The following is a 55762-nucleotide window of genomic DNA, read 5'->3' as shown; positions in this document are numbered from 1 at the left end:
AACCCGTGGTCTTCACGCCCAGCCGCACACCCACCCCCTTGCCCCTCTTGCCGAGGTAGCGGGTGACGTGTCGGGCAGCGGCTTCAGTCAGCGTGACGGCCATGTCAGTGGACAGCTTCGGCAGCGGCACTGGTTTCGGTCTTCGCGCCGTGCTTGGCCTTGTAGTCGTTCACCGCTGCCTTGATGGCGTCTTCGGCCAGGATGGAGCAGTGGATCTTCACCGGCGGCAGTGCCAGTTCTTCGGCGATCTGCGCGTTCTTGAGCGCAGCCGCTTCGTCGAGCGTCTTGCCCTTGACCCATTCGGTCACGAGCGACGACGAGGCGATGGCCGAGCCGCAGCCGTAGGTCTTGAAGCGTGCGTCTTCGATCACGCCGGTTTCGGGGTTGACCTTGATCTGCAGCTTCATCACGTCGCCGCAGGCCGGTGCGCCGACCATGCCGGTGCCGACGGAGTCGTCGCCCTTTTCGAAGGAGCCGACGTTGCGCGGGTTCTCGTAGTGGTCGATGACCTTGGAAGAATATGCCATGGTGTACCTCTCAAACTTTGTTCAATCGTGGTGCCTGGTGCGGGCCTGACCTGTCGTTTCCCGGGTCAGTGGGCCGACCACTGGATCGTGCTGATGTCGACGCCGTCCTGGAACATCTCCCACAGGGGGCTCAGCTCGCGCAGCTTGGCAACGTTGTGCTTGATGGTCGAAATGGCGTAGTCGATTTCTTCTTCGGTCGTGAAGCGGCCGATGGTCATGCGCAGGCTGCTGTGGGCCAGCTCGTCGCTGCGGCCCAGGGCGCGCAGCACGTAGCTGGGCTCGAGGCTGGCCGAGGTGCAGGCCGAACCCGACGACACCGCCAAGCCCTTGATGCCCATGATCAGCGACTCGCCCTCGACGTAGTTGAAGCTCATGTTCAGGTTGTGCGGCACGCGGTGTTCGAGGTCGCCGTTGATGAACACCTGCTCGATGTCCTTCAGGCCGTCGAGCAGGCGCTTCTGCAGGCGGCGCGCGTGTTCGATGTCCTTGTGCATCTCCAGCTTGGCGATGCGGTAGGCCTCGCCCATGCCGACGATCTGGTGCGTGGGCAGCGTGCCCGAGCGCATGCCGCGCTCATGGCCACCACCGTGCATCTGCGCTTCCAGGCGCACGCGCGGCTTGCGTCGCACGAACAGCGCGCCGATGCCCTTGGGGCCATAGGTCTTGTGCGAAGCCAGGCTCATCAGGTCGATGGGCAGCTTCGTGACGTCGATGTCGATCTTGCCGGTGGCCTGGGCAGCGTCGACGTGGAAGACGATGCCCTTCTCGCGGCAGATGTTGCCGATGGAGACCACATCCTGGATCACGCCGATTTCGTTGTTCACGAAGAGCACGCTGACCAAGATGGTGTCGGGACGGATCGCCGCCTTGAACTTCTCCAGGTCGACGAGCCCGTTTTCCTCGACGTCGAGGTAGGTGACCTCGAAGCCCTGGCGCTCCAGTTCGCGCATGGTGTCGAGCACGGCCTTGTGCTCGGTCTTCAGGGTGATGAGGTGCTTGCCCTTGCCCTTGTAGAAATTGGCCGCGCCCTTGAGGGCGAGGTTGATCGACTCCGTGGCGCCCGAGGTCCAGACGATCTCGCGCGGGTCGGCGTTGATCAGCTCCGCCACCTGGCCGCGCGCCTTCTCGACCGCCTCTTCAGCCTCCCAGCCCCATGCGTGGCTGCGCGACGCCGGGTTGCCGAAGTGCTCGCGCAACCAGGGAATCATGGCGTCGACCACACGAGGGTCGACCGGCGTGGTCGCGCCGTAATCGAGATAGATCGGGAAATGAGGAGTTACGTCCATGGCTGGCTCGTGCTGGCGTGGGGGTTGTTCTTTGATCTGGGCTGCTCAGGCTGGCGCCCGAAGGCGCCGCCGGGACTCTGACTCGGCGCTATCAGGACTTGGCGAAAGCGTTCCCGAGCGCGAACACCGAATTCGGCGCGTTCACGCGAATCGGCTTGACCACCGGCTGCGCGGAGATCGCGCGCTTGACGACCGGCTTGTTCTCGATCTGCACGCCCTTGGCGATCTGGTCGTCGACCAGCTTCTGCAGCGTGACGGAGTCGAGGAACTCGACCATGCGCTGGTTCAGCGAGGCCCAGAGCTCGTGGGTCATGCAACGGCCGGCTTCGCCGAGGCAGTTTTCCTTGCCGCCGCACTGGGTGGCGTCGATGGGTTCGTCGACGGAAACGATGATGTCGGCCACGGTGATGTCCGCGGCCTTGCGGCCGAGACTGTAGCCGCCGCCGGGGCCACGGGTCGACTCGACCAGCTCGTGGCGGCGCAGCTTGCCGAACAGCTGTTCGAGGTACGACAGCGAGATCTGCTGCCGCTGGCTGATCGCGGCCAGCGTGACCGGACCGGTGTTCTGACGCAACGCCAGATCGATCATGGCTGTGACCGCAAAACGGCCTTTGGTAGTGAGACGCATCGCAAGCTCCTTCAAGTGCTTACCGTTGAAACGACACCTTGGTCCAGGACCGCGGTGACTTCGTCTCCGCCCTGCCCGACCCTTGACGCTGGTGAACCAGTCGGTAGGAGTCGGTCCTTCATCGCGAAGTTCTTCTGGTTGTTGTTGAGTATTTCGCTCAAGTATAACAGAAGGCCCCGAGGTCTGCTCGGGTAAACCCCAGCGCGGCCCGATCCGGGCTTGAAGACGTTCGCGCTACTTCCCGATGCTGACGATGTTGTCGCCGCCGGAAGCCCCGAAAGCCTGCTCCCGAAGCAGGGCCAGCTGGTCGCGGACGCGGGCCGCCTTCTCGAACTCGAGATTGCGGGCGTGCTCCAGCATCTGCTTTTCGAGCCGCTTGATCTCCCGGGAGATGTCCTTCTCGCTCATGTCCTCGACCTTGGCGCGTTCCAGGTCGAGCTTGGCGGCCTCCTTGCCGCTCTTTTCGCTGTAGACGCCGTCGATCAGGTCGCGCACCTGCTTGACGATGCTGCGCGGCGTGATGCCGTTGGCCTCGTTGTACGCGATCTGGCGGGCGCGGCGGCGTTCGGTTTCGTCGATGGCCTTCTTCATCGAGTCGGTCATCCTGTCGGCGTAGAGGATCGCCTTGCCGTTCAGGTTCCGCGCGGCGCGGCCGATGGTCTGGATCAGCGAGCGCTCCGCGCGCAGGAAGCCTTCCTTGTCGGCATCGAGGATCGCCACCAGCGACACCTCCGGAATGTCCAGCCCCTCGCGCAGCAGGTTGATGCCCACCAGCACGTCGAATGTGCCCAGCCGCAGGTCGCGCAGGATCTCCACCCGCTCCACCGTATCGACGTCGCTGTGCAGGTAGCGCACCTTCACGCCGTTGTCGCCCAGGTAGTCGGTCAACTGCTCGGCCATGCGCTTGGTCAGCGTGGTGATCAGCACCCGCTCGTTCTTCTCGACGCGCGTGCGTATCTCGCCCAGCACGTCGTCGACCTGGTGGGTGGCGGGACGCACCTCGACCTCGGGGTCGATCAGACCGGTAGGCCGCACCAGCTGCTCAACCACGTTGCCGGCATGGTCCTTCTCGTACTGCGCCGGCGTGGCCGACACGAAGATGCACTGCCGCACGCGGGCCTCGAACTCCTCCAGCTTGAGCGGCCGGTTGTCCAGGGCGCTCGGCAGGCGGAAGCCGTACTCGACCAGCGTGAGCTTGCGCGCGCGGTCGCCGTTGTACATGCCGCCGAGCTGGCCGACCATCTGGTGGCTCTCGTCGAGGAACATCAGGGCGTCCTTCGGCAGATAGTCGGTCAGCGTGGGGGGCGGGTCGCCCGGGGCGGCGCCCGAAAGGTGCCGCGTGTAGTTCTCGATGCCCTTGCAGTGACCGATTTCCGACAGCATCTCCAGGTCGAAGCGCGTGCGCTGCTCCAGCCGCTGCGCCTCCACCAGCTTGCCGGCGCCGACCAGTTCCTTGAGCCGCTCGGCCAGTTCGATCTTGATGGTCTCCACCGCCGCCAGCACCTTGTCGCGCGGCGTCACGTAGTGGCTCGACGGGTACACGGTGAAGCGCGGGACCTTCTGCCGGATGCGCCCGGTCAGCGGGTCGAAGAGCTGCAGCGACTCGATCTCGTCGTCGAACAGCTCGAATCGGATCGCCAGCTCGCTGTGCTCGGCCGGAAACACGTCGATGGTGTCTCCGCGCACCCGGAACGTGCCGCGCGCGAAGTCCTGCTCGTTGCGCGTGTACTGCATGCGGATCAGCTGCGAGATGAGGTCGCGCTGGCCGACCTTGTCGCCGACGCGGGCAATCAGCCGCATCTCCATGTAGTCCTCGGGGGTACCGATGCCGTAGATCGCGCTCACCGTGGCCACGATGACCGTGTCGCGCCGCTCCAGCACGCTCTTAGTGGCCGACAGGCGCATCTGCTCGATGTGCTCGTTGATCGACGAGTCCTTCTCGATGAACAGGTCGCGCTGCGGCACGTAGGCCTCGGGCTGGTAGTAGTCGTAGTAGCTGACGAAGTACTCCACGGCGTTCTTGGGGAAGAACTCGCGGAACTCGCTGTACAGCTGCGCCGCCAGTGTCTTGTTGGGCGCGAACACGATGGCGGGACGGCCCATGCGGGCGATCACATTGGCCATGGTGAAGGTCTTGCCCGAGCCGGTCACGCCCAGCAGGGTCTGGAACGACTCGCCGTCCTTCACGCCCTCCACCAGCCCCTCGATGGCCGCGGGCTGGTCGCCGGCAGGCGGATAGGGCTGGTAGAGCTCGAAGGGCGAGCCGGGAAATTTGACGAATTCGCCCTGTTTCGCCGGCCCGATCGGGTCGAGTTTCTTCAGGTCTGCTATGGCTTCGTTGTTCTCTGGCATGGCTGTTCCCGACAGGTGGCGCTCGCGCCGGTAAAATTCAAGGCAACCGGAAAGCATAAAGCCTCATCCGGTTGCAGCGCAGCTTTCATCCCAAAGGACCTTTCCATGTCTATGTTCACCGCGGTCGAAATGGCACCGCGCGACCCGATCCTCGGCCTCAACGAACAATTCGCAGCCGACACCAACCCCAACAAGGTCAATCTCGGCGTCGGCGTCTATTACGACGACAACGGCAAGCTGCCCCTGCTGCAGTGCGTGCAGGCGGCCGAGCAGAACATGATGAAAGCGCCCACCGCGCGCGGCTACCTCCCCATCGACGGCATCGCCGCCTACGACAACGCCGTCAAGGCGCTGGTCTTCGGTGCCGACAGCGAGCCCGTCACCTCCGGCCGCGTCGCCACCATCCAGGCCATCGGCGGCACGGGTGGCCTGAAGGTCGGCGCCGACTTCCTGAAGAAGCTCAACCCCAACGCCAAGGTGCTGATCAGCGACCCGAGCTGGGAAAACCACCGCGCGCTCTTCACCAACGCCGGCTTCGAAGTCGAGAGCTACCCCTACTACGACGCCGCCAAGCGCGGCATCAACTTCGACGGCATGCTGGCCGCGCTCAACGCAGCTCCCGCCGGCACCATCGTCGTGCTGCACGCCTGCTGCCACAACCCGACCGGCTACGACATCACCCCGGCCCAGTGGGACCAGGTGGTCGCCGCCGTCAAGGCCAAGGGCCTGGTGCCCTTCCTCGACATGGCCTACCAGGGCTTCGGCTACGGCCTGAAGGAAGACGGCGCGGCCGTCGCCAAGTTCGTGGCTGCCGGCCTGACCTTCTTCGTCTCGACCTCGTTCTCCAAGAGCTTCAGTCTCTACGGCGAGCGCGTCGGCGCCCTGTCGGTGCTGTGCGAGAACAAGGAAGAAGCCGCCCGCGTGCTGTCGCAGCTCAAGATCGCCATCCGCACCAACTACAGCAACCCGCCCACGCACGGCGGCGCCGTGGTGGCCGCGGTGCTCGGCAATCCCGAGCTGCGCGCCCTCTGGGAGAAGGAACTGGGCGAGATGCGCGTGCGCATCAAGGCCATGCGCCAGGCGCTGGTCGACGGCCTGAAGGCCGCCGGCGTGAAGGAAGACATGAGCTTCATCACCACCCAGATCGGCATGTTCAGCTACTCGGGCCTCACCAAGGACCAGATGGTGCGCCTGCGCAGCGAGTTCGGCGTGTACGGCACCGACACCGGCCGCATGTGCGTGGCCGCGCTCAACAGCAAGAACATCGAGCACGTCTGCGCTTCGATCGCCAAAGTCATCTAGGTGACAGCAATGTGTGAGGGAATCCGCCACGGGCGACGATTCCTTCACACTCTTTCCCGGAAGAGCCCCGGCGGCGAGTGAATGTAGGGGTTAGGCCTCCTGCAACGCAGCGGATGCGCTGATATATTGCGCCGCAACATTCCACTCCAAGACCTCCGATGCTCTATCAACTCTACGAAGCCCAGCGTTCCCTGATGGAGCCGTTTGCGGACTTCGCACAGGCGGCCTCCAAGCTCTACAGCCCTGGTGCCGTGTGGGGCCAGCTTCCGATCTCCCAGCGCATGGCCGCGAGCTACGACCTGCTCTACCGCCTGGGCAAGGACTACGAGAAGCCCGAGTTCAACATCAAGTCGGTCAAGGTCGATGGCGCGGAAGTGGTGATCCAGGAGGTCGTCGAGTTCGACAAACCCTTCTGCGAGCTGCGCCGCTTCAAGCGCTTCACGGACGATCCGCACACCCTCAAGACGCTCAAGAGCCAGCCCGTGGTGCTGATCGTGGCGCCCCTGTCGGGCCACTACGCCACGCTGCTGCGCGACACCGTGCGCACCATGCTGCAGGATCACAAGGTCTACATCACCGACTGGAAGAACGCACGCATGGTGCCGCTCGCCGAAGGCGAGTTCCACCTCGACGACTACGTCAACTACGTGCAGGAATTCATCCGCCGCCTGCAGGCCGAATACGGCAACTGCCACGTGGTGAGCGTGTGCCAGCCGACCGTGCCGGTGCTCGCGGCCGTCTCGCTCATGGCCAGCCGCGGCGAGGCCCTGCCGCTCACCATGACGATGATGGGCGGCCCCATCGACGCTCGAAAGTCGCCCACCGCGGTGAACAACCTCGCGATGAACAAGAGCTTCGAGTGGTTCGAGAACAACGTGATCTATCGCGTGCCGCAAGGCTTCCCTGGCGAGGGCCGCAGGGTGTATCCGGGCTTCCTGCAGCACACCGGCTTCGTGGCGATGAACCCCGACCGCCACGCCAGCAGTCACTACGACTACTTCAAGAACCTGATCAAGGGCGACGACGCCAGCGCCGAGGCCCACCGCAAGTTCTACGACGAGTACAACGCCGTGCTCGACATGGACGCCGATTACTACCTCGAGACCATCCGCACGGTGTTCCAGGAGTTCGACCTGGTCAACGGCACGTGGGATGTGCGCAACCCCAAGGGCCAGCTGGAGCGCGTGCGCCCGCAGGACATCCGCTCGACCGCCCTGCTCACCGTCGAAGGCGAGCTCGACGACATCTCGGGCTCGGGCCAGACCGAGGCCGCGCACAGCCTGTGCACCGGCATCGCGAACGACAAGCGCGAGCACTACGAGGTCAAGGGCGCCGGTCACTACGGCATCTTCAGCGGCCGCCGCTGGCGCGAACTGGTCTACCCCAAGATGCTGAAGTTCATCGCCGCCAATGACCAGCCGCAAAGCCGCGCCAGCAGCCGCGGCGGCCTGGGCGCCGAAGACACCGTCAAGCCCGGGCGCAGGATTCCCGCTTCGGTCGCTGCCAAGAAGGCGCCGGCGAAGAAGACCGCCACCGTGGCAGCGAAGAAGCGCGCCGCCTCCTGAGGCGGCCGCGCATCGACGACAACAGCCAGGTGAACGGGCTCGCCGCACGCATCAACGACGCACTGCCTCAGACGCAGTGCACACGTTGCGGCTACCCGGATTGCGCAGGCTACGCGCAGGCCGTGGCCGACGGCGAGGCCGGCATCAACCAGTGCCCGCCGGGCGGCGCCGAAGGCATAGAGCGGCTCTCCCGCATCACCGGCCGCCCAGCCCTGCCCCTCGATCCCCAGTTCGGCATCGAAGGCCCGCGCGCCATGGCCGTGATCGACGAGGCCTGGTGCATCGGCTGCACGCTGTGCCTCGACGCCTGCCCCACCGACGCCATCGTGGGCATCAACAAGCGCATGCACACGGTGATCGAGGCCCATTGCACGGGCTGCGAGCTGTGCATTCCGGTCTGCCCCGTCGATTGCATCTCGCTCGAGGTCGAAACGCCGGGCCGCAGCGGCTGGCAGGCCTGGTCGGCCGAGCAGGCCGACAGCGCACGCGCCCGCTACGAGGTGCACGGCAGGCACCGCAACACCGACGCCCGCCTTGCCGAAACAGTCCCCGAAGCCGAAGCCCCCCAGGACGCCGACGCCCGCAAGCGCTCCATCGTCGAGGCCGCCCTGGCGCGCGCCCGCGCCGCCTCCCTGCAGCGACGCCCTCCCGCTGGCAAAGCATGACGCTCGACACCCTGCTGATCTACGTCGTCGCCTCGCTGGCGCTGGCCCTGATTCCCGGGCCGACGATGCTGCTGGCGCTGTCCAACGGCATCGAAGGCGGCATGCGCCGCGCGAGCTGGGGCATCGCGGGAGCGTCGCTGGGCAGCAGCACGCTGATCGCGGTCGTGGCGCTCGGGCTGGGGTCGCTGCTGGCGGCCTCCGAATGGCTCTTCAATGCCATCCGCGTGGCCGGCGTGGCCTATCTGGTTTGGCTGGGCATCAAGCTCTGGCGCAGCGAGGCGACCGACCTGCGCACCGCGCTGGCCAGGTCGCCGCTCGAAGCGCGGCCGCACGGGCGCATCGCCCTCCTGCGCAGCCTCGCGGTGGCGCTGTCGAACCCGAAGACGGTGCTGTTCTTCGCGGCCTTCCTGCCGCAGTTCGTCGACATCACGAAGCCGCAGGGCCCGCAGTACCTGCTGCTGGGCGCGGTGTTCGTCGCGCTCGACACCTGCGTGATGCTGGCCTACGCGGGCGCCGGCACGCAGGCCGTGCGGTTCCTCTCGCAGCGCGGCATCCGGCTGATGAACCGCGGCTGCGCGGCCGGCATGTGGCTGCTGGCCGCCACGCTGGCCGTGTGGCGCCGCCCCGGCTCGTAACAAGTTCTCCCCCAGGCTTCGCGCACTTCGTGTCGCTGCGCCACCCCCTTCCGGGGACAACACCTGCGGCCCGGCAAAGCCGGTTCCGCGGTGTTCCTGGCAATCCCGGTTCAACCTCTGCGCTTGAAGAGCATCAGCAGCACGCCGGCCAGCACCACGGCCACGGCGTACCACTCGAAGCGCGTGACGGCCTCGTTGGCGATCCACACGCCCAGCAGCATCGCGATCACCGGGTTGACGAAGGTGTAGCTCGCGGCCAGGGCGGCCGGCGCGCGCGCCAGCAGCACCATGTAGGCATTGAAGGCGATCAGCGAGCCGAACACCACCAGGTAGACCCAGGCGGCAAGCGCCTCGGGCCGAGGCGGCCAGCTCATGGTCTCACCCGAGACGGCCGCCAGCCCCATCAGCACCACGCCACCGCAGAGCATCTCGCTCGCGAAGCCCATCGCGCCGGGCGCGAGCGGCAGGCTGCGCTGGCTCAGCACGCTGCCCAGCGACCAGCAGGCGGTGGCGATGCAGATCGCCACCAGCCCCTCGGGCGACGCGCGGAAACCGCTGCCCTGCGTGAGCATCAGCACGCCGACGAGGCCGAGCGCGATGCCGGCTGCTTCCAGCTTCGACGGCTTCACGCCCCAGATCAGGTTGAGCAGCGCGATCAGCAGCGGAATCACCGCGATGAACGCCACCACCAGCCCCGAGCCGATCGACACCTCGGCGTAGGCCGTTCCGCCCATGCCGCCGCCCAGCATCAGCGCGCCGACGATCAGGGCGTTGCGCCACTGCGCGAGCGACGGCCACGGCGCCCCGCGCCAGCGCATCCAGGCCGCGAGCAGCACGCCCGCGAACAGGAAGCGCGAGCCCATCTGCAGGAAAGGCGGGAAGCTGATCAGCGCGTACTTGATCGCGAGGTACGTGGAGCCCCACACCAGCCACGTGGCGGCGAGGCAGAGCCACAGCAGCGGCGGCAGCCCTGGCCGGGCGGCGCCGGGCGAGGCGTGTGCGGGAGAAGCGAGGGTCGGCATCGAGGTGTCTCTTCTTGTCTTGGGTCTTGGCGCCCGATGTCGGGTTGGTCTCGGGGCGTCGATCATGGTATGAAAGCCGACCCGGCGCAGCCATGCATGTTTCATGGTTCTGCGCTCTTCCCACCGTCGATTTGAAGGAGTTGCATGGACTTCGCCTTGAACCCCGCCCTGGACGCCCACGACACCCGCATCCTGGCCGAACTGCAGGCCGACGCGCGCCTGACCATGGCCGAACTGGGCCGTCGCGTGCACCTGAGCCAGCCGGCCGTGACCGAGCGCGTGAAGAAGCTGGAGGCCGCCGGCGTCATCAGCGGCTACCGCGCCACCGTCAACCTCGGCAAGCTGGGCTACGGCATCCGCGCCATCATCCGCGTCGGCCGTGCCGACTACGACCTGGTCGTGAAGCTCGTGCAGGAGACGCCCGAATGCGTCAATGCCTACAACGTGACCGGCGAGGACAGCTGGATCCTCGAGATCGCGGTGATCGACGTGAGCCACCTCGACGCGGTGGTCACCAAGTTCTGCATACTGACCGAGACAGCGACCTCGATCATCCTGAACCCGGCGCGCGAGCACCAGCCGATGCTGCCGCCGCGCAGTTCGGACGTGAAGCCGCCCATCAGGAAGATCGTCAACGCGTAGCGGCCAGCGCGCCGAAGGCCGCCACCACCTCGGGCGGCGCCTGCACCATCTCGATGAGCACGCCCTCGCCCGCGATCGGGAACTCGTCGTTCGCCTTCGGGTGCAGGAAGCAGATGTCGAAGCCCGCCGCACCTTTCCGGATGCCGCCCGGCGCGAAGCGCACTCCCTGGGCAGTGAGCCATTCGACAGCCCTGGGCAGGTCGTCGATCCACAGGCCGACATGGTTCAGCGGCGTCGTGTGGACGGCGGGTTTCTTCTCGGGGTCCAGCGGCTGCATCAGGTCGACCTCGACCTTGAACGGGCCCGCGCCCATCGCGCAGATGTCCTCGTCGACGTTCTCGCGCTCGCTCTTGAAGGTACCAGTGACCTCGAGCCCCAGCATGTCGACCCACAGCTTCTGCAGCCGCAGCTTGTCGGGCCCGCCAATGGCGATCTGCTGGATGCCCAGCACCTTGAAGGGACGCTCGGTGACGGCGGTCATGCTGCGCACCCTTCCGCCTGCTCCTGCACCTGGCGCGCATTCAGGCCGAGCTTGCGCAGCAGCACCGTGTCGGCCTCGACGTCGGGGTTGCCGGTGACGAGCAGCTTGTCGCCGTAGAAGATCGAATTGGCACCCGCCATGAAGCACAGCGCCTGCACCGCATCGCCCATCTGCTGGCGGCCGGCGGACAGACGCACGCGCGCGGTCGGCATCGTGATGCGCGCGACGGCGATCATGCGCACGAAGTCGAAGGGATCGACCGGCTCCGAGTCGGCCAGCGGCGTGCCGGGCACGCGCACCAGGCTGTTGATGGGGACCGATTCCGGGTACGGATTCAGGTTGGCCAGCTGCGCGATCAGCCCTGCGCGGTGCACCGGCTGCTCGCCCATGCCGACGATGCCGCCGCAGCACACGCTGATGCCGGCGCTGCGCACGTTGGCCAGCGTGTCGAGACGGTCCTGGTAGGTGCGCGTGTCGACCACGTCGGTGTAGTACTCGGGCGCGGTGTCGAGGTTGTGGTTGTAGTAGTCGAGGCCGGCGGCCTTGAGCTGGTGTGCGTGGTGCGGCTCCAGCATGCCCAGCGTGGCGCAGGTCTGCATGCCGAGGCCTTTGACGGCCTCGACGAGCACGGCGACTTTCTCGACGTCGCGGTCCTTCGGTGCGCGCCATGCGGCGCCCATGCAGAAGCGCGTGGCACCGGCGTCCTTGGCCGCCTGCGCGGCGCGGACCACCTCTTCGACCTCCATGAGCTTCTGCGCCTTCACGCCGGTGTCGAACTCGGCCGACTGCGGGCAGTAGCCGCAGTTCTCGGGGCAGCCGCCGGTCTTCACCGACAGCAGCGTGGCCAGCTCGATGTCGCCTTCGGGGAAATGCTGGCGGTGCACGGTCTGGGCCTCGAACAGCAATTCCATCAGCGGCTTGTCGAGCAGCGCCTGGATCGCCTCGACGGACCACGGACCTTGCGGCGTCGCGATCTTCGCGGGCCGGTGGAGCGTGACTGCTTGTTGGAAGTCGTTGGCACCCATCAGTTGAACTCCAGAATGATCTGATCGACGGCGAGCGATTCGCCCTTGTTCGCCGAAATCTTGCCCACCACGCCGTCCTGCGCAGCGAAGAGCACGTTCTCCATCTTCATGGCTTCGATGACGGCCAGCTTCTCGCCGGCGCGCACCTGCTGCCCCGGCTGCACCGACACCTCCACCAGCAGCCCCGGCATCGGCGACATCAGGAACTTGCTGAGGTCCGGCGGCGCCTTGTACGGCATGAGCTCGAGCAGCCGCGCGCCCAGCGGCGACAGCACCATCGCCTCGATCTGCGTGCCGTCGTGCGACACGCGCAGCGCCAGCGGGCTCTTGCCCGCGCCGCGCTCCACCTGCGCCGTGAAGGGCTTGTCGTTGGCGATGCCCTGCACGCGGATCGCACCCAGGGTGGAGTTGCTGTCGATCTTGTAGGTCTTGCCGTCCACGGTCACCGAGCTCGCGCCGGTCTTGCCGTGGAAGTCGGTCACCGAGACCGGGTGATGCACGTGCTTGCCTTCGGGCCCCAGCTCGACCACCACGAACTGCTCGCCCACCTTCACGCCGTGCCCTTCGAGCTGCCCGCTGATGCCCGACGCCCGCGCGCGGTAGCGGCGATGCACGTAGGCCGCCAGCGCGACCAGGAACGAGGGGTCGGCGTGCGGCACGTCCTCGGCGTGGAAGCCCTTGCCGTAGTGCTCGGCGATGAAGCCGGTGTTGAAGTCGCCCGAGACGAACTTCGGATGCGCCAGCAGTGCCGCCTGGAACGGGATGTTGCTGCTGATGCCGCGGATCACGAAGCCGTTGAGCGCCTCGCGCATGCGGGCGATCGCATGCTGGCGGTCCTTTCCGTGCACGATGAGCTTGGCGATCATCGAGTCGTAGTACATCGGAATCTCGCCGCCCTCGTACACGCCGGTGTCCACGCGCACGCCGTTCAGGTGCTGCGTGTCGCTCGCGAACATGGTCTCGCCCGGCGGCTGGAACTTCACCAGCCGGCCGGTGGAAGGCAGGAAATTGCGGAACGGGTCCTCGGCGTTGATGCGGCACTCGATGGCCCAGCCCTCGCGCTTCACCTGCTCCTGCGTCAGCGGCAGCTTCTCGCCGGCGGCCACGCGGATCATCAATTCGACCAGGTCGAGGCCGGTGATGCACTCCGTCACCGGGTGCTCCACCTGCAGGCGGGTGTTCATCTCGAGGAAGTAGAAGCTCTGGTCCTTGCCGACCACGAACTCCACCGTGCCCGCGCTCTGGTACTTCACCGCCTTGGCCAGCGCCACGGCCTGCTCGCCCATCGCCTTGCGCGTGGCGTCGCTGATGAAGGGCGACGGCGCCTCCTCGATCACCTTCTGGTGGCGGCGCTGGATGGAGCACTCGCGCTCGTTCAGGTAGATGACATTGCCATGCGAGTCGCCCAGCACCTGGATCTCGATGTGGCGCGGCTCCTCGACGAACTTCTCGATGAACACGCGGTCGTCGCCGAAGCTGTTGCGCGCCTCGTTGCGGCAGGATGTGAAGCCCTCGAAGGCCTCCTTGTCGTTGAAGGCCACGCGCAGGCCCTTGCCGCCGCCGCCGGCCGAGGCCTTGATCATCACCGGGTAGCCGATGTCCTTGGCGATCTCGACCGCACGCTCCGCCGTCTCGATGGCGTCGTTCCAGCCCGGAATGGTGTTGACCTTGGCCTCGTTCGCGAGCTTCTTGGAGGCGATCTTGTCGCCCATGGCCGCGATCGAGTAGTGCTTGGGCCCGATGAAGGCGATGCCCTCTTCCTCGACCTGCCGCGCGAAGGCTTCGTTCTCCGACAGGAAGCCATAGCCCGGGTGCACGGCCTCGGCGCCGGTCTTCTTGCAGGCCGCGATGATGCGATCGGCCTGCAGGTAGCTCTCGCGGCTGGGCGCGGCGCCGATGTGCACGGCCTCGTCGGCGAGCTCGACGTGGCGGGCCTCCTTGTCGGCGTCGGAATAGACGGCGACTGTGAGGATGCCCATCTTCTTGGCCGTCTGAATCACACGGCAGGCGATCTCACCGCGGTTGGCAATCAGGATTTTCTTGAACATGCTATTTACGTCCAATGTCTTTCAAGGGAACACCGCGGAACCGGCTTTGCCGGGCCGCCGGTGTCGCCCCCGGTAGGGGGTTGGCGAAGCGACACGAAGTGCGCGAAGACTGGGGGCGAGCCATTTAGAGCGGAATGTTCCCGTGCTTGCGCCACGGGTTCTCGAGCTTCTTCTCGCGCAGCATCACCAGCGAGCGGCAGATGCGCTTGCGCGTCTCGTGCGGGAGGATCACGTCGTCGATGTAGCCGCGCGCGCCCGCCACGTAGGGGTTGGCGAAGCGGGCCTTGTACTCGGCCTCGCGGGCGGCGAGCTTCTCGGGGTCGTTCTTGTCCTCGCGGAAGATGATCTCCACCGCGCCCTTGGCGCCCATCACCGCGATCTCGGCGCGCGGCCAGGCCAGGTTGACGTCGCCGCGCAGGTGCTTGGAGGCCATCACGTCATAAGCGCCGCCGTAGGCCTTGCGGGTGATGACGGTGATCTTCGGCACCGTGCATTCCGCGTACGCGTAGAGCAGCTTGGCGCCGTGCTTGATGATGCCGCCGTACTCCTGGCCGGTGCCGGGCATGAAGCCGGGCACGTCGACGAAGGTGACGACCGGGATGTTGAAGGCATCGCAGAAGCGCACGAAGCGCGCGGCCTTGATGCTGCTCTTGATGTCGAGGCAGCCCGCCAGCACCAGCGGCTGGTTGGCGACGATGCCGATGGTCTGGCCTTCCATACGGGCGAAGCCGATCACGATGTTCTTCGCGTAGTCGGGCTGCAGCTCGAAGAAGTCGCCGTCGTCCACCACCTTCAGGATCAGCTCCTTGATGTCGTAGGGCTTGTTCGGGTTGTCGGGTACGAGCGTGTCGAGCGAGTAGTCGAGCCGGTCGGCCGGGTCGCCCAGGCCGTTGTTGCCCAGGCGTACCGGCGGCTTCTCGCGGTTGTTCAAAGGCAGGTAGTTGTAGAGGCGGCGCAGCATCATCAGCGCCTCCACGTCGTTCTCGAAGGCCATGTCGGCCACGCCGCTGCGCGTGGTGTGGGTGATGGCGCCACCGAGCTCCTCGGCGGTCACGCTTTCGTGCGTGACGGTCTTCACCACCTCGGGGCCTGTGACGAACATGTAGCTGGAGTCCTTCACCATGAAGATGAAGTCGGTCATGGCGGGCGAGTACACGGCACCGCCGGCGCAGGGGCCCATGATCATGCTGATCTGCGGCACCACGCCCGAGGCCATCACGTTGCGCTGGAACACGTCGGCATAGCCGCCGAGCGAGGCCACGCCTTCCTGGATGCGCGCGCCGCCCGAGTCGTTCAGGCCGATGACCGGTGCGCCGACCTTCATGGCCTGGTCCATCACCTTGCAGATCTTCTCGGCATGCGCCTCGCTGAGCGCACCGCCGAAGACGGTGAAGTCCTGGCTGAACACGAACACCAGGCGGCCGTTGATCATGCCGTAGCCGGTGACCACGCCGTCGCCAGGCACCTTCTGCTCGGCCATGCCGAAATCGACCGAGCGGTGCTCGACGAACATGTCCCACTCTTCGAAGGTGTTGTCGTCGAGCAGCAGCTCGATGCGCTCGCGCGCCGTGAGCTTGCCCTTGGCGTGCTGCGCGTCGATGCGCTTCTGCCCGCCGCCGAGACGCGCCTGGGCACGGCGCTTTTCGAGTTGTTCGATCAGTTCTTGCATGGTGTGCTTTCGAAGCTGTGGTCCTGGATTGCGTGTCTTTTCTTCATGGTCCGGCCGCGACGGCGGCCGCGGCGAGCAGGTTGCGCGCGGCCGTGGAGGCCGGCAACGTTCCCTGCGCCACCTGCTGCGTGAGTTGCGGCAGCAACTCGCGCACCTGGGGGTGATGCCTGAATGCCTGCTTGAGGCCGGCGTCGATGCGCTCCCACATCCACGCGGTGGCCTGCTTCTCGCGGCGCTTCGCGAGGCGGCCGTTGGCGGTCTGCAGTTGCCTGAACTGCGTGACGGCGTCCCAGAAGGCGTCGACGCCGGTGTTGGCCAGCGTGCTGAGCTGCAGCACCTTGGGCAGCCAGAAGCGCACTTCGACGCCGCTGTGCGCGTCATGCACGGCATGCGCGTGCTCGGGGTTGCCCTGGTGGCCGAAGAGCCGAAGCGCCGAAGTGATCTGCGCCTGCGCGCGGGTGGCGGCGTCCTTGTCGATGTCGGCCTTGTTGATGACGACGAGGTCGGCCAGCTCCATCACGCCCTTCTTGATGGCCTGAAGGTCGTCGCCCGCGTTGGGCAGCTGCATGAGCACGAACATGTCGGTCATGCCGGCCACCGCGGTTTCGCTCTGGCCCACGCCGACGGTCTCGACGATCACGATGTCGTAGCCGGCGGCCTCGCACACCAGCATGGCTTCGCGCGTCTTCTCGGCCACGCCGCCCAGTGTGCCGCTCGACGGGCTGGGCCGGATGTAGGCGCGCTCGTGCACCGACAGGCGTTCCATGCGCGTCTTGTCGCCGAGGATGGAGCCACCCGACACGGTCGACGACGGATCGATGGTGAGCACCGCCACGCGATGCCCCTTGCCGATCAGCAGCAGGCCCAGCGTCTCGATGAAGGTCGACTTGCCGACGCCCGGCACGCCCGAGATGCCGAGGCGGAACGAATTGCCGGTGCGCGGCAGCAGCGCCGTGAGCAGCTCGTCGGCCTGCGCGCGGTGGTCGCCGCGCGTCGATTCGAGCAGCGTGATGGCCTTGGCGATGGCGCGCCGCTGCGGCATGCCTTCGGTGCCGGCGATCGCGTTCTCGAGGGACTTTGCCTTGTCGCTCAGCACGCAGCCTCCGACGCCACGCGCCAGCGGTAATGCAGGTCGACGCCCTCGCCGCCTTCGAGCACGAAGCCGTGGCGCAGGTAGAAGCGGTTGGCGTCGCTCTTGACGAGCGCGGTGAGCTTGATGTCCAGCCGCTGCTCGCGCGCCTGCGACTTGGCCCATTCGAGCACCCATTCGCCGATGCCCAGGCCCTGGAAGCCGGTGCGCAGGTAGAGATGGTCGAGGCGCAGCGCGTCGCTGTCCTCGGGTTTGAGCGTGACGAAGCCGATGCGCTGGTCGCCATCGAGCACGATGTGGTGCATGTACGGAACGACGAAGCCCGCGCTCAGGCGCTCGCGCGAGCGCGCCACGTCGAAGCGGCCGACGCGCTCCAGGCTCGGGCGCATCGCGTCGATGCGCAGGGCCAGCATGGCCTCGAAATCGCTTGAATCCACCGGCTGCAGCGACAGCCGCGACAAGAGATCGCTCACGACGGCGCGCCTCAGGCCGTGACCGCCGCGCGAATCTGCTCCAGCACGTCCTTGGCGCTGGCGGGAATGGGCGTGCCCGGACCGTAGATGCCCTTGACGCCGGCGTCGTAGAGGAACTCGTAGTCCTGCCGCGGAATGACGCCGCCGACGAACACGATGATGTCGTCCGCGCCCTGCTTGCGCAGCTCGTCGATGATGGCGGGCACCAGCGTCTTGTGGCCGGCCGCGAGCGTGCTCACGCCGACGGCGTGCACGTCGTTCTCGATGGCCTGGCGCGCGCATTCTTCCGGCGTCTGGAAGAGCGGGCCCATGTCCACGTCGAAGCCCAGGTCGGCGAAGGCCGTGGCCACCACCTTGGCGCCACGGTCGTGGCCGTCCTGGCCGAGCTTGGAGATCATGACGCGCGGGCGGCGGCCCTGCTCCTCGGCGAAGGCGTTGATCTCTGTCTTGAGCGTTTCCCAGCCCTCGGCGGAGTCGTAGGCGGCGGCATACACGCCGGTGACCTTCTGCGTGTCGGCGCGGTGGCGGCCGAACGATTTTTCGAGCGCATCGGAGATCTCGCCCACCGTGGCGCGCAGGCGCACCGCATCGATGCTCAGCGCCAGCAGGTTGCCGGTATTGTTCTCGGCGGCCTCGGTAAGCGCGTCGAGCGCAGCCTGCACCTTGGCGCCGTCGCGCGAGGCGCGGATCTTCTGCAGGCGCGCGACCTGCTGCTCGCGCACCTTCACGTTGTCGATGGAGAGGATCTCCACCGGGTCTTCATTCTTGAGCTTGTACTTGTTGACGCCGACGATCACGTCCTTGCCCGAGTCGATGCGCGCCTGCTTCTCCGCGGCGGCAGCCTCGATCTTGAGCTTGGCCCAGCCGCTGTCGACCGCCTTGGTCATGCCGCCCATTGCCTCGACTTCCTCGATGATGGCCCAGGCCGCGTCGGCCATGTCCTGCGTGAGCTTCTCCATCATGTAGCTGCCGGCCCAGGGGTCGATCACGTTGGTGATGTGGGTCTCTTCCTGGATGATGAGCTGCGTGTTGCGCGCGATGCGGGCGCTGAACTCGGTGGGCAGCGCGATGGCTTCGTCGAGGGCGTTGGTGTGCAGGCTCTGCGTACCGCCGAACACCGCTGCCATCGCCTCGATGGTGGTGCGCACCACGTTGTTGTACGGGTCCTGCTCGGTGAGGCTCCAGCCCGAGGTCTGGCAGTGGGTGCGCAGCATCAGGCTCTTGGGGTTCTTGGGCTCGAACTCCTTCATGATGCGGCACCACAAGAGGCGCGCCGCGCGCATCTTGGCGACTTCGAGATAGAAGTTCATGCCGATGGCCCAGAAGAAGCTCAGGCGGCCGGCGAAGCCGTCGACGTCGAGGCCCTTGGCCAGCGCGGTCTTCACGTATTCCTTGCCGTCGGCCAGAGTGAAGGCGAGTTCGAGCGCCTGATTGGCGCCGGCTTCCTGCATGTGGTAGCCGCTGATCGAGATCGAGTTGAACTTGGGCATCTTCTGCGCCGTGTACTCGATGATGTCTCCGATGATCCGCATGCTCGGTGCGGGCGGGAAGATGTAGGTGTTGCGGACCATGAACTCCTTGAGGATGTCGTTCTGGATGGTTCCGCTGAGCTGGTCCTGCGCCACGCCCTGCTCCTCCGCCGCGACCACATAGCCCGCGAGCACCGGCAGCACGGCGCCGTTCATCGTCATGGACACGCTCACCTTGTCGAGCGGGATCTGGTCGAACAGGATCTTCATGTCCTCGACCGAGTCGATCGCCACGCCTGCCTTGCCGACGTCGCCGGTCACGCGCGGGTGGTCGCTGTCGTAGCCCCGGTGAGTGGCGAGGTCGAAGGCCACGCTCACGCCCTGCCCGCCTGCGGCCAGCGCCTTGCGGTAGAAGGCGTTCGACTCCTCCGCTGTGGAGAAACCGGCGTACTGGCGGATGGTCCAGGGGCGCACCGAGTACATGGTGGCCTGCGGGCCGCGCAGGTAGGGCTCGAAACCGGGAAGCGTGTCGGTGTACTTGAGGCCCTGCAGGTCGGCGGCGGTGTACAGCGGCTTGACCTTGATGCCGTCTGGCGTGATCCAGTTCAGCGCGCTCAGGTCGCCGCCGGGTGCGGACTTGGCTGCGGCCTTGGCCCAGGCTTCGAGATCGGCTTGCTTGTAGGAGGGTTCGGGTTTGCTGCTCATGAAGGGGCCGTTCGCAGTGTCTTGCAGGGTGTTCGCAAATTCGCCTGCAGGGATCTGCAAGCCGGCCGCGAGTCTAACCGATCCATAATTATTAATTCAAACGCCATTTTTGAAGTACAGTCCGGCCCATGTCCGCCGTCACCCTCACCCCCCGCGCCCTCTACGAAGAGGTCGCTGAACTGCTGCGCCAGCGGATCTTTCGCCGCGAGCTGGAGCCCGGCAGCTGGATCGACGAACTCAAGCTGGCCGAGGAATACGGCATCAGCCGCACCCCGCTGCGCGAGGCGCTGAAGGTGCTGGCCGCCGAAGGCCTGGTGACGATGAAGGTACGCCGCGGCGCCTACGTGACCGAGGTGTCGGAACAGGACCTGGCCGACGTCTACCACCTGCTCTCGCTGCTGGAGAGCGACGCCGCCGGCGTGGTGGCCGAGCGCGCCACCGACGCCCAGCGCGCCGAACTGAAGGCGCTGCACGCCGAGCTGGAGGCCGCGGCCTCGCCCGAGGACAGGGAACATTTCTTCGCCGTGAACGAGCGCTTCCACATGCGCCTGCTGGCCATCGCCAACAACAAGTGGCGCGACCAGATGGTGGCCGACCTGCGCAAGGTGATGAAGCTCAACCGGCACAACTCGCTGCTGAAGGCGGGCCGCATCGGCGAATCGCTGGCCGAGCACCGCTCCGTGATGGCCGCTATCGAGGCGCGCGACGCGCAAGCGGCCATGGCGCGCATGCGCGAACACTTCAAGAACGGGCTGGAAGCGGCGAACTAGGCCCACCCCCAAGGCTTCGCGCACTTCGTGTCGCCAGCCCCCTCACGGGGGCGATACCGGCGGCCCGGCAGAGCCGGTTCCGCGGTATCCCGCGAATTTGGGGGTCGCTTCGCTTCCCCTCTCTTCATGATTCGAAACAAGTCCGCTGGGCTCGCGGATCGGGTCAATCTATGTTGAGCGTGCCGGTTTCGTTGGCCAGGTGCTGGGCGGTTTCGAGCAGGAGCGGGGCGATGCGGGTCACCATGGTGTCCTTGGGCAGCAGGTAGGCGGGGCCGCCGCAGCTGACCGAATAACGTTCGCCGCGCGGGCCTTCCAGTGCGAAGCCGATGGCGTGGATGTGGGGATTCCATTCGCCGAAGGAGCCGCAGTAGCCGAGGCGGGCGTACTCGTCCAGGCCAGCCATCAGGCTCGACTCGATGGCCTCCCAGTTCTCTCCGCTCTCGACGCGGATCTGCGCCAGCAGCTCGGCCTGCTCGGCCGGGGGCAGCGCCGCCAGATAGGCGCGGCCGCCAGCCGAGGTGGCGATAGTCATGCGCGTGCCCACCTCGATGCGGGAGCTGATGACCACGGAGCGCGGCCGCAGCGAATCGATGACGAGCATGTCGAGCTCGTCGCGCACGCCGAGGTGCACGCTCACGCCCGCCGCCTCCGAAAGCGCCGCCAGATGCGGTCGCGCCACGGTACGCAGGTCGAAATGGCGAAGGTAGCGGCTGCTCATGTCGAGCAGCGCAGGACCGAGGCTGAAGCGCTCGCTGTCCTGTGACTGTCGCAAATACCCCGCACTCACCAGGGTTGCGGTGAGTCTCGACACCGTGGCCTTGGGGATGCCCGTGGTGTCTGCCAGTTCGCGATTGCCTATCGGTGCCGAGGCCATGCCGATGACTCTCAGGAGAGCCAGTCCTCTGGCGAGCGCACTTACTTCTTCTTTGCCGCCAATCGCGTCACTCATGTATCCAAACCTTTTTTATGTCCCTGACGTCCTCATTTTTCAGCAAAAAACGGTTGACGCGCTACTTATCGTGAAGTAGCGTTTTTCGGAACATCGTTTCAGGAAAGGCTTGGCGACCGATCGCGGCCCTGGCGCCGGATCGCAAGAGGCGCGCGGCGCGCCCGATTCAGGCTGCGTGCGCGGCGGCAGGCTCGCGCGCGAGCGCCATCACTTCGTGCGCGGGCAGCGTCTTGAGCCGGTGGTCGCTCCAGACCTGCCGCCAGCGGCGTGCGCCCGGCAGGCCGTTGCGCAAACCCAGCATGTGGCGGGCGATCGGCCACCAGTGGGTGCCGTGCTCGGCCGCCTCGCGGGCCATGTAGTCGCACATCTGCGACTCGACCTCTTCGCGCGTCAGCGTCTGCTCGCCGGCGCCGAAGAACTCGGCGTCCCATTCGGCGAGCCACCAGGGGTTGTGGTACGCCTCGCGCCCCACCATCACGCCATCGAGCAGCCGCAGATGCTCATGCACCTGCGCGTTGACCGTGATGCCGCCGTTGATGGCGATGTGCAGGTCCGGAAACTCGTGCTTCAGCCGGTGCACCAGCTCGTAGCGCAGCGGCGGGATCTCGCGGTTCTGCTTCGGGCTCAGCCCCTGCAGCCAGGCGTTGCGCGCATGCACGATGAAAGTGTTGCAGCCGGCTTCGCTGACCTTGCCGACGAAGTCGCGCACGAACTCGTAGCTCTCGATCTTGTCGATGCCGATGCGGTGCTTGACCGTCACCGGGATGCCGACCACGTCGACCATCGCCTTCACGCAATCGGCCACCAGCTGCGGCTCGTTCATCAGACAGGCCCCGAAGGCGCCGCGCTGCACCCGCTCGCTGGGGCAGCCGCAGTTGAGATTGATCTCGTCGTAGCCCCACTCCTCGCCGAGCTTCGCGCAGTGCGCCAGGTCGGCCGGCTCGCTGCCGCCCAACTGCAGTGCAACAGGATGCTCCTCGGTGTTGAAGCGCAGGTGGCGCGGCACGTCGCCGTGCATCAGCGCGCCGGTCGTGACCATCTCGGTGTAGAGCAGCGCGTGGCGTGACAGCAGGCGATGGAGGTAGCGACAGTGCCTGTCGGTCCAGTCCATCATGGGGGCAACGGAGACGACCTTCTCTTCCAAAACGCGGGATTCCTGTGGTTGGCGGCGGGGCCCTGACCTCGATCGGGCCGGGCTGGCAAGCCCGCTAGTTTCTCACGCGCCCCTTTCCACCCGCTCCCGCCCGGCCATGTAGTTGCCCGGCGTGACGCCGAAGCAGCGGCGGAACCAGCGCGAGAAGTGTGCCTGGTCGGTGAAGCCGCACTGCGCCGCCACATCCGCTGCCGCGTGGCCGTCGCGCAGCAGCGCCTTGGCCCGGCCGATGCGCGCCAGACGCGCGTAGTGGGCCGGCGTCATGCCGACGGCCGTGCGGAACAGGCGATGGAAATGCTCGCGCGAAACGCCGACCCGCCTGGCGAGCGCGCCCGGATCGATGCGGCATGCGTCTTCGGTCGCCAACGCCTCGCAGACGGCCTCCACCCGCGCATCGCCCGCACGGCGTTCGACCGCCACCAGCTCTCCGCCGGCCTGCGCTCGAAGGATCTCTTCCAGGAGCCGGCCGGTTTGCGCGCCGTCCTGCGCCTGTGCCGCAGCGGCCAATGCGCCAGCCATCGCCGCGTCGCGCCACACCCCCCGGTGCAGCCCACCCCGCTGCCCGGGCGGCCAACCGAGGCGCGCGCTCGCCCAGGCATGCGGCACATACAGCATCACCATGCGGAAGCCCTGCGCGCTCACGCCGGCCGTATGCAGCATGAATGGCGCCATCAGCACGATGTCGCCCGCCCGCGCCACCTGTCGCTCGCCGGCGAAGGTGAATTCGCAGCGGCCTTCGAGGATGGCGCCCACGCTCCACTCTGCATGCCAGTGCAGCTCGAAGCGTGCCTTGGGGTCGGCCGTGAACATCGCCTCGACCTGGATTCCGTCCGCCATAGTCAGGCCGGTCACGCGCGAGGCGGCAGGAGGGCTTGCGGGCAGCGCGGTCATCCCGCGAAGGTTAACGCCATCGACAACCTGGTCACGCAGCGAATGCGCCCCGCACCGTGAGGCCCATCCAACCCGCGCTGGCGTCGGTGGCCTGCACGGGGCCGAGCAGCGCCAGCTCTTCCACGGGGTGGTCGTGGAACTGCAACGTCGCGCGGCCGCCGGTCCAACCCGGCTCCACGCGATCGATGATGTCGGCGCGCAGATAACGCGGTACCGCCGCGATACCCGGCTGCGTCAGGTCGGGCCAGCCGATGGCGCCCACTGTCGGAGCGGAAAGAAAACCCAGCCGCCCGGTCTGCTCGCCCGACAGCGTGACCGAGGCATCCACCAGCCGGCGCTCCTTCACGCTGAGACTGGCGCCGAGCCTGCTTCCAGCCGCGATGGGCGCGGCCGCCGGATGGATCAGCGGCATGCTGCGCGTGAGCCAGGTCTGCCCGATCTTCTTGGGCCAGCCCTGGAGCCAGCCGCGCAGCAGCGAGATGTCCTGGTCGACATAGATCAGCGGGCAATAGAAGCGCGTGTCGCCGGCTGGCTTCGGCTCGATCTCCAACACGACGATGGTCTCGCGGTACTGCGCGTACACCGGGTCGAGCAGTTCGCGGCCGTCGTCGCCACAGGACTGCCAATCGGCGAAATGCACGCACCCCTTGCCGGTGGCCACGCCGAGTTCGGCCGGCACCAGCGCAGCGCCTCGCTCGGCATCGAATTCGAAGGCCACGTTGACGAGCCAGCCCGCGTAGTGCCAGGGCGGCGCCTGCACCAGCGCGCTGCGGCCGGAGGATGTGAAAGGAGGCGTAAAAGATTGCGGCGTGGCCATATGTACTCTGCGGGCGAGGTCGTTGTTGATGAAGACCTCCCCACGATATGGCCGCGCATGCCGACGCGTCTTGTACGCTGGTGATCCGCCAGCGCAGGGTTCTACGGCAGATGAAGGCGTTGTCCGACTCGATGCGCCGCAGCCGCAGGGACAATGCCCGCATCGGTCCGAGACAAACCGACGACAAGCGAAACCAGCACAGAACGAGAAGCCCTGACTGCGAACAAATGACCCGCATCTATCTGATAGAAGACAACCCCCTGATCGCCACCACACTGTCCGATGGCCTGCAGGAATTCGCCGATTGCGACGTGATCGGCACCGCTTCCACTTCGGGTGGCGCGATCGACTGGCTCAAGAACAACCCCCAGGAATGGGATGCGGCGGTCATCGACATCTTCCTGGCCGAGGGCAACGGCCTCACCGTGGCGCAGTACCTGCAGGAACACAAATCGCCGACGCAGCGCACCGTGGTACTGATGAACCACGCCACCTCCGAGGTGCGCGAGGGCGCCCTCTCGGCAGGCGTGGACGCGGTGTTCGACAAGTCGCTGGAGCTCGAGGCCTTCTACGACTTCTGCAAGAAGCTGAACATCTCGCCAAGGCGCTGAGCGCCGCGATAGGCGATACGACACGACGCAACGCGCCGCTTCAGTCCCCCAGCACGCCCGTCACCCGCTGTTCGACCAGGTCGCTGGCGCGGCTGAGGTGCCTGCGCATGTGTTGAGCCGCGGCCTCCTGGTCGCCGCGCTCCACCGCATCCAGAATTTCCAGGTGCTCGTGGCAGGACTTGTGAAGCAGGTCGATGTTCACGAGCGGGTAGTCCGAGAGGTCGGACATGCGCCGCAGCCGGTTCTGCTGCTGCACCGCATCGAGAAAGAAGCGGTTGCCCGATGCGCTGGCCAGCAGTTCGTGGAACTGGGCGTTGGCCTCGAAGAAATCCATCCATGAATAACGCGACGCCTGCGCGAGCAGCCCCTGCTGGCGCTCGCGGCAGGCGCGCAGCCGCTGAATGTCGACCCGGAAACCCGGCTCGCGCAGCCCGGCGCATTCGACGGTCAGGCGAAACCGGTAGCTCTCGCGCTCGCTCTCGACCGAATCCAGCGTCTCGGTGAACTCCCAGCGCTGGTAGTGGCGCCCGCGCAGCACGCCGTCTTGCAGCAGCGTGGTGAGCACGGTGCGCAGCAGCGGACGCGGCACGGCATAGGCCTGCGCCAGTTCCAGTTCGTTGACGCGCGTCGGCAGCTTGCCGCTGAGGCGGTCGCGCAGCAGGCGGTAATAGAGCGTCTTCTCCTCGTCCTCGGGCATCTCGCGCCGGGCGCGTGCCAGTGCGTGTCGATCGCCGAGCAGGGTGTAGCCGCGGTTCGGCGTGTGTGCGAGCAGCGCCCGTTCGTGCAGGAAGCGCAGCGCCGCGCGCACCGGGGTGCGGGAAATGCCGAGCCGGCCGGCGAGCTCGGATTCGGTGAGGTGATGCCCGCTCTCGTAGCCGCCGGCCAGCGCCTGGTCGAGCACATAGCGGCTCACCCGCTGGACCAGCGGAGCGATCGTGGGCGATGCGGTGGGTCGGTCGTCCGTCTGGGATGCCATCCAGGGTCTCCGGAATCGCGGGTGGAAGTTCAGGGGCCGATCATCACCCGGCTTTTGTATTTTTGCCCTGAAAAAACCATGTACAACCCGCGCCAAAAATACAATCCGAGTTTCAAGATCGGCCCCACGACGACCCAGGAGCCGGGTCGCTTTCCCAACGGAGAAACATCTCGTGGCCCTTGCCGACACCCTCGCCTCCCCCGCGTCGCTCGACGCGTTCTGGATGCCCTTCACCCCCAACCGCAAGTTCAAGCAGTCGCCGCGCCTCATCGTCGGCGGCGAAGGCCTGCACTACGACCTGGCCGACGGCCGCCGCGTGCTCGACGCGATCGCCGGCCTGTGGTGCGTGAACGCCGGGCACCGCCACCCGCGCATCAGCGCAGCGATGAAGGCGCAGATCGACGTGCTCGACTACGCCTCCAACTTCCAGATCGGCCACCCGGGCGCCTTCGTGCTTGCGCAACGCCTGGCGGAGATGGCGCCGGCCGGCATGAACCACGTGTTCTTCACCAATTCAGGCTCCGAGTCGGTCGACACCGCGCTGAAGATCGCGCTGGCCTACCACCGCGCGCGGGGCGACGCCGCCCGCTACCGCCTCATCGGCCGCGAGCGCGCCTATCACGGCGTGGGCTTCGGCGGCATCTCGGTGGGCGGCATCGGGCGCCAGCGCAGCACCTTCGGCCCGCTGCTCAACGGCGTGGACCATCTGCCGCACACGCTCGACCTGGCGCGCAACGCCTTCTCGCGCGGAGAGCCGGCGCACGGCATCGAGAAGGCCGACGCGCTGGAGGCACTGCTCGCGCTGCACGACGCCTCGACCGTCGCGGCCGTGATCGTCGAACCTGTCGCCGGCTCCACCGGCGTGCTGCCGCCGCCGCGCGGCTACCTCAAGCGCCTGCGCGAGATCTGCGACAAGCACGGCATCCTGCTGATCTTCGATGAGGTCATCACCGGCTTTGGCCGCCTGGGTACCAGCTTCGCGGCCGACCTGTTCGGCGTGACGCCCGACCTCATCACCACCGCCAAGGGCCTGACCAACGGCGCGGTGCCCATGGGTGCGGTACTGTTGCGCGACGAAGTGCACGACGCCTTCATGCAGGGCAGCGTGAGCGGCATCGAGCTTTCGCATGGCTACACCTACTCGGGCCATCCGCTGGCCTGCGCCGCGGCGATGGCCACGCTCGACGCCTACACGCAGGACGGCCTGATCGCCCAGGCGGCCGCCACGGCGCCCTACTTCGAGGAATGCCTGCACGCCCTGCGCGGCCTGCCGGGCGTGATCGACGTGCGCAACGTCGGCCTGCTGGCCGGCATCGAGCTGCAGCCCTGGACCGAGGGTGCAGGCACCCACGCGCAGGCAGTCGCCCAGCACTGCCTGGACAAGGGCGGCGTGCTGGTGCGCTCGGTGGGCGACACCATCGCGCTGTCGCCGCCCTTCACGCTCGAGCGCCAGCATGTCGACCAGATCGTAGACAGCCTGCGCGCCGCCATCGCGCAAACCGCCCGGCCCACCGACGCCGCTGCCTGAACACACACGAAAGCACCAGATGGACATCGAATCGTTCCCCCTCTACGACATCGAAGGCGACGCCCGCCAGTGCGGCCAGCAGTACGGCCGCGCGGCCGGCGACCGCATCGACCTGAGCCTGCGCACCTACCGCGCCGCCTTCGAGCGCGTCGGACTCAGCTGGGAGCGCACCCGCGCGCTGGCGCGCCGCTTCATGCCGGTGGTCGAGGCCTTCGACGCGGGCATGCTGCGCGAGATCGAAGGCGTGGCCGAAGGCGCAGGCGTGCCGCCGGAGGACATCGTGGCGCTGAACGCGCGCAGCGAGATGCTGTACGCCTTCCAGCAGCTCGAAGCCACCGAGCCGCCCGACGGCTGCACCGGCGTGGTGGTGATGCCTTCGGCCTCGCGCGAGGGCCGGCTCATCCACGCGCAGAACTGGGACTGGCGCGTGGAGAGCCTGGAGCTGGGCATCGTGCTGCGCATCCAGCCCGCCAAGGGACCGTCGATGCTGACCTTCGCCGAAGCGGGCACGCTCGCGCGCGCCGGCCTCAACAGCGCGGGCATCGCCGTCACCGGCAACTTCATCAAGGCCGACAGCGACGGCAGGCAGCAGGGCGTGCCGCTGGCACTGATCCGCCGCGGCATCCTGCAGTCGGAGCTCTATGCCAACGCGCTGGGCGTGGTGTGCCGCACCGCACGTTCCATCTCCAACAACATGATCGTCACGCACGCCGAGGGCGAGGCCGTGAGCCTGGAGACCTGCCCCGAGCAGGTGTTCTGGCAGCAGCCCGAGGGCGGCATCCTGGTGCATGCCAACCACTTCAAGACGCCGGCCGCCCTCGCGCGCGTGGTGGACCGCAGCCTGGAAACCACGCCCGACTCGCTCTACCGCGACCGCCGCGTGACCGAGGCGCTGCACAACCGGCGCGCCGCGGGCCCGCTGGGCGAGCAGGACGTGATCGACGCGCTGCAGGACCGCTTCGGCGCACCGCGTGCCGTGTGCCGCAGCCCGAGCGCGGGGCCTGGCGGCGCCTCGTCGGCCACCGTGGCGACCATCGTCATGGACCCGGCGGCACGGAAGATGCGCATCGCCCCGGCGCCCTTCAAGGCCCATCGCTTCACCGAATATTCCCTCTGACCCCGAACGCCCTACCGCTGCCGAGCCCGCCCACGCCAGGAGTGTTGCCATGAAGAAAGTACCCGTTCCTCCGTCTCGCCCACCCTCCACATCGCCAGCATCGCTGATCGCCGCCCTGGCGTTCGGCCTGGCAGCCGCGGCTCCCGCGCTCGCCCAGCCGGCCGTGGGCGCGGGCCAGACGCTGCGCATCCAGATGAACTCCGACATCCGCAGCACCGACCCGGGCGGCAACCGCGACGACAACACCGACAACGTGCTGCTGCACGTGGCAGAAGGGCTGGTCGCGCTGCGCGAGGACACCTCGGTGGGCCCGATGCTGGCGAGCAAGGTCGACACCTCGGCCGACGGCCTGACCTACACCTTCACGCTGCGCGACGGCGTGAAGTTCCAGAACGGCGCCACGCTCACTGCCGACGACGTGGTCTGGAACTGGCAGCGCTACCTCAAGCCCACCAGCGGCTGGCGCTGCCTGCCCGAGTTCGACGGCAAGGGCATGACCAGGGTGCTCTCGGTGGAGGCGCCCAATCCGAAGACGGTGGTTTTCAAGCTGGAGCGCGCGAGCGCCCTCTTCCTCACGATGATGGCCCGGCCCGACTGCGGCGGTGCGGCCATCCTCCATCGCAGCTCGGTCGGCCCCGACGGCCAGTGGAAGGAGCCCGTGGGCACGGGCCCCTACAAGCTCAAGGAGTGGAAGCGAGGGCAGTACGTGGAACTCACGCGCTTCGACGGCTACACCTCGCGTGCCGAACCGCGCGACGGGCTGGCCGGCGGCAAGAAGGCCGAGATCGAGAACCTGCGCTTCGTCGTCATTCCCGATTCCGCCGCCGCCAAGGCCGCGCTCTACAGCGGCGGCATCGACGCATTCGTCAACCCCAGTCCGGCCGACGTGGTCGAGATGCGCAAGCGCTCCGACGTTCTGGTCGACACCACGCCGGTGATGTCGATGGTCGCCCTGCTTCTGCAGACCGGCGACCCGGTGCTCAAGGACGTGCGCATCCGCCGCGCGCTGGCGCTGTCGCTCGACACGCCCGAGATCGCACGCTCCGTCACCGAGGGCCTCTCGCCGGTCAACAACTCGGTGGTGCCTTCGTCCAGCCCCTACTACGACGCGGTACAGGCCGGCGGCTTCAAGCGCGACCTCGCCGCCGCGAAGAAGCTGCTGGCCGAGGCCGGCTACCGCAACCAGCCGATCCGCATGATCGCCAACAAGCGCTACGAGGCCCTGTACTCGGCGGCGGTGCTGGTGCAGGCCATGGCCTCCGAGGCGGGCATCAACATCGAGCTGGAGGTGCTCGACTGGGCCACGCAGCTCGACCGCTACACCAAGGGCCAGTACCAGAGCATGGCCTTCATCTACTCGGCGCGTATCGATCCCTCGCTCAATTTCGAGATGGTGTCCGGCGACAAGGCCGCGCAGCCGCGCAAGGTCTGGGACAGCGCCTACGCCCAGCCGCGGCTGGCCGAGTCGATGGTCACGCGCGACAAGGCGCGCCGCCAGGTGCTGTTCGACGAGATGCACAGGCAGATGCTGCAGGACGTGCCGATGATCGTGCTCTTCAACGCCAGCGACGCCACCGCCATGCGCAAGAACGTGGTCGGCTTCAAGGGCTGGGCGCCGGCCAAGCCGAGGTTCTGGAACGTGCGGCTGGCCGCTGCCGGCTGAACGGAGCCGCGCGAGCAATGCCCGCCTATCTCCTGCGCCGGATCGCGATGACGATCCCGACGCTGCTGCTGGTCTCCATCGCGGTGTTCACCCTGATGCGGCTGATTCCGGGCGACCCGGTGCTGCTCATGCTGGGCGAAGGCGCCGACCCCGCCCAGCTGGCGCTCATGCGCCACCAGATGGGGCTGGACCAGCCCCTGCCCGCGCAATACCTCGTGTGGCTGAAGCACGCGCTGGCCGGCGACCTGGGCGCGTCGACCACCAACGGCCTGCCGGTGCTGCCGCTGATCTGGGAGCGCTTTCACGTCAGCGCGGTCATCGTGCTCGTCGCGGTGGCGCTGGCCTCGCTGATTGCCGTGCCCGCCGGCCTCGTCGCCGCCTGGCGCAAGGACAAGCCCACCGACCTCGCCATCATCGGCGCCGCGACGCTGATGCTCTCGGTGCCCAGCTTCTGGCTGGGCCTGCTGCTGCTGATGTTCTTCGGCCAGTACCTGGGCTGGCTGCCGGTGGTGGGCTACGTGCCGATGTCGGAGAGCTTCTCGCAGGGCGTGCTCTACGTCGTGCTTCCGATCGCCACGCTGCTGCTGGTGGAGACCGGCGTGCTCACGCGCATGTCGCGCGCCAGCACCATCGAGATCCTGCGGCTCGAATACGTGACGCATGCGCGCGCCAAGGGCGTACCCGAATCGCAGGTGCTGCGCCGCCACGTGCTGCCCAACGCCTTCAATCCGACGCTCACCATGATCGGGCTGATCCTCGGGCACCTCCTCAGCGGCATCGCGGTGCTGGAGACGGTGTTCACCCTGCCGGGCCTGGGGCGGCTGATGATCGATTCGATCTTCGCGCGCGACTACCCGGTGCTGCAGGGCTGCCTGCTGTTCACCGCCTGCATCTACGTCGTGATCAACCTGATCGTCGACATGTGCTACCCCCTCTTCGACCCGCGGGTGACTGTGCAGTGAAGACGAAGTTCAAGACCCATACCCTCATCGGCGGCGCGCTCGTCGCGGTGCTGCTGGCCATCGCCGTGGCCGCGGCGCTGTGGACGCCCTACAGCCCGCTGGGCATCGACCTGCGCTCCAAGCTGCAGCCTCCCTCGGCCGCCCACTGGCTGGGCACCGACGAATTCGGCCGCGACGTGGCCAGCCGCGCGATGCAGGGCGCCTCCACCAGCTGCCTGGTGGCGCTGCTCACCGTGACGCTGGCCACCGCCATGGGCCTGGTGGTCGGCGTGGTCGCGGGCTTCGTGCGCGGCTGGACCGACCGCGTGCTGATGGCCTTCAACGACACGCTGCTGGCCTTCCCCGGCCTGCTGCTGGCGCTGGGCGTGATGGTGATCGTGGGCGCCAACAAGTGGGGCATCGTGCTGGCGCTGAGCATGGCCTATGCGCCCTCGGTGGTGCGCGTGGTGCGCGGCACGGTGCTGTCGCTGCGCGAGCGCGAGTACGTGGAGGCCTCGCGCATGATCGGCAACGGCGAGCTCTACACCATGTGGCGCCACGTGCTGCCCAACTGCATGGCGCCGGTGGCGGTGCTCGCCACCAGCATGTTCGGCTGGGTGCTGCTCTCGGAAAGCGCACTGAGCTTCCTGGGCCTGGGCGTGCCGCCGCCCGCGCCCACCTGGGGCAACATGCTCGCGAGCGCGCGTCCCTACATGGCCTCGGCCGTGTGGCTGTGCGTGGTGCCCGGGCTGTGCATCGCGCTCACGCTGCTGGGCATCAACCTGCTGGGCGAGTCGCTGCGCGACCGGCTCGATCCGCGGACGGAGAAGCCATGAACGCCGCATCGAACCCCACCGTGCTGTCGGTGGAGCACCTGAAGATCGAATTGCGCAACGGCGCCCAGCCGCTGGTGCACGACCTGTCGTTCGAAGTGAAGGCGGGCGAGTTCCTCGCAGTGGTGGGCGAATCGGGCAGCGGCAAGACGATGGCGGCGCGCGCCATCCTGCAGCTGCTGCCGCCGGGCATCTCGCAGACCGGCGGGCGCATCGTGTTCGACGGGCAGGACCTGGCCGCGTACGACGCGAAGGCCATGCGCCCCATCCGCGGGCCGGGCATCGGCATGGTGTTCCAGGAGCCGATGGTCTCGCTCAACCCGGTGCACCGCATCGGCGAGCAGATGGCCGAAGGGCTGCGCATGCACACGCAGCTGCCGGCCGCGCAGATCCGCGCGCGCATCGTCGACATGCTGCGCCGCGTGCAGATCGCCGATCCCGAGCGCTGCATGCACGCCTACCCGCATGAGTTCTCCGGCGGCATGCGCCAGCGCATCATGCTGGCCAGCGTGATGCTGCTGAAGCCGCGCCTGCTGATCGCCGACGAGCCGACCACCGCGCTGGACACGCTGAGCCAGCGCGAGGTGCTCGACCTGATGGTGGGCCTGGCGCGCGACAACGGCACCGCCGTGCTGCTCATCACGCACAACCTCGGCCTCGTGGGGCGCTATGCGCAGCGCGCCATCGTGCTGGAGAAGGGCCGGCTGGTGGAGACCGGCGAGGTGCCGGGCATCCTGCTGGCGCCGAAGCAGCCCTACACCCGCAAGCTGGTCGACGCGCTGCCGCGGCGCCAAGAGGCCAAGCCGGCGCCGGCGCAAGCGCAGCAGCCGCTGGTGCAGGTGCGCGGCCTGTGCGTGAGCTACCCCGGCGCGCGCGCCGGCTTCTTCAGGCGGCATGCGCCGGTCCGCGTGATCGACTCGCTCGACCTCGACATCCACCCGGGGGAGATGGTCGCGCTGGTGGGCGGCAGCGGCTCGGGCAAGACCACGCTGGGCCGCGCCATCCTGCGGCTCGCGCCTTCGCAGGCAGGGCAGATCCTGTTCCGCGGCGAGGACATCCGCTGCGCCGGCCGCACGGCGCTGCACCGCTTCCGGCTGGCCTGCCAGCTGGTCTTCCAGGACCCGTTCTCCTCGCTCGATCCGCGCATGCGCGTGGGCGACATCGTGGCCGAGCCGCTGCGCCATCTGCCCGAACTCGACGCGGCGGCACGCTCGCGGCGCGTGAAGGAAACGCTGGACGAAGTCGGCCTGGACGGCCTCGGCGCGCGCTACCCGCACGAGCTCTCGGGCGGCCAGCGCCAGCGGGTGGCGATTGCCCGCGCACTGGTGCGGCGCCCCGCCTTCGTGGTGGCCGACGAGCCGGTGTCGGCGCTCGACATGACGATCCAGGCGCAGGTGCTCAGGCTGTTCCAGAGCCTGCAGAAGCACCACGGCTTCGCATGCCTGTTCATCAGCCACGACCTCGCGGCGGTGGAGCAGATCGCCGACAGAGTCATCGTGATGGAGCGCGGGCGCATCGTCGAGCAAGGCGCACGCGACGCGGTGTTCGACGACCCGCGCCATCCCTACACGCAGGCGCTGCTCGCGGCCACGCCGCGGCCGCTGATGACGATGGACGTGGCGCTCGATGCGGCCCAGTCAATGCCCCAGGCGGAACGGGCAGTCGCGTGAACGCGAGCGGCACGACGGCACAATGGGCTGCGTGCCGCCCATCCGACATCACCTCCCCGCCGCCCTCCTCGCACTGACGCTCGCCTCCGCCGCGCCCATGGCGCAAGCGGTGGAGCCGGTGCTGCTCGTCACTTCGCCTGCAGCGCTGCAGGCGGCCGAGAAATCCGGCGCCGGCTTCGCGCGCTGGATGAACGGTGAGTCTGCGCCGTCCGCCGATGGCGTCGCCACCAACGATGCGCTGACGCGCACGCCTGCCTGGCGCTCGATCGCCGAGCCGCTGGGCGCGAGCCTCGCCGGCATCCAGCGTCGCGACAAGCAGGCGGGCGTGGGCATCTCGCGCTATCCGCATCGGCTGTTCGATGCGCGCTGGCTCGCGAGTCCCGACGCCTTCTTCGAGCTGGTCGGCGTCGCCAATCGCATGGACCGCCGGCCCTTCCAGGACGGCGCCTGCGGAGAGACGCGGCTGGTGTACCGGCTGGCCTACCGCACGGCCGCGATGCAGTCGCGCCTGCCGATGACGGTCAACGTCGAGCTGCGCGGCGATGCGCCCGATGCCGACGGCAGCTGCGCCACGGCCGCGAAGCGCTGGCAGCCATCGCAGGCCGCGATGGGCGACGAGGCGCTGGGCCGCTGGCTCACATCGGCCGACGGCCCGCTGGCGCCCAAGCGGCTGGAGCACGCGCGCATCGCGCAGGTCACGACCAACCTGCAGAGCGTGCGCTGGCCCTCGGCGGTGCGGCCCGACCTGGGCGGCCATGCCGAATACATGCTGCGCGCCTTCCGCTGGAATGCGCGCGCCGGGCGCTTCGACGTGGCACCGCTGGAGAACACGCCCGACGTCGCGAAGCTCAAGGCCAGCGCCGCGCTGCGCAAGGAACTGCAGCAATGGCTGCAGCAGCCCGCCAACCTGCGCGCGCTGGACGAGGCCACGCTGCAGATTCCCGACAGGTTCCTCGCGACCGAGGCCATCTCGGTCGCACCGCGCGGGCTGGAGCGCCTTGCCAACCGGCCCTTCGAGCAGATCTTCCCGGCCGGCGAATGGAAGGCCGTGCCCGGCAGCCGCACGCTGCAGTCGCCGCAGGCAGTGCTGCGTCGCCTCGACGACCTGAGCTGCATGGGCTGTCACCAGAGCCGCGCCGTTGCGGGCTTCCACCTCCTGGGCGTCGACCGGCGCGGCGCATCGCGGACATTCACGACCGGCAACGCGCTCGCGGTGCCGCATTCCCCGCACGTGCAGGACGAACTGGCGCGGCGCGAAAGCTACGTGCGGGCCGCGCTCACCACGCCGCGGCCCGATCCGTTCCGCCCTCTGGCCGAACCACTGGCGACGGACGCGCCCGCCGAGCGCGCAACAGTGGGGGCGCGCTGCGAGCCCACGCGCATCACGCAGTCGGCCAACGCGTGGCTCGACCGCGCCGAGAAACTGCCGCGAATCTCCTGCGAAGGCGCCGCGTCGGTCTGCGAGAAGACCTCGGTCGGCTTTCCGGGCGGCATGTGCTCCGGCCCCTGCGACCCCAAGGACCCGAGCGGCACCTGCGGCGGCATCGCGATCCTCAGCGACTTCAACAGCTGCCTGGCCGCGAAGAAGCCTTTTGGCGAATGCCTGGCGAAGCACACGCGCCCCGGCAACCTGCGCACCTGCTCGGCGCAGCAGGCCTGCCGCGACGACTACATCTGCGCCCAGGCCGAGGGCCGGCCCGAGGGGCAAGGCGCCTGCATACCGCCCTACTTCCTGTTCCAGATGCGGGTGGACGGGCACTCCTGAGCGCCCCGCCCTCCCGCGCCGATGCGCTGACGACGAAGGGGCCCGCCACGGGCCCCTTGCCATTTGCCGGGCTGCAGGAGCCCACCTTCCGGCGACCTCTTAGTATTCGGGACAAACAACACCAAGACAGAGGCCCCGATGGACGTCTTCGAGAACGTGCTCGTCATGCTGATCGCCGCCTGCCTGCTGCTGCAGCTGTCGCGGCGTCTCGCACTGCCCTACCCCTCGATGCTGGCGCTGGCCGGCGTGTGCCTGGGCGCGATGCCCTGGGTGCCGCACGTGAGCCTCGATCCGCAACTGGCGCTCGCGCTGTTCATCGCGCCCGCGCTGCTCGACTCGGCCTTCGACACCTCGCCGCGCGAACTGCGCCGCAACTGGATGTCGCTGGTCTCGCTGGTGCTGGTGGCGGTGCTGCTGACCACGGCCGTGGTCGCGTGGGCGGGCTGGGCTTTCGCGGGACTGCCGCTGGCAGCGGCGATCACGCTCGGCGCCATCGTCGCGCCGCCCGACGCGGTGGCCGCGGCGGCGGTGATGCAGCAGTTCCGCATCCCGCGGCGCACGCTGTCGATCATCAACGGCGAGAGCCTGCTCAATGACGCGGTGGCGCTGCTGGTGTTCGGCGTGGCGGTGTCCGCGGCGGGCGCCGCGCACGTGCCGATGACGAGCTCGCTGCCGATGCTGCTGGTGGCGGTGCCGGGCGGCGCGCTGGTGGGCTTCGCGTTCGCCAAGCTCAACATCCACTTCGGCGCGCCGCTCTTCGCGGGCACGCGCTCGGCCATCATCTTCCAGTTCGTGATGACCTTCGGCGCCTGGATCGTGGCCGAACGGCTGCACCTGTCGCCCATCATCTCGGTGGTGGCCTTCGGCATGACGCTGGGCCAGTACGCACCGAGGCGCCATGCGCCGCGCGACCGCGTGCACTCCTATGCGGTGTGGGGTGCCGTGGTGTTCACGCTCAACGTGCTGGCCTTCTTCCTCATGGGGCTGCAGGCGCGCGGCATCCTCACGCGGCTGTCGGGGCCGCAGCTCACGCATGCGCTGGAGTTCGCCGCCCTCGTGCTGGCGCTGGTCATCGGGGTGCGGGTAGCGTGGTTGCTGATCTACGGCGCCGCGATGCGCAGGTACAAGCTGCGGCTGATCGCGCGCGGGCGCAAGGTGCCGCTGCCCTCCAGGCGCATCAACCTGCTGGTCGGCTGGTCGGGCATGCGCGGGCTGGTGACCCTGGCCACCGCCTTTGCGCTGCCGGCGGAGTTTCCGGGGCGCGACCTCATCGTGCTCAGCGCGTTCGCGGTGGTGCTGGGCACGCTGGTGATCCAGGGCTTCACCATCGGGCCGCTGATCAGGATGCTGAAGATCGAGCCCGACGATTCCCAGGACGAAGAAATCTCGCTCGCCCGCACCGCGATGATGGACGCGGCCCTCGCAGCCATCGAAGCCGAGCACGGGCGCGAGGCCGATGCGGTGCGCGACGAATACCGCGCCGCGCGCGCGCTTGCCCAGGACAGGCACCAGACGCAGGCCAAGACGGCGCAAGACAGACTGCGCACCGTGGCCATCCGCGCGCAGCGGGAGGCGCTCGACTCGCTACGCCAGGCGGGCAGGATCGAGGACGACACCTATCACCAGCTGGAGGAGGAGATGGACTGGGCCGAGCTCAACGCCATGCCGGCGAACGACGTGCGGCTGCAGAGCGTCTGAGGCCATCGGCCTGCACGTCGAGGCCGCGCCTCGTCGACGGCACAGCGCCCTCACCCCAGCCCACTCCCCAGCCCTCTCCCAGAGGGAGAGTGGACAAGACCTTCAGACCTCCTCGTACCACCGGTCCTTCGCCAGCATCACCCGATGGTGCCCATGGCCCGAGGGCATCATCGGGAAGCAGTTCTCCTGCGCTTCGACCTGCACGTCGAGAAAGAACGGCCCCTCGCTGGCAAGGCACTCGGCCAGCGCGTCCTCCAGCTCCGCCGGGTCGCTCACCCGCCTCGCACCCCAGCCGAAGGCCTTGGCCAGCGCGACGAAGTCGGGCAGCGCCTCGTTCCAGCTGTGACTCAGGCGGTTGCCGTGGTTCAGCTCCTGCCACTGGCGCACCATGCCCATGTAGCCGTTGTTGCTCAGCACCAGCTTCACCGGCACGCGGTGCTGCACTGCCGTGGAGAGCTCCTGGATGTTCATCAGCACCGAGGCATCGCCGCTCACGCACACCGTGAGCGCGCCGGGGTGGCCGATCTGCGCGCCGATGGCGGCGGGCAGCCCATAGCCCATGGTGCCGGCACCGCCGGAGGTGAGCCAGCGGCGCGGGCTGTCGAAGCGCAGGTACTGCGCGGCCCACATCTGGTGCTGGCCCACGTCGGTCGACACGATGGCGTTGCGCCCTGCAACGGCGCGCTGCAGCGACGACATCAGCTGCTGCGGCAGGATCGAACCGGCCTTCGGCTCGAAGGCCAGGCAGTCGACGGCGCGCCAGCGCTCGATGCGCTCCCACCATGGCGCCAGCCGCTCGGGCGCAAAGCCCTCGGCGGGCAGCAGCGCGAGCAGGCTCTCGAGGATCGCGGCGCAGTCGCCCACCATCGGCACGTCCACGCGCACCACCTTGTTGATGCTGCCGGGGTCGATGTCGATGTGGATCTTGCGGGCGTGCGGGCAGAACTCGTCGAGCTTGCCGGTCACGCGGTCGTCGAAGCGCGCGCCGATGCAGACGACCAGGTCGGCCTCGTGCATCGCCAGGTTGGCCTCGAGCGTGCCGTGCATGCCCAGCATGCCGATGAACTTCGGGTCGGACGCCGGGAAGGCGCCCAGCCCCATCAGCGTGAGCGTGCACGGCGCATGCATCAGGTCGACCAGCCTGGTGAAGGCTTCGCAGGCAGCCGGGCCCGAATTGACGAGCCCGCCGCCGCCGTAGATGACGGGCCGGCGCGCGGTGGAAAGCAGATCGGCCGCGCGCTGCACCATGGCCTTCGGCGGCAGCGCGGTGCGGCTGGTGCGCAAGGGGCGCAGCGGCGCTGGCTCGGGGGCGCGGCCCAGGCGCTGCAGCTGGATGTCCTTCGGCACGTCGAGCAGCACCGGGCCGGGTCGGCCGGTCGATGCGATTTCCAGCGCGCGGCGCACCAGGGCGGGCACGTCGTCGGCGGCACGCACCTGGCGGTTCCACTTCGTCACGGGCCGCGACATGCCCAGCGCGTCGCTTTCCTGGAACGCCTGCGTACCGATGACGGCCGTGGCGACCTGCCCGCTGATGCACAGCACCGGCACCGAATCGCTCATCGCGTCCAGCAGCCCGGTGATGGTGTTGCCCACGCCCGGCCCCGAGGTGACCAACACCACGCCCACCCGGCCGGTGCTGCGCGCATAGCCCTCGGCCGCGTGCACGGCCGCCTGCTCGTGGCGCACCAGCACGTGGCGCAGCCGGGGTTCGCCGTGCAGTGCGTCGTACAGCGGCAGCGCCGCCCCGCCGGGGTAGCCGAAGATGGTGTCCACGCCGCACTCGACCAGCGTGTCGAGCAGGGCCTCGGCGCCGTTGCGGATGCGAACCGGCTTCGTGTCAGGGTGGAGGGACGGGGAGGACGTGGGGGGTAGGTCGAGCAGTCGCATGCCGTCAATTCTTCCGTTTCGGGCGCAGAATATGCATCTTTCTTTTGGCTCTTTAAGCTCGATTCATGAAAACCAATCGGCAAACACCGAGCGACAGCGAAGGATCTTTCGACAAGACCGACCTGGCGATCCTGCGGGTGCTCCTGCTGGACTCGCGCAAGACCCTGCAGGAGATCGGCAACGAGGTCGGCCTCTCGCCCACCAGCTGCTGGACGCGCATCAAGAAACTGGAAGCCACGGGCGTCATCAAGCGCTATACGGTCGATGTCGACCCGGCCAGGCTCGGCTACCACGACTCGGTGATCGTGCAGGTCACGCTGGAGAGCCACACCGACGAGACGCTCTACGACTTCGGTCGCACGCTCGCCACCATCCCGGAGATCCAGGAGGCCTACCTGGTCTCGGGCGACTACGACTACTACATCCGCATCGCCGTGCGCGACACGCGCGACTACGAGCGGCTGCTGCGCGAGAAGCTCTACAAGATCCCGGGCATCCGCCACAGCAAGTCGCACTTCGTGCTGCGGGTGCTGAAGGAAGCGAGCGTGCCCATCATCTGAGGCACGCCGCCGTGGCCGGGCTCAGAGGCGGATCAGCTCCACCCGGCGGTTCTTCGCCCGCCCCGCCTCGCTGTCGTTCGGCGCCACCGGCTCCGAGGCTCCGGCACCGCGGGTGGTGAAGCGCCGCGGGTCCACGCCCGCCTTCACCAGCACGGCGATCACCGCCAGCGCCCGGCGCTTCGACAGGTCGTCGTTGTGCCTGGCGTCGCCTTGCGCGTCTGTGTGGCCCACCACCGAGAGCTTCAGCGGCGGGTTGTTGCGCATGAGCTTGGTCATCTCGTCGAGCGTGGGCTGCGACTCGGGGCGGATCACGTCCTTGTCGAGGTCGAACAGGATGCCGTAGAGATTGACGCGCCCCGTCTCCGCCAGGCTCTTCTGCATGGCCGTGGCGTCGAGGAACACGATCTTGTTCTCCTCCATCGCCTTGCTCTCCACCACCCGCACGAAGGCGTGGTTGCCGACTTCGGCGTTGTGCTCGGCCAGCGCGATGCTGGCGTAGACGGTGCCCGAGGGGCCGGTCTTTCTGGCGAGCAGGTAGCGTCCGCTCACCGAGAAGTAGTTGCGCGCGTAGTCGCCCCGGCTGCCCAGGCGCGGCCACTCGGGCTCGTCGAAGGCCAGCGCGAAGTCGTAGGGCGTGGTGGTATCCACGCGGCCGTCGCGCGGCTTGTAGCAGGAGCCATTGGCGGTGCCGCAGCTGAACAGCACCTCGAAGCCCTTGGCCTTGAGGCTGGACTCGTAGTTGCGCTGCACCTCCAGCAGCGAGCGCTCCTTGGGCAGCCTGTATAGATAGAGCGTGACCTTGCCTTCGACCTTGAGCAGGTCGGGCTTGCCGCCGCCCCAGTTCTGGAACGGCTCCTTGATGAGGCCGACTTCGTCATAGGCAGCCGCCTTGTAGCCGTCGAGCACCGAGCCCTCGTAGCGGCCGATCAGCGGGTTGTCCTTGGCCGGCTCGGCGGCGAACGAGCCGGCGGCGGTCGAGAGCAGTGCGCCTGCCGCCAGGCAGGCAACGAGAACCATGAAGGCGGACTGTTTCATCGGCAGGGCCTGGAATAGGAAGGGGGGCGGGCGCGGGCGCGGAACGCGGAGTTCCGTCCATGCTAGGGAATGCCGCCACCGCTGTGCATTCGACGGACGGCCTATGCCGCGCCCCCGCCGGAAGCCCCCGCAGACACGGCCCGCCCCGGGGTCGCGGCCGTGTTAACAGGCGTAATCGCACCAATATTCGACGGGGAACATAATCGCGCCCGTCTCGCGAGGGCGGGATCCGGGCTCCACGGCCCGAAGCCGTAAAGCAACGGTTTCGGGCCGTTGCAAATCACAAAGAAGCGACTTCCAAGGCAGAGCGATCTATGAGGCTTGGCAGCAAGAGCTGTTGGCGAATCGGCAGGTGGATCGCAAAGCTTTTGCTGGCCGCCGCGCCGGCACTCCTGTCTTTCGCAAATGCCGCCGAGCCCTCAGCGGGGCAATCGCCGCACGAAGCCGAGGCCGTTCACATCACGCGGGTCGAGCTGCTTTCCGTCCCTGGCAACGGCTATACCGCGCCTCCCCGCGACGTGCAGGACGCCGCGCTGCCCGAAAAAGGCTGGAGAAAGGTCAACCTCCCGCACACGGTGGGACGCGAGCTGGTGCCCGACGAAGACAGCGGCGCACGCACCGTGACCGACTGGTACCGCATCGACCTGTCCGCCAGGGCTTCGGTGCGCGAGCCTCAGCTGCTCTATCTCCCGCGCTGGAAGACGCTGGGCCACATCGCGGTGTACGGCGACGGCGCCCTGCTCTACCAGTCGCACGGCAGCCCGATCCACAACGGCTACAACCACCCTCTGCTGATCCCGCTGAACGCCGCGGCCGGCACGCCCCCGCCCAGCACGGTGCTGATCCGCGTGAACCGCCTGCGCAACAGCGGCAGCGGCTTCTCCACTGTCTGGGTCGGCAGCGAGGCCTCGCTGAGCTGGCGCTACCAGATCCGCCAGCTGCTGCAGGTGCAGCTTCCCTTCATGGGCAGCGCAGCCTTCCTGGCGGTGGGCGCCTTCGCCTTCGCCGTCTGGATGGGGCGGCGGCGCGAACTGCTCTACCTGCTGTTCTTCGCGATCTCCGCGCTCGCCTTCTTCCGGACGCTGCACTACTACGCGGGCGGCAGCTACATCCCCATTTCCGACGAGTGGTTCGAGTGGATGACCGTATCGAGCCTGCTGTGGCTGGTCATCCTCATCCACCTGTTCCTGCAGCGCCTGCACCAGCAGCCCTCCGTGTGGCTGACCCGCATCGCGGTGACTCTGGCCGTGGCGTGCAGCATCTCGACGCTGCCGCACGTGTCGGAGAAGATCGTCAGCCTCTATCTGTTCACGCCGCTGCTCAACCTCGCGGTGCTGCCGGTGGCGGTGCTGATCTTCACCGTCAACCTGCGCAAGTCGCTGCACAACCAGCAGAGCGAAGGCCGGCTGGTGGCGGTCTGGACCGTGTTCGCGCTCGCGCTCACGTCGTACGACGGGCTGCTGCAGAACAACCTGGTGAGCCCGGAGAGCGTGTACATGTCGCCCTACGCGATCATCAGCCTGTTCTTCGTCTTCTCGTACATCATGTTCCAGCGCTACACCGGCGCCTTCGCCGAGGTGGGCCGGCTCAACAGGGGCCTGGCGCAGCGCCTGAGGGAGCGCGAGGCCGAACTCGAGCAGAGCTACCAGCGCCTTCGCGCGAGCGAGAACCAGCACATGCTCAGCGCCGAGCGCCGCCGCCTGATGCAGGACATGCACGACGGCCTGGGCTCATCGCTGATCAGCGCGATCCGCTCGGTGGAACGCGGCGCCATGACAGAGGCCGAGATCTCCGAGGTCCTCAAGGGCTGCATGGAAGACCTGCGGCTGGTGATCGACTCCATGGAAAGCGTCGATGCCGACCTGCTCCTGCTGCTGGCGACCATGCGCTTCCGCCTGGCGCCGCGCATCGAGAGCGCCGGCATCGCGCTGCAGTGGGAAGTGCAGCCGGTTCCCGCGCTCAACTGGCTCGACCCCGACGGCGCGCTGCACATCCTGCGCATCGTGCAGGAGTGCGTGGCCAACGTGCTGCGCCACACGCGCGCCACCACCATCTGCGTGAGCACCTCCGTGGCCGACGAGGGCGTTTGCGTGGTCGTCGAGGACAACGGCGGCGGCTTCGACGTGAGCGCGGCCATGCGGCGCGGCGGCCGCGGGCTGCGCAACCAGCAGCGGCGGGCGCAGGAGATCGGCGGCACGGTGAGCTGGGAGGCAGGCACCGCCGGCACGCGCTTCGTGCTCTGGCTTCCGCTGGAACGGCAGGCCGGGGTCGGCAAGGTCCTGGGTGTGGCCTGAACGCGGGGCAGGTCCAGAGAAAGGCTCAGAGGCTGCCCGCGATCTGCTCGCGCAGCCACTTGTGCGCCGGATCGCGATGCCGGCGCTCGTGCCAGAGCATCGCCATCTCGTAGCCCGGCACCTCCAGCGGCGCCTCCACCACGCGCAATCCGGGCGCGGTGCGCGCCAGCCGCTCGGGCAGCATCGCGACCATGTCGGTGCCCGCCACCGCCGACATCATGAAAAGGAAGTGCGGCACCGACAGCACCACCTTGCGCGTCAACCCCTGCTGCGCCAGTGCCTCGTCGGTGGGCCCCGCAAAGCCGCCGCCGGCCGGCGACACCACCACGTGCTCCAGCGCACAGAACTGCGCCAGCGTCGGCCGACGCTTCAGGCGCGGATGGCCCGCGCGGCCCACGAGCACATAGCGCTCCTGGAAGAGCACCCGCGCATGCAGGCCCGGCGGCGCGCCCACGCTGGTGTGGAAGAACAGGTCGATCTCGCCGCCTTCGAGCTGCCGCGCCATGCGCGAAGGTACGGCCTCCACCACCGCCAGCCGGGTGTTCGGTGCGGCGGCGCGCAGCCCGGCCAGCGCCGGCAGCAGGATGGCCGACTCGGCGTAGTCGGCCGCCGCGACGCGCCAGGTGGTGCCCGCCTCGGCCGGCTCGAAGGGCCGCGTCGGCGCGACCGCCCGGCCCAGCGCCTCCAGGGCCTCGCGCAACGGCTCGCGCAATTCGTCGGCCCGCGCGGTGGGCCGCATGCCGCGCTGCGCAGGCAGCAGCAGCGGGTCGCCGAACACTTCGCGCAGCTTTGCCAGCTGCACGCTCACCGAAGGCTGCGACAGGTTCAGCCGCTCGGCGGCGCGGGTGACGTTGCGCTCGACCAGCAGGGTGTCGAGCGTGACCAGCAGGTTCAGGTCGAGGCGGCTGAAATTGTTCATGGCAATTCCTGGAATTCAGACTATTCATTTCCAATATATCGCCAGCGTACCTAACCTGAGGGCATCTCCACTCGAACCCTCAAGAAATCATGAACGTCCTCCTGGTCCTGGCCCATCCCGAACCCGCCTCGCTCAATGGCTCGCTGCACCGCTTCATGGTCGATCGCCTCACGGCCAACGGCCATTCCGTGCGCGTGTCCGACCTCTACGCCATGCGCTGGAAGCCCGCGCTGGACGCCGACGACTTCCCGGCACGCGACGCCGCCGCGCAATTCGACCCGATCCTGGATTCGCAACGGGCCTTCGAGGCCGGCACGCAGACAGCCGACATCGCCGCCGAGCAGGAGAAGCTGCTCTGGGCCGACGCGGTGATCCTGCAGTTTCCGCTCTGGTGGTACTCGATGCCCGCCATCCTCAAGGGCTGGGTCGAGCGCATCTACGCCTACGGCTTCGCCTATGGCGTGGGCGAGCATTCAGACCGGCACTGGGGCGACCGCTTCGGCGAAGGCGTCATGGCGGGCAAGCGCGCCATGCTGGTGGTTACCGCCGGCGGCTGGGCCTCGCATTACGCGCCGCGCGGCGTCAACGGGCCGATCGAAGAACTGCTCTTCCCGATCCAGCACGGCATCCTCTACTACCCCGGCTTCGACGTGCTGCCGCCCTACGTCGTGTATCGCACCGACAAGGTCGACGAGCCCGCATACGCGCGCATCACGCAGGAGCTGGGCGAGCGGCTCGACACGCTCTTCAGCGTCGAGCCGATTCCGTTCCGCCGCCAGAACGGAGGCGACTACGAGATTCCCGCCCTCACCCTGCGCGAGCACATCGCGCCGGGCAGGACGGGCTTCGCGGTGCACACCGCGGGTTGACGCAGTCTCAGGGAAGCACCGGGTTCGCCGCCGCGTTGGCGATGGCCGCATCGGCGTCCACGCGCAGCATGAAGCGCTTCGCCACCAGGTCGTTGGCGGCCGCGGTCACCGCCGCCACGTAGCCAGTCTGGTCGGTGTAGCGCTCCTGCAGCGAGGGCCGCGGATCGGCACCGCGCAGCGCGGCCGTCTTCGCGAAAGGGAAGTACGAGCCGAAGAGGCCTGCCTGGTCGATGCGGCCCGGCACGCTCGTGTAGTTCCAGCCGGTGTTGGTGCCCAGCGGCACGGCCACGTCGAGGCTGCGGATGCCGGCGACGTCGTTGCCGTCGGCGTCCACCTGCGGCACCAGGATCGCGTAGTCGCGGCCCAGGTAGGCCGGCGGTACCTGGGTGGCGATGCCGCTCTCGTCCTGCGGACGGTAGTTCGGGCCCCAGTCGAGCAGCGAGTAGTTGTTGACCAGCCCCGTGTAGTTCACGCCGGGAATGGAAGGGAACTTGACCTGCTGCGGCCGCACCAGCGTGGCATCGGCGATCTTCGGCACCTGGCTGTCGGGCGGCGTGGTGCCCTTGACGACCCAGTCTTCCAGGTTCTGGTACAGCGCGCGCACCACCGGGATCACGCCGGCATTGCCGTTGGTCGCATAGAGCGCGCCGGCGCTCGAGCCCGGCAGCGAAGCCAGGCCCAGCAGATGGTGCGTGCTGGCGTAGTAGTAGACGCGGGCGTTCGCAGGCTGCACGAGGTCGGTCGTGCCCCACGCATCGGTCAGCAGCGGCGAGCCCTGCAGCACGTAGAACTCGGTACCGCTGAAGCCGATGAAGAGCTTGGGGCAGGTGCCGCTGGCCTCGCAGCGCGACAGGATGCCGCCGCGGCGCTGCGCCACGTCGTCCACGTAGTCCTTCGAGAGCCCGCGCGTGCCCGCCTGTCCGAAGGCCGTGTGGTCGGCGCGCACGCCGCCGCCGCCGCCGGGAATGGCGAAGCGCATGTTGATGTTGGTCTGCCGCGCCGCGATCTGCGCGAACACGCCGTCGAACACCTTCTGCCCTGCACGGTCCTCGTTGAAGCCGAGGTGCACGAAGGTCTTCATGAAGTTGCCGCACTGCGAGACGCCGGAGGCGATCGTGTTCCTGATCGCGGCGGCCACCGGATTGGCCGTGCCGGCCGAATCGCTGGCATCGCGATGGAAGAAGGTGATCATGTCGCGCAGCGCCGCGAGGCCCAGGCCCATGACCTTCGGGTCCTTCGCGACGTAGACCAGCTCGTACAGATAGGCCGGGTCCCACTTGTCCTTCAGGCACACGCTCGTCTCGTCGGGCGTACCCGGAAACGGCGTAGCGGCGCTGCACTTCGCGAACTTCCACTCGCTCGCGGGAATGAGCTGCCGCGCATCGCCCTCGTTGATGCGGCGCGTGAGCACATAGCCGGGTTTGGTGTTGTCGAGGCTCGCGGTCGGGTAGGCCTGCATCGCGGCATTGAACGGGCCGCCGGGCAGCGGCAGCGAATCGCTGGTGGCCGCGGTGGGCAGCAGCTCGGCGCGATAGGTGCCGGTGATGCTGCTGCCGTCGGCGTTCTTCGCGACCGGCACCTTCAGCGTGAGCTTGCCGGCTGCGGCCGGCACGTCGCCCTGCCATGCGGCCGTGAGGAACACGTAGCCGCGCGAGGCGAAGTACGGATCGAGGTTCACGATGTTGCCGCGGTTGGGCGCGTCGTAGCGCAGCACGCCGCTGGCCTTGCTCATGTCCTTGGGCTTGAAGAGCACGAAGTCGGAGGTGTACTCGACCTTGCCGTTGGCGTTGAGCGGCGCGAGCTGCAGGTCCTGGATGATCGCGTTGCGCGCGTCCTTCGGATCGACCTCGCCGGTGAAGGTGCCGGTGATCTTCTCGTAGGCACCGACGCTGCCGAAGGTGCCGGCGACGTCTTCCGTGGCGGTGATGGCGAGCTTGTACTTCGGGGCGGCGGCCGCCGTGGGCGGCGGCGCAGACGTCGACGGGGTTCCGGTGGAAGGCGGCGGCAGGATCAGCCCGCCCCCTCCCCCTCCGCCGCTTCCGCCGCAGGCGCTCAGAAGAAAAAGGGCGGCCGAAGCCACCGTGGCAGCCCTGAGGCTCCAGCGTTTCATGGTTTGTCTCCTTCGTTGTGGATCTTTTGTATGTATGCGGCGCCGATCCCCGCTACGGCGTGCAGGCCGTCAGCTCACTCGGCCTCGATGCCGGCAGCCTTCACGATGCGGCCCCATTTCTGCGATTCGCCGGCCTGGAACTTCGCCAGTTCTTCCGGCGAGCTGGTGAACACCTCGGTGCCGGTCGGTTCGTAGAAGGCGGTCTTCGCTGCCTCGCTCTTCGCGGCCTTGACCAGCAGCTCGTTGAGCCGCTTGACCACGGCCGGCGGTGTCTTCGCGGGCGCGTAGGCCGAGAACCAGTAGCCCATCTCGTAGCCCTTCACGCCGGCCTCGGCGATGGTGGGCACGTCGGGCGCGAGCGTCGAGCGCGTGGAACTGGAGAAGCCCAGCGCGCGCAGCTTGCCGGCCTTGACCTGGGGAAGGCCGGTGGCGGTGTCGGTGATCATCATGTTGATCTGCCCGCCCAGCAGGTCGGTCACGGCGAGCGTGTTGCTCTTGTAGGGCACGTGCAAGAGCTTGATGTCGGCCATCTGCTGCAGCAGCTCGCCCGCCATGCGGCTCGATGAACTGCCGCTGCCGAAGCTGTACTTGCCGGGCTCCTTCTTCGCGAGCGCGATGAACTCGGCCACGCTCTTCGCGGGGAAGGTGGGGTTCACCACCATGATCTGCCCGCCCTTGCCGAGTGCTGCGACGGGCGAGAAGTCCTTGACCGGGTCGTAGGGCAGCTTCTTGAACAGGTGCTCGTTGGCCGCGTGCGTGGTGTTGGTCGTGATGAGCACCGTGTAGCCGTCGGCCGGCGCCTTGGCCACGCTCTGCGAGGCGATGAAGCCGCTGGCGCCCGCCTTGTTGTCGATGACCACGGCCTGCTTGGTCTCCGCGGTGATCTGGGTGCCGAGCGCACGCGCGATCTGGTCGGTGGCCGTGCCGGCCGCGAAGGGCACGACGAAGGTGATCGGCTTCTCGGGAAAGGCCTGCGCCTGGGCCAGCAGAGGCACCACGGCCAGCGCGGCGGTCAGCATGGTGAGGGGGAATCGCTTCATTGTCTTGTCTCCGTATGGAATGGCTTGGGAAGGGAAAAAGGTTTGCGGCTACGGCCCGGCCAGCAGCGGCACCAGCTCGCGCGGCACGCGCACCGGCATGTCGAGCAGCAGGAAGGAAAGCGCCTTGCCGTGCGCGTCGAGGTTCAGCGCATCGTTGACGCCGCCGTCGAGCACCGCGTCGAGCACGAAGTTCATCGCATTGAGCTTCGGCAGCAGGAAACGCTGCACCTGCGATGGCGCGCGGTGATGGAACTGCGCCGCCACCCGCTCGGGCGTGAGCTGCTCCACCAGCACGGGATAGAGCTGCGCATGCCAGGCGATGACGCTGATGTTGGAGCGGTCGCCCTTGTCGCCGGTGCGACCGTGGGCGGCGCGGTACAGCGGCACTTCGATGGTGTCTGCCGCGTTCTTCATGCCAGTTCCTCCTGCGAAAGCAGCGCGAAGCGCACCGGGATCGCCTCTCGCGGCAACAGGCACGACAGCGTGTTGAGCCGCGGCGTGAGCGCGGTGCGCACGCCGCCCCCGCCCGCCGGGCCGCAGGTATAGAGCGCCATCACCTCGCGCGCCAGCCGCTCGGCCTGCGCGCGCTCCGTGTGCGAGGCCGCGACGCGCAGGCGCACGTCACGCAGGCCGGCATCGCGGGTGTCCGCCAGCGCGCGGCCGGCGTCGTCTCCGAAGATGCTCAGCGCGCCGATCAGGTCCACGCGCAGCGATAGGCCGTCGAGCCGTTTGCCGAGCACCTCCGCCGCGAGCCGCGCACGGGCTTCGGCGCGCGGGCCGGCATAGGAGATCTCGCCCTCGGCAAGCCAGCCGCCTTCGTGGCACACGTTGACCTTGTAGCGGTCCGGCCGCGCATGGCCGCGCACGCCGGAAAGCGCCACGCGGTCGGCGCAGTCCAGCGCCTGCACCTCGGCGTCGGAGATGTCGGCGACCACGTCGGGCGTCAGGTAGGCGGCCGGGTCGTGCACCTCGTAGAGCAGCTGTTCCTTCACCGTGGCCTCGCTCACGAGGCCGCCGGTGCCGTCGGCCTTGCCGATGGTGCAGCGGCCTTCGGCGTCGATCTCGGCGATGGGAAAGCCGACGGACTCCAGGCCGGGCACGTCCTTGTAGCCCGGGTCGGCGAAGTAGCCGCCGCACACCTGCGCGCCGCATTCGAGCAGGTGGCCCGCCATGGTCGCGCGGGCCAGCCTGTTCCAGTCGTCGGCGCGCCAGCCGAAGTGCGACATGGCCGGGCCTACCGTGAGCGACGGGTCGGCCACGCGGCCGCACACCACGATCTGCGCGCCCGCGTCGAGCGCAGCGGCGATGGGCTCGGCACCGATGTAGGCATTGGCGCTCACCACGCGCGGGCCTTCCATTTGCGCGCCCAGTGCCTCCTGCAGCATCGCGCGGTGCTCGGGCCCCGACAGGTCGTCGCCCTCCACCACCGCGATGCGCGGCGCGCTCGCGCCCAGCTCGCGCGCCATGCGTGCGATGTGCCGGGCAGCGGCGCGCGGGTTGGCAGCGCCGAAGTTGCTCACGATGCGGATGCCGTGCGCCAGGCAGCGCGCGAGCACGGGCCGCAGCATGGGGTCGAGCAGCGGCTCGTAGCCTGCCTCGGGGTTGTCGCGGCGACGCAGCTGGGCCAGCGCGAGCGTGCGTTCGGCCAGCGTCTCGAAGATCAGGAAGGCGCGCCGCCCCTTCGGACCGTGGGCCAGCCGCGCGATCAGCGTGTCGACCACCGGGCCGGCGGCGTCGGTGCGGTCGCCCGAGAAGCCCGCGGCGCAGCCGATCAGCAGCGTTGGCGTGTCAGTGAGATTCATCGCGGTGCACTGTAGGCAGCGCCCGCTCATCCGTAAAATCGAAAATACGGATCGATTGATCTGCTTTTCAAATAAGAAGCCACTACGGCACGGAGACGAGACCTAAATGCGAAAGACGCCCGACCTTTCCACGCGGCAGCTGCGCGCCTTTCTCGCGCTGGCCGAGCACCGCAACTTCACGCGCGCGGCGCAGGGCAGCCATCTCTCGCAGCCCGCATTCAGCGCGCTGATCCGCACGCTCGAAGACGCCGTCGGCACGCGCCTGTTCGACCGCGACACGCGCAGCGTGCAACTCACGCCCGAAGGCCGGCTGTTCGAGAGTTCGGCGCGCCGGCTGCTCGACGACATGGGCAGCGCCATGGACGACCTCGCCGATCACGTGGAGCGCCGCAAGGGCCGTGTGCGCGTGGCCGCGCTGCCGTCGCTCGCGGCCGGCTGGCTGCCTTCGGTGTTCGCCGAGTTCATGCGGGCATGGCCCGGCATCCGCGTCGACCTGGACGACGCGCTGTCGGACGCCTGCATCGCACTCGTGCGCAGCGGCCAGGCCGACTTCGCACTCGCCGCCTCGGGCGCGGGCGGCACGGCCGACAGCGACCTGCGCGCGAGCAGGCTGTGCACCGACCGCTTCCATCTCGTCTGCCGCGCCGACCATCCGCTCGCGCAGGAACCGCGCCTGACGCTGAAGAAGATCGCGCCCTACCCGTTCATCCAGATGACGCGCAACAGCAGCGTGCGCCAGGCGCTCGACGCGGCGCTGCATCCGCAGCGGCTGAACTCGGTGTTCGAGGTGGAGCACCTCGCCACGGTGATGGGGCTCGTCGAGGCCGGGCTGGGCATCAGCGTGGTGCCCGCGCTCACGCTCTTCCATTTCCAGCGCGAGACGCTGGTGACGCGGCCGCTGCCGCTTCCCACTCTCACGCGCACGCTCTATCTGGTGCAGCGGCGCGAGGGCAGCCTGTCGGTGGCGGCGCAGACGCTGCACGACCTGATCGTCGAACGGCTCGGGTCGCTGCGTCTGGACTGAAGGCCGGTCGGCGCCGCTCGTCTAGCTACTGAGTCGACATGCAAGCGGCGCTCGCCGCCTCGGGACGAATCGGGAAACGGTTCAGGCCGGTTCCGCGCCCGCTTCGGCCCCCGTCCCCGCAGCCTTGTCCGTTGCCTTCCCGGTCGCCGCCACCGCCTCCACTGCGGCTTCCACCACCGACTCCACAGCGGCCTCCGCCTGCGCCTTCATCGCGGCGAGCGCAGTCGGGTTCGGCGTGGGTTCGCCGATCTTGTGCATGGTGTTGCGGTCGGTGTGGCTGAAGGGCTCGGCCTTGCCGAAGACCTGGAGCACCGTCTCGATCTCGTAGGACCAGCTGCCGTCGTCGTGCACCGTCACGTCGATGCCGTAGCGCAGCGTCTTGAACGCGTGGTCCAGGAAAGGGTTGTCCACGATGCCGTTGTTCTCGCTGCCGCGCACGGCTTCGAGCCTGAAGCTGCGGTCGTCGGCCTTCGCGCGGCCGGTGGCCATGGCGGTGAGGCCGCGCGGAATGCTGAGCGTCTGGATCAGCGCGCCGGTTGCGGGCTCCCAGAGCCAGTAGCCGACCTGGTCGTGGAAGGTCTCGACGTCGTCGGGCTTGACGATGCGCAGGTGGTAGCGCAGGCCGTAGAAGATCTGCGGGCCGTTGGTCTGCGCGTCGATGGGCTGGAACTCCGCGTTCTCGATGTAGGCCTCCGCCTCCGGGCCGTCTTCCTTCGGGCTCACGTCGTGGCCGGCGGAGCCGGTCCAGACGCCGGCCAGCGCCGCGAGCGGGCCCAGGTTGGCCAGGGTGTTCGGATCGGGTTCCGGCTCGGTGTAGATGTCGCGCGGGAATTGCGTCGCGGGTTGTTGCTGTTCCATGTTCTTCTCTCCTCGATGGGGCTTGCTGTATGGGGCAGGAGTGTCGCTCAACGATTTTCGGCTTTCCTGACTCGCCGGAAGCTCACTGGTCGAGCCGGATGCCGACCTTCGCGATGATCGCGCCCCACTTGCGACCTTCGGCATCGATGAAGGCCCTGAACTCCTCGGGCGAACCGCCGCCTGCCACCAGCCCCTGGTTGGCAAGCAATTCGCGCACCACCGGCTCCTGCAGCACCGCGTTGACGTCGGCGTTGATGCGCTGGACCACCTCGGGCGGGGTGCCGGCCGCAGTGAACAGGCCGTTCCATGCCAGCGACTCGAAGCCGGGATAGCCCGATTCGGCCACCGTGGGCAGGTCCTTCATGAGCTCCGATCGCTTCGCGCTGGTGATGGCGATGAGCTTCACCCGATGGCCCTGGATGAGCGGCAGCAGCGCGGGCGCCACCGCGAACAGCGCCTGCGTGTCGCCGGCCGCCAGCGAAAGCCCGGCAGGCGGCGAGCCCGAGAACGGCACGTGCACCGCCTCGATGTGCGTCGCGCTGCGAAAGAGCTCCATCGTGAGGTGCGACGAACTGCCCGCGCCCACCGAGGCATAGCTGAACCGGTTGCCGCGCGACCTCGCCCATTCGACGAACTCGGGCAGCGTGTTCGCGGGGTTGTCGGCCTGCACCGCGAGCACGTTGGGCTGCGAGGTGGTGAGCACGATCGGTGCGAGGTCACGCGCCGGTGCATAGGGCATGCGGGCGTACATGTAGGGGCCGAAGGCGATCGGGCCGTTGAAGCCGATGCCCAGCGTGTAGCCGTCGTGCGGCGCCTTGGCGACCGTGTCCATGCCGATCAGGCCGCCGGCGCCGGCCTTGGTCTCGATCACCACGGGCTGCTTCCACATCACGCGCAGGCGGTCTGCGAGCGTGCGGGCGATCAGGTCGAGCGAGCTGCCGGCCGGCGCGGGCACGATCACGCGCACCGGCTTGGAGGGCCACGCCTGTTGCGATTGCTGTTGCGCCCAGGCGCCTGCGGCGAGCAAACCGGCTGCAAGAAAGACGGCCAGGGTTGCGAGCGGGTTCTTCTTCACCTTGTGGCCTCCTCTCGCGCGGCATCGATCTGCGCATGGTTGGCCTCTGCCCAGCGGTCGACCGCGATCAGCGTCCTGCTCAGCGACAAGCCCAGCGGACTCAGCCTGTACTCGACATGCGGGGGCACGGTCTGGCGGTCTTCGCGCAGCACCAGGCCATTGAGCTCCAGCTCGCGCAGCGTCTGCGTGAGCATCTTCTGAGATATGCCGCCCACCTTGCGCAGCAGCTCGTTGTTGCGCTGCGGCTTGCCGCGCAGCAGCGGAATCAGCAGCAGCGCCCACTTGTTGGCGATGAGCTCCAGCACGCGGCGCGAGGGGCAGTCAACACTCCACACGTCGGCGCTCGTCGCATCGGCGCACGGCTCTGCCACATCCGGCTTCCTCTTCGTCGGCATCTTTGAATTTCCCATGGTTACCAGAAGGTGCGTACTTGTTGATCGGTGCCCGGACCGGAATTATCCGGTTCCTCTTTTCCGCAACGAACGACAACGAAGGAGTTTTTTCATGGGTTGGCTATTTCTGCTGGCAGCGGGTCTGGTCGAGATCGCGATGGCCGCCGCGCTCAAGCAATCGGAGGACTGGTCGCGGCTCGTGCCGTCGGTGATCGGCGTTCTGACCGCGCTGTTGAGCATCTACCTGCTGGCAAGGGCCCTGCGCTATCTGCCGCTGGGGCCAGCCTACGCGATCTGGACCGGCATCGGCTCCGTGGGCGTGGTGCTGATGGGCGTGTTCTTCTTCGGCGAAGCGCTCTCGGCCGCGCGAATTGCATGCATCGCGATGGTGATCGGCGGCACCGCAGGCCTGCGCATGGTCCATGGCTGATGCGTAAACGAAACAGAATCGTGACCACACGCATCGTGCATCCACGGAAGTCGTTTCGACAGTTCCGCCCGGGTAACGAAATGAATAAGAAAGGCTTCCAGAGCCGTTCTGATGGGCATCGACTGTTTAACCACGTCGACAATGGGCTGATTCGCCGGGGACTTCAAATCGACATGCGCTCGCGGCAATATCCGCATCCCCCGATTCCGTGCCATCCGATCTGACCTGAGGACGAAGGAGCTTTCCATGTTCGCTACAGCAGAGCGCGCCATCAAGATCCCCGGCCCCGACCATCCCATCACCATCACACCGAACCCGCTGCGCGTGGTGGTGTCGGTCGATGGCTGCGTCATCGCCGATACCCGCGAGGCACTGACGGTGCGCGAAGCCCATTTCGGCACCGTGCACTACTTCCCTCGCAAGGATGTGAAGATGTCTCTGCTGGAGCGCACCTCGCATGCGACCTACTGCCCCTACAAGGGCGAATGCAACTACTACAGCATTCCGGCCGGCGGCGAACGCTCGGTGAATGCGGTGTGGACCTACGAGACACCGTACGAGTCGTTCTCGCAGCTCAAGGACTACGTGGCCTTCTATCCCGATCGCGTCGGCCCCATCGAAGAACGCGTCTACTGACAGCGACGGCGGCAGAAGGGCACGAAGCCTCGGCCGAATCGAACAAAAGCCGGGCCCCGCTTTCGCAGGGCCCGGCTTCTTATTTCTTCGGCGCCTTCAGCGCCAGCGTCTTCTATTACAGCGGCAGTGCGTCACCGCGAGCCGCCGCACGGGCAGCGGCACGCACGGCGGAGCGATCGAGGCCGCTGGCCAGGACCGGTGCCACGCGCGAGGTCACGCCTTCGGCATACGGGTTCTCGCTGTGGGCAGCAGCCACTGCTTCGGCACGGACGGCAGCGCGGCTGGTGGTGGAAGCGATCAGCTGCACCGGACCCTGGTTGGCACCGTCCGCATACGGGTTGCCGCTGCGTGCTGCAACGACGGCCTGGCTGGCGACGTCGGCGCGGCTTGCGGCCGAGGTCAGCTGATGCACGCCGTCATAGCTTTCGGCATGGGCGGCGCCGGCAGCAGCCAGCAGGGCGATGGAGATGGCGGAGAGGAGCTTCGAGGCGGTCATTTGGATTTCCTTCAGTTCAGTTCTTTGCATACGGGATGGTTTCGAACCGGTCTTGGGTGGGGCACCGTCCCTTTCGGGGGCGGCCACCTCGCTCGGGGCCTGTTCATCCAGACTGGCTTGCTTGGTTGATGTCGGCTGGTCTGTGGGATGAATTGTGAGCCTGCGGATAGGTAAAAACCCGGAGCAAAAAGAACCGCGGTGTTCATGCGGCGGAAACAATCAGCGGGGGGTGGCCTGCGCCACGTTCACCACGCCCTTCATGCCCGCGTCGTAGTGCCCGGGCTGCAGGCAGCCGAAATCGACCTTTCCTGCCTTGGTGAACTGCCAGACCACTTCACCGGTCATGCCCGGCGCCAGCGTCACCATGTTCGGCTCGGCATGCTCCATCTCGGGGTTCTTCATCATCGCGGCGTAGTGCGACTTCAGCTCCTGCGCGGTGCCGAGCACCAGTTCGTGCTTGAGCCTGCCCGAGTTCCTCACGACGAAGCGAACGGTCTCGCCCTTCTTCACGCTGATGTCCGAAGGCGTGAAGCGCATGCTGTCCGTCATGTCGACCTCCACCGTGCGGGTCGCCTTGGCGGCCACGCCGGGCTTGCCGATGGCATCGTCGTGCGAGCCCGAGGCAGAGGCGCCTGCGGCGTACGTAGAGAGCAGCGCCGCGAACGCGGAGGTAGCGAGGAATGCGTGTTTCATGAATCGATGCTCCGTGAATGAATAAGAAAGAAGTCAAAAGAGGCCAGGCCGATGCATCTCATTCTGGAAAGCCCATCCGGCCATGGCCTTTCGCGCGGATTACAAGGGCGTAATGGCGGCACCGGCCCGTAAGATGGCGCAGCCCTGCCCTCGGGTCTTCATGGAGCGAAGAAGAACAAGATGTCCCATCCCGTCTACCTTTCCAGCTCGAAGCTGCCGCGCATGCCCGAAGGCAGCCGCAACGAATGGCGCGGCTTCTTCGGCCATTGCGCGGAGCTGGAGGCCAATGCCTTCTTTCCGCTGTTCTGGCGCGCGCTCTTCGGCGAAGGCGACATCCGCCGCGCCCGCTTCGTCGAGGCCTACGACGTCGATGACGAAGACAGCGCCGTCGAGCGCGAGGAGTGCCTGGAAGACCTCGGTGCCGAAGCCGCCTACCCCTACCTCGTCACCGACAGGGCCACGGCGCTTTCACGGCTCGCGGCACGGCGTGAAGCCATCGTCGCCGCCATCGGCGAGCGCTACCGGCCGCTCTACGAGGGCTTCGAGGCATGGGCCGCTCAAGGCTTCGACGACCACATCCTGATGCGCACCGAAGGGCTGCCCGATGCCGCAGATGCAGAGCCGTGGCTGCGCTCCGAGCTGGCCTTCATAGAGCGGCTGGACGACGCCAAGGCGC

The 55762-nt window shown here is 67.9% G+C and carries 52 protein-coding genes and 1 pseudogene (2 of these 53 running past the window's edge); 23 read left to right on the top strand and 30 right to left on the bottom strand.

Going from position 1 to position 55762, the window contains the following annotated elements; translation table 11 throughout:
• The 5 genes from iscA to uvrB form a co-directional block, all read right to left on the bottom strand.
• Positions 1–103: the 5' portion of an iron-sulfur cluster assembly protein IscA gene (iscA, locus tag ACTJLF_RS07245; RefSeq protein WP_026346233.1), read on the bottom strand. Its footprint begins 221 nt before the window's first position; the window shows 103 of its 324 coding nt (coding positions 1–103); its start codon is at positions 101–103; its stop codon lies beyond the left edge, outside the window.
• Position 104: 1 nt separating this feature from the next.
• Positions 105–527 carry a Fe-S cluster assembly scaffold IscU gene (gene iscU / locus ACTJLF_RS07240; RefSeq protein ID WP_440882757.1) on the bottom strand — a complete coding sequence of 141 codons (423 nt, stop codon included), beginning with the start codon at positions 525–527 and terminating at the stop codon, positions 105–107.
• A 65-nt stretch (positions 528–592) separates the two neighbouring features.
• A complete protein-coding gene (locus ACTJLF_RS07235; RefSeq protein WP_126184356.1) occupies positions 593–1813 on the bottom strand; it encodes an IscS subfamily cysteine desulfurase in 1221 nt (406 codons plus the stop codon).
• 91 nt (positions 1814–1904) lie between these two features.
• Complete coding sequence (iscR, locus tag ACTJLF_RS07230) at positions 1905–2441, bottom strand: Fe-S cluster assembly transcriptional regulator IscR (RefSeq protein ID WP_007828186.1); 537 nt, start codon at positions 2439–2441, stop codon at positions 1905–1907.
• A 234-nt stretch (positions 2442–2675) separates the two neighbouring features.
• Positions 2676–4793: an excinuclease ABC subunit UvrB gene (gene uvrB / locus ACTJLF_RS07225; RefSeq protein ID WP_126184357.1), complete on the bottom strand. Its 2118-nt coding sequence runs from the start codon at positions 4791–4793 to the stop codon at positions 2676–2678.
• 105 nt (positions 4794–4898) lie between these two features.
• Here uvrB and ACTJLF_RS07220 point away from each other — a divergent pair, with 105 nt between their 5' ends.
• The 4 genes from ACTJLF_RS07220 (at position 4899) to ACTJLF_RS07205 (ending at position 8960) form a co-directional block, all read left to right on the top strand.
• Positions 4899–6095, top strand: a complete 1197-nt coding sequence (locus tag ACTJLF_RS07220) for an amino acid aminotransferase (protein WP_126184358.1) — start codon at positions 4899–4901, stop codon at positions 6093–6095.
• A 158-nt stretch (positions 6096–6253) separates the two neighbouring features.
• Complete coding sequence (locus tag ACTJLF_RS07215; protein ID WP_126184359.1) at positions 6254–7660, top strand: polyhydroxyalkanoate depolymerase; 1407 nt, start codon at positions 6254–6256, stop codon at positions 7658–7660.
• A 29-nt stretch (positions 7661–7689) separates the two neighbouring features.
• The gene (locus ACTJLF_RS07210; RefSeq protein WP_145759112.1) at positions 7690–8325 is read left to right on the top strand and encodes an RnfABCDGE type electron transport complex subunit B; all 636 of its coding nucleotides are present in this window, start codon (positions 7690–7692) and stop codon (positions 8323–8325) included.
• Positions 8322–8960 carry a LysE family translocator gene (locus tag ACTJLF_RS07205; RefSeq protein ID WP_440882756.1) on the top strand — a complete coding sequence of 213 codons (639 nt, stop codon included), beginning with the start codon at positions 8322–8324 and terminating at the stop codon, positions 8958–8960. The genes ACTJLF_RS07210 and ACTJLF_RS07205 overlap by 4 nt, the downstream gene beginning before the upstream one ends.
• Before the next feature lie 110 nt (positions 8961–9070).
• Here ACTJLF_RS07205 and yedA read toward each other — a convergent pair whose 3' ends face one another.
• Positions 9071–9982, bottom strand: a complete 912-nt coding sequence (gene yedA / locus ACTJLF_RS07200; RefSeq protein ID WP_440882755.1) for a drug/metabolite exporter YedA — start codon at positions 9980–9982, stop codon at positions 9071–9073.
• A 144-nt stretch (positions 9983–10126) separates the two neighbouring features.
• On the opposite strand from yedA, the gene ACTJLF_RS07195 reads away from it, so the two are divergent.
• Complete coding sequence (locus tag ACTJLF_RS07195; protein WP_126184362.1) at positions 10127–10624, top strand: Lrp/AsnC family transcriptional regulator; 498 nt, start codon at positions 10127–10129, stop codon at positions 10622–10624.
• On the opposite strand, the gene ACTJLF_RS07190 is transcribed toward ACTJLF_RS07195, so the two are convergent.
• The 7 genes from ACTJLF_RS07190 to scpA all read right to left on the bottom strand — a co-directional run bounded on the left by ACTJLF_RS07190 (position 10614) and on the right by scpA (position 19584).
• On the bottom strand, positions 10614–11105 hold the full coding sequence (locus ACTJLF_RS07190) for a VOC family protein (RefSeq protein WP_019653173.1): 492 nt from the start codon (positions 11103–11105) through the stop codon (positions 10614–10616). The genes ACTJLF_RS07195 and ACTJLF_RS07190 overlap by 11 nt on opposite strands.
• Positions 11102–12130 carry a biotin synthase BioB gene (gene bioB / locus ACTJLF_RS07185; RefSeq protein WP_132750751.1) on the bottom strand — a complete coding sequence of 343 codons (1029 nt, stop codon included), beginning with the start codon at positions 12128–12130 and terminating at the stop codon, positions 11102–11104. The genes ACTJLF_RS07190 and bioB overlap by 4 nt, the downstream gene beginning before the upstream one ends.
• The gene (gene accC, locus ACTJLF_RS07180) at positions 12130–14178 is read right to left on the bottom strand and encodes an acetyl-CoA carboxylase biotin carboxylase subunit (RefSeq protein WP_019653175.1); all 2049 of its coding nucleotides are present in this window, start codon (positions 14176–14178) and stop codon (positions 12130–12132) included. Before accC ends, bioB begins: the two co-directional genes overlap by 1 nt.
• A gap of 124 nt (positions 14179–14302) precedes the next feature.
• Positions 14303–15847, bottom strand: a complete 1545-nt coding sequence (locus ACTJLF_RS07175) for an acyl-CoA carboxylase subunit beta (RefSeq protein ID WP_019653176.1) — start codon at positions 15845–15847, stop codon at positions 14303–14305.
• A 43-nt stretch (positions 15848–15890) separates the two neighbouring features.
• Positions 15891–16889 carry a methylmalonyl Co-A mutase-associated GTPase MeaB gene (gene meaB, locus ACTJLF_RS07170; protein ID WP_440882839.1) on the bottom strand — a complete coding sequence of 333 codons (999 nt, stop codon included), beginning with the start codon at positions 16887–16889 and terminating at the stop codon, positions 15891–15893.
• Between the two features lie 47 nt (positions 16890–16936).
• Entirely contained in the window at positions 16937–17410 is a 474-nt protein-coding gene (locus ACTJLF_RS07165; RefSeq protein WP_019653178.1) for a GNAT family N-acetyltransferase, read from the bottom strand.
• Between the two features lie 11 nt (positions 17411–17421).
• Positions 17422–19584, bottom strand: coding sequence for a methylmalonyl-CoA mutase (scpA, locus tag ACTJLF_RS07160; RefSeq protein ID WP_440882754.1), 2163 nt, complete (start codon positions 19582–19584; stop codon positions 17422–17424).
• Between the two features lie 128 nt (positions 19585–19712).
• Here scpA and ACTJLF_RS07155 point away from each other — a divergent pair, with 128 nt between their 5' ends.
• Positions 19713–20354 (top strand): GntR family transcriptional regulator, encoded by a 642-nt coding sequence (locus tag ACTJLF_RS07155; protein ID WP_019653180.1) that lies wholly within the window; start codon positions 19713–19715, stop codon positions 20352–20354.
• A gap of 163 nt (positions 20355–20517) precedes the next feature.
• On the opposite strand, the gene ACTJLF_RS07150 is transcribed toward ACTJLF_RS07155, so the two are convergent.
• The 4 genes and pseudogenes from ACTJLF_RS07150 to ACTJLF_RS07135 form a co-directional block, all read right to left on the bottom strand.
• Complete coding sequence (locus ACTJLF_RS07150; protein ID WP_019653181.1) at positions 20518–21303, bottom strand: IclR family transcriptional regulator; 786 nt, start codon at positions 21301–21303, stop codon at positions 20518–20520.
• A 166-nt stretch (positions 21304–21469) separates the two neighbouring features.
• Positions 21470–22498, bottom strand: a pseudogene (gene dusA / locus ACTJLF_RS07145) (tRNA dihydrouridine(20/20a) synthase DusA); the annotation flags it as partial.
• A gap of 21 nt (positions 22499–22519) precedes the next feature.
• Complete coding sequence (locus ACTJLF_RS07140; protein ID WP_440882753.1) at positions 22520–23347, bottom strand: AraC family transcriptional regulator; 828 nt, start codon at positions 23345–23347, stop codon at positions 22520–22522.
• A gap of 31 nt (positions 23348–23378) precedes the next feature.
• On the bottom strand, positions 23379–24164 hold the full coding sequence (locus tag ACTJLF_RS07135) for an acetoacetate decarboxylase family protein (RefSeq protein WP_440882752.1): 786 nt from the start codon (positions 24162–24164) through the stop codon (positions 23379–23381).
• A 227-nt stretch (positions 24165–24391) separates the two neighbouring features.
• Between ACTJLF_RS07135 and ACTJLF_RS07130 the strand changes: the two genes are divergently transcribed.
• The gene (locus tag ACTJLF_RS07130) at positions 24392–24775 is read left to right on the top strand and encodes a response regulator (protein ID WP_020722972.1); all 384 of its coding nucleotides are present in this window, start codon (positions 24392–24394) and stop codon (positions 24773–24775) included.
• A gap of 40 nt (positions 24776–24815) precedes the next feature.
• Here the strand turns inward: ACTJLF_RS07130 and ACTJLF_RS07125 are convergent, their stop codons facing one another.
• The gene (locus ACTJLF_RS07125; RefSeq protein WP_019653203.1) at positions 24816–25751 is read right to left on the bottom strand and encodes a GntR family transcriptional regulator; all 936 of its coding nucleotides are present in this window, start codon (positions 25749–25751) and stop codon (positions 24816–24818) included.
• Between the two features lie 172 nt (positions 25752–25923).
• On the opposite strand from ACTJLF_RS07125, the gene ACTJLF_RS07120 reads away from it, so the two are divergent.
• From ACTJLF_RS07120 to ACTJLF_RS07085, 8 genes are all read left to right on the top strand, one after another.
• Positions 25924–27279 (top strand): aspartate aminotransferase family protein, encoded by a 1356-nt coding sequence (locus tag ACTJLF_RS07120; RefSeq protein ID WP_440882751.1) that lies wholly within the window; start codon positions 25924–25926, stop codon positions 27277–27279.
• A 19-nt stretch (positions 27280–27298) separates the two neighbouring features.
• Positions 27299–28396 carry a C45 family autoproteolytic acyltransferase/hydolase gene (locus tag ACTJLF_RS07115; protein ID WP_019653205.1) on the top strand — a complete coding sequence of 366 codons (1098 nt, stop codon included), beginning with the start codon at positions 27299–27301 and terminating at the stop codon, positions 28394–28396.
• A gap of 49 nt (positions 28397–28445) precedes the next feature.
• Positions 28446–30059, top strand: coding sequence for an ABC transporter substrate-binding protein (locus ACTJLF_RS07110; protein WP_440882750.1), 1614 nt, complete (start codon positions 28446–28448; stop codon positions 30057–30059).
• 17 nt (positions 30060–30076) lie between these two features.
• Positions 30077–31021: an ABC transporter permease gene (locus ACTJLF_RS07105; protein WP_019653207.1), complete on the top strand. Its 945-nt coding sequence runs from the start codon at positions 30077–30079 to the stop codon at positions 31019–31021.
• The gene (locus tag ACTJLF_RS07100) at positions 31018–31836 is read left to right on the top strand and encodes an ABC transporter permease (protein ID WP_440882749.1); all 819 of its coding nucleotides are present in this window, start codon (positions 31018–31020) and stop codon (positions 31834–31836) included. Before ACTJLF_RS07105 ends, ACTJLF_RS07100 begins: the two co-directional genes overlap by 4 nt.
• A complete protein-coding gene (locus ACTJLF_RS07095) occupies positions 31833–33503 on the top strand; it encodes an ABC transporter ATP-binding protein (protein ID WP_440882748.1) in 1671 nt (556 codons plus the stop codon). The genes ACTJLF_RS07100 and ACTJLF_RS07095 overlap by 4 nt, the downstream gene beginning before the upstream one ends.
• Before the next feature lie 22 nt (positions 33504–33525).
• Positions 33526–35268, top strand: coding sequence for a hypothetical protein (locus tag ACTJLF_RS07090; protein ID WP_440882747.1), 1743 nt, complete (start codon positions 33526–33528; stop codon positions 35266–35268).
• A gap of 138 nt (positions 35269–35406) precedes the next feature.
• Positions 35407–36966: a cation:proton antiporter gene (locus tag ACTJLF_RS07085; protein ID WP_019653211.1), complete on the top strand. Its 1560-nt coding sequence runs from the start codon at positions 35407–35409 to the stop codon at positions 36964–36966.
• A 102-nt stretch (positions 36967–37068) separates the two neighbouring features.
• Here the strand turns inward: ACTJLF_RS07085 and ilvB are convergent, their stop codons facing one another.
• On the bottom strand, positions 37069–38853 hold the full coding sequence (gene ilvB, locus ACTJLF_RS07080; protein WP_440882746.1) for a biosynthetic-type acetolactate synthase large subunit: 1785 nt from the start codon (positions 38851–38853) through the stop codon (positions 37069–37071).
• A 65-nt stretch (positions 38854–38918) separates the two neighbouring features.
• On the opposite strand from ilvB, the gene ACTJLF_RS07075 reads away from it, so the two are divergent.
• The gene (locus tag ACTJLF_RS07075) at positions 38919–39413 is read left to right on the top strand and encodes an Lrp/AsnC family transcriptional regulator (RefSeq protein ID WP_019653213.1); all 495 of its coding nucleotides are present in this window, start codon (positions 38919–38921) and stop codon (positions 39411–39413) included.
• Positions 39414–39434: 21 nt separating this feature from the next.
• Here the strand turns inward: ACTJLF_RS07075 and ACTJLF_RS07070 are convergent, their stop codons facing one another.
• Positions 39435–40448 carry an OmpA family protein gene (locus ACTJLF_RS07070; RefSeq protein ID WP_440882745.1) on the bottom strand — a complete coding sequence of 338 codons (1014 nt, stop codon included), beginning with the start codon at positions 40446–40448 and terminating at the stop codon, positions 39435–39437.
• A 368-nt stretch (positions 40449–40816) separates the two neighbouring features.
• On the opposite strand from ACTJLF_RS07070, the gene ACTJLF_RS07065 reads away from it, so the two are divergent.
• A complete protein-coding gene (locus ACTJLF_RS07065; protein WP_440882744.1) occupies positions 40817–42742 on the top strand; it encodes an ATP-binding protein in 1926 nt (641 codons plus the stop codon).
• Between the two features lie 25 nt (positions 42743–42767).
• Here the strand turns inward: ACTJLF_RS07065 and ACTJLF_RS07060 are convergent, their stop codons facing one another.
• Positions 42768–43661 (bottom strand): LysR family transcriptional regulator, encoded by an 894-nt coding sequence (locus tag ACTJLF_RS07060; protein WP_440882743.1) that lies wholly within the window; start codon positions 43659–43661, stop codon positions 42768–42770.
• Positions 43662–43750: 89 nt separating this feature from the next.
• Here ACTJLF_RS07060 and ACTJLF_RS07055 point away from each other — a divergent pair, with 89 nt between their 5' ends.
• Entirely contained in the window at positions 43751–44530 is a 780-nt protein-coding gene (locus ACTJLF_RS07055) for an NAD(P)H-dependent oxidoreductase (RefSeq protein ID WP_132750699.1), read from the top strand.
• A gap of 7 nt (positions 44531–44537) precedes the next feature.
• On the opposite strand, the gene ACTJLF_RS07050 is transcribed toward ACTJLF_RS07055, so the two are convergent.
• The 4 genes from ACTJLF_RS07050 to ACTJLF_RS07035 all read right to left on the bottom strand — a co-directional run bounded on the left by ACTJLF_RS07050 (position 44538) and on the right by ACTJLF_RS07035 (position 49482).
• Positions 44538–46640, bottom strand: coding sequence for an alpha/beta hydrolase domain-containing protein (locus ACTJLF_RS07050; RefSeq protein ID WP_440882742.1), 2103 nt, complete (start codon positions 46638–46640; stop codon positions 44538–44540).
• A gap of 74 nt (positions 46641–46714) precedes the next feature.
• Entirely contained in the window at positions 46715–47680 is a 966-nt protein-coding gene (locus tag ACTJLF_RS07045; protein ID WP_440882741.1) for a Bug family tripartite tricarboxylate transporter substrate binding protein, read from the bottom strand.
• Between the two features lie 48 nt (positions 47681–47728).
• Complete coding sequence (locus ACTJLF_RS07040) at positions 47729–48094, bottom strand: AtuA-related protein (RefSeq protein ID WP_019653220.1); 366 nt, start codon at positions 48092–48094, stop codon at positions 47729–47731.
• Complete coding sequence (locus tag ACTJLF_RS07035) at positions 48091–49482, bottom strand: acyclic terpene utilization AtuA family protein (RefSeq protein ID WP_440882740.1); 1392 nt, start codon at positions 49480–49482, stop codon at positions 48091–48093. Before ACTJLF_RS07035 ends, ACTJLF_RS07040 begins: the two co-directional genes overlap by 4 nt.
• Positions 49483–49588: 106 nt before the next feature.
• Between ACTJLF_RS07035 and ACTJLF_RS07030 the strand changes: the two genes are divergently transcribed.
• Entirely contained in the window at positions 49589–50506 is a 918-nt protein-coding gene (locus ACTJLF_RS07030; protein ID WP_126184384.1) for a LysR family transcriptional regulator, read from the top strand.
• Between the two features lie 81 nt (positions 50507–50587).
• Here the strand turns inward: ACTJLF_RS07030 and ACTJLF_RS07025 are convergent, their stop codons facing one another.
• The 3 genes from ACTJLF_RS07025 to ACTJLF_RS07015 all read right to left on the bottom strand — a co-directional run bounded on the left by ACTJLF_RS07025 (position 50588) and on the right by ACTJLF_RS07015 (position 52834).
• The gene (locus tag ACTJLF_RS07025) at positions 50588–51364 is read right to left on the bottom strand and encodes an FABP family protein (RefSeq protein ID WP_126184385.1); all 777 of its coding nucleotides are present in this window, start codon (positions 51362–51364) and stop codon (positions 50588–50590) included.
• 82 nt (positions 51365–51446) lie between these two features.
• Positions 51447–52439, bottom strand: a complete 993-nt coding sequence (locus ACTJLF_RS07020) for a Bug family tripartite tricarboxylate transporter substrate binding protein (protein WP_019653224.1) — start codon at positions 52437–52439, stop codon at positions 51447–51449.
• Positions 52436–52834 carry a winged helix-turn-helix transcriptional regulator gene (locus tag ACTJLF_RS07015; protein WP_440882739.1) on the bottom strand — a complete coding sequence of 133 codons (399 nt, stop codon included), beginning with the start codon at positions 52832–52834 and terminating at the stop codon, positions 52436–52438. Before ACTJLF_RS07015 ends, ACTJLF_RS07020 begins: the two co-directional genes overlap by 4 nt.
• A 109-nt stretch (positions 52835–52943) precedes the next feature.
• Between ACTJLF_RS07015 and ACTJLF_RS07010 the strand changes: the two genes are divergently transcribed.
• Genes ACTJLF_RS07010 through ACTJLF_RS07000 form a run of 3 tightly spaced genes read left to right on the top strand, consistent with a single transcriptional unit; the run spans position 52944 to position 53897 of the window.
• Positions 52944–53261 (top strand): DMT family transporter, encoded by a 318-nt coding sequence (locus ACTJLF_RS07010; RefSeq protein WP_440882738.1) that lies wholly within the window; start codon positions 52944–52946, stop codon positions 53259–53261.
• A 20-nt stretch (positions 53262–53281) separates the two neighbouring features.
• Positions 53282–53485 (top strand): hypothetical protein, encoded by a 204-nt coding sequence (locus ACTJLF_RS07005; RefSeq protein WP_157773643.1) that lies wholly within the window; start codon positions 53282–53284, stop codon positions 53483–53485.
• A gap of 22 nt (positions 53486–53507) precedes the next feature.
• The gene (locus ACTJLF_RS07000; protein WP_019653227.1) at positions 53508–53897 is read left to right on the top strand and encodes a DUF427 domain-containing protein; all 390 of its coding nucleotides are present in this window, start codon (positions 53508–53510) and stop codon (positions 53895–53897) included.
• Positions 53898–54012: 115 nt separating this feature from the next.
• Here the strand turns inward: ACTJLF_RS07000 and ACTJLF_RS06995 are convergent, their stop codons facing one another.
• Both ACTJLF_RS06995 and ACTJLF_RS06990 read right to left on the bottom strand, forming a co-directional pair.
• A complete protein-coding gene (locus ACTJLF_RS06995; protein WP_019653228.1) occupies positions 54013–54393 on the bottom strand; it encodes a hypothetical protein in 381 nt (126 codons plus the stop codon).
• Between the two features lie 219 nt (positions 54394–54612).
• Positions 54613–55086 (bottom strand): cupredoxin domain-containing protein, encoded by a 474-nt coding sequence (locus ACTJLF_RS06990; protein WP_126184387.1) that lies wholly within the window; start codon positions 55084–55086, stop codon positions 54613–54615.
• 180 nt (positions 55087–55266) lie between these two features.
• On the opposite strand from ACTJLF_RS06990, the gene ACTJLF_RS06985 reads away from it, so the two are divergent.
• Positions 55267–55762 carry the 5' portion of a hypothetical protein gene (locus tag ACTJLF_RS06985; protein WP_354407971.1) on the top strand. It continues 359 nt past the right edge of the window, so only the first 496 of its 855 coding nucleotides appear in the window; its start codon is at positions 55267–55269; the stop codon falls past the right edge of the window.

This window comes from Variovorax sp. 22077, assembly GCF_052044195.1.
In the GTDB taxonomy this organism is placed as follows: Bacteria; Pseudomonadota; Gammaproteobacteria; order Burkholderiales; family Burkholderiaceae_C; genus Variovorax; species Variovorax atrisoli.
This window is presented reverse-complemented; position numbering and strand designations above follow the sequence as displayed.

Coding starts and splice junctions, on each gene's coding strand:
- ACTJLF_RS07140 (WP_440882753.1), bottom strand. CDS start 23,347: ATGACCGCGCTGCCCGCAAGCCCTCCTGCCGCCTCGCGCGTGACCGGC.
- ACTJLF_RS07070 (WP_440882745.1), bottom strand. CDS start 40,448: ATGAAACAGTCCGCCTTCATGGTTCTCGTTGCCTGCCTGGCGGCAGGC.
- uvrB (WP_126184357.1), bottom strand. CDS start 4,793: ATGCCAGAGAACAACGAAGCCATAGCAGACCTGAAGAAACTCGACCCG.
- ACTJLF_RS07030 (WP_126184384.1), top strand. CDS start 49,589: ATGCGAAAGACGCCCGACCTTTCCACGCGGCAGCTGCGCGCCTTTCTC.
- ACTJLF_RS07135 (WP_440882752.1), bottom strand. CDS start 24,164: ATGGCCACGCCGCAATCTTTTACGCCTCCTTTCACATCCTCCGGCCGC.
- scpA (WP_440882754.1), bottom strand. CDS start 19,584: ATGAGCAGCAAACCCGAACCCTCCTACAAGCAAGCCGATCTCGAAGCC.
- ACTJLF_RS07085 (WP_019653211.1), top strand. CDS start 35,407: ATGGACGTCTTCGAGAACGTGCTCGTCATGCTGATCGCCGCCTGCCTG.
- ACTJLF_RS07215 (WP_126184359.1), top strand. CDS start 6,254: ATGCTCTATCAACTCTACGAAGCCCAGCGTTCCCTGATGGAGCCGTTT.
- accC (WP_019653175.1), bottom strand. CDS start 14,178: ATGTTCAAGAAAATCCTGATTGCCAACCGCGGTGAGATCGCCTGCCGT.
- ACTJLF_RS07155 (WP_019653180.1), top strand. CDS start 19,713: ATGTCCGCCGTCACCCTCACCCCCCGCGCCCTCTACGAAGAGGTCGCT.
- ACTJLF_RS07235 (WP_126184356.1), bottom strand. CDS start 1,813: ATGGACGTAACTCCTCATTTCCCGATCTATCTCGATTACGGCGCGACC.
- ACTJLF_RS07205 (WP_440882756.1), top strand. CDS start 8,322: ATGACGCTCGACACCCTGCTGATCTACGTCGTCGCCTCGCTGGCGCTG.
- ACTJLF_RS07050 (WP_440882742.1), bottom strand. CDS start 46,640: ATGAAACGCTGGAGCCTCAGGGCTGCCACGGTGGCTTCGGCCGCCCTT.
- ACTJLF_RS07190 (WP_019653173.1), bottom strand. CDS start 11,105: ATGACCGCCGTCACCGAGCGTCCCTTCAAGGTGCTGGGCATCCAGCAG.
- ACTJLF_RS07125 (WP_019653203.1), bottom strand. CDS start 25,751: ATGGCATCCCAGACGGACGACCGACCCACCGCATCGCCCACGATCGCT.
- ACTJLF_RS07025 (WP_126184385.1), bottom strand. CDS start 51,364: ATGGAACAGCAACAACCCGCGACGCAATTCCCGCGCGACATCTACACC.
- ACTJLF_RS07045 (WP_440882741.1), bottom strand. CDS start 47,680: ATGAAGCGATTCCCCCTCACCATGCTGACCGCCGCGCTGGCCGTGGTG.
- ACTJLF_RS07105 (WP_019653207.1), top strand. CDS start 30,077: ATGCCCGCCTATCTCCTGCGCCGGATCGCGATGACGATCCCGACGCTG.
- iscR (WP_007828186.1), bottom strand. CDS start 2,441: ATGCGTCTCACTACCAAAGGCCGTTTTGCGGTCACAGCCATGATCGAT.
- ACTJLF_RS07220 (WP_126184358.1), top strand. CDS start 4,899: ATGTCTATGTTCACCGCGGTCGAAATGGCACCGCGCGACCCGATCCTC.
- ACTJLF_RS07110 (WP_440882750.1), top strand. CDS start 28,446: ATGAAGAAAGTACCCGTTCCTCCGTCTCGCCCACCCTCCACATCGCCA.
- meaB (WP_440882839.1), bottom strand. CDS start 16,889: ATGCCGCAGCGGCGCGCCATCGCCAAGGCCATCACGCTGCTCGAATCG.
- ACTJLF_RS07090 (WP_440882747.1), top strand. CDS start 33,526: ATGGGCTGCGTGCCGCCCATCCGACATCACCTCCCCGCCGCCCTCCTC.
- iscU (WP_440882757.1), bottom strand. CDS start 527: ATGGCATATTCTTCCAAGGTCATCGACCACTACGAGAACCCGCGCAAC.
- ACTJLF_RS07130 (WP_020722972.1), top strand. CDS start 24,392: ATGACCCGCATCTATCTGATAGAAGACAACCCCCTGATCGCCACCACA.
- ACTJLF_RS07075 (WP_019653213.1), top strand. CDS start 38,919: ATGAAAACCAATCGGCAAACACCGAGCGACAGCGAAGGATCTTTCGAC.
- yedA (WP_440882755.1), bottom strand. CDS start 9,982: ATGCCGACCCTCGCTTCTCCCGCACACGCCTCGCCCGGCGCCGCCCGG.
- ACTJLF_RS07055 (WP_132750699.1), top strand. CDS start 43,751: ATGAACGTCCTCCTGGTCCTGGCCCATCCCGAACCCGCCTCGCTCAAT.
- ACTJLF_RS07095 (WP_440882748.1), top strand. CDS start 31,833: ATGAACGCCGCATCGAACCCCACCGTGCTGTCGGTGGAGCACCTGAAG.
- ACTJLF_RS07015 (WP_440882739.1), bottom strand. CDS start 52,834: ATGCCGACGAAGAGGAAGCCGGATGTGGCAGAGCCGTGCGCCGATGCG.
- ACTJLF_RS07000 (WP_019653227.1), top strand. CDS start 53,508: ATGTTCGCTACAGCAGAGCGCGCCATCAAGATCCCCGGCCCCGACCAT.
- bioB (WP_132750751.1), bottom strand. CDS start 12,130: ATGGGTGCCAACGACTTCCAACAAGCAGTCACGCTCCACCGGCCCGCG.
- ACTJLF_RS07115 (WP_019653205.1), top strand. CDS start 27,299: ATGGACATCGAATCGTTCCCCCTCTACGACATCGAAGGCGACGCCCGC.
- ACTJLF_RS06995 (WP_019653228.1), bottom strand. CDS start 54,393: ATGACCGCCTCGAAGCTCCTCTCCGCCATCTCCATCGCCCTGCTGGCT.
- ACTJLF_RS07040 (WP_019653220.1), bottom strand. CDS start 48,094: ATGAAGAACGCGGCAGACACCATCGAAGTGCCGCTGTACCGCGCCGCC.
- ACTJLF_RS07060 (WP_440882743.1), bottom strand. CDS start 43,661: ATGAACAATTTCAGCCGCCTCGACCTGAACCTGCTGGTCACGCTCGAC.
- ACTJLF_RS07195 (WP_126184362.1), top strand. CDS start 10,127: ATGGACTTCGCCTTGAACCCCGCCCTGGACGCCCACGACACCCGCATC.
- ACTJLF_RS07035 (WP_440882740.1), bottom strand. CDS start 49,482: ATGAATCTCACTGACACGCCAACGCTGCTGATCGGCTGCGCCGCGGGC.
- ilvB (WP_440882746.1), bottom strand. CDS start 38,853: ATGCGACTGCTCGACCTACCCCCCACGTCCTCCCCGTCCCTCCACCCT.
- ACTJLF_RS07175 (WP_019653176.1), bottom strand. CDS start 15,847: ATGCAAGAACTGATCGAACAACTCGAAAAGCGCCGTGCCCAGGCGCGT.
- ACTJLF_RS07150 (WP_019653181.1), bottom strand. CDS start 21,303: ATGAGTGACGCGATTGGCGGCAAAGAAGAAGTAAGTGCGCTCGCCAGA.
- ACTJLF_RS06990 (WP_126184387.1), bottom strand. CDS start 55,086: ATGAAACACGCATTCCTCGCTACCTCCGCGTTCGCGGCGCTGCTCTCT.
- ACTJLF_RS07010 (WP_440882738.1), top strand. CDS start 52,944: ATGGGTTGGCTATTTCTGCTGGCAGCGGGTCTGGTCGAGATCGCGATG.